43 protein-coding genes (1 of these 43 running past the window's edge) are annotated in these 57,671 nt (G+C 71.1%); 15 read left to right on the forward strand and 28 right to left on the reverse strand.

Features of this window, described 5'->3' with window-relative positions; all coding sequences use genetic code 11:
• Window positions 1–467: 467 nt before the first annotated feature.
• A complete protein-coding gene (locus tag ABZ208_RS24330) occupies window positions 468–1,925 on the reverse strand; it encodes a HAMP domain-containing sensor histidine kinase (protein WP_356911575.1) in 1,458 nt (485 codons plus the stop codon).
• Window positions 1,922–2,671 (reverse strand): response regulator transcription factor, encoded by a 750-nt coding sequence (locus ABZ208_RS24335; protein WP_356911576.1) that lies wholly within the window; start codon window positions 2,669–2,671, stop codon window positions 1,922–1,924. Before ABZ208_RS24335 ends, ABZ208_RS24330 begins: the two co-directional genes overlap by 4 nt.
• Before the next feature lie 170 nt (window positions 2,672–2,841).
• On the opposite strand from ABZ208_RS24335, the gene ABZ208_RS24340 reads away from it, so the two are divergent.
• The 3 genes from ABZ208_RS24340 (at window position 2,842) to ABZ208_RS24350 (ending at window position 5,495) form a co-directional block, all read left to right on the forward strand.
• The gene (locus tag ABZ208_RS24340) at window positions 2,842–4,215 is read left to right on the forward strand and encodes a ferric reductase-like transmembrane domain-containing protein (RefSeq protein WP_356911577.1); all 1,374 of its coding nucleotides are present in this window, start codon (window positions 2,842–2,844) and stop codon (window positions 4,213–4,215) included.
• Between the two features lie 79 nt (window positions 4,216–4,294).
• A complete protein-coding gene (locus ABZ208_RS24345; RefSeq protein ID WP_356911578.1) occupies window positions 4,295–4,729 on the forward strand; it encodes an FMN-binding protein in 435 nt (144 codons plus the stop codon).
• 31 nt (window positions 4,730–4,760) lie between these two features.
• Entirely contained in the window at window positions 4,761–5,495 is a 735-nt protein-coding gene (locus ABZ208_RS24350; RefSeq protein WP_356911648.1) for an FAD:protein FMN transferase, read from the forward strand.
• 132 nt (window positions 5,496–5,627) lie between these two features.
• Here the strand turns inward: ABZ208_RS24350 and ABZ208_RS24355 are convergent, their stop codons facing one another.
• Together ABZ208_RS24355 and ABZ208_RS24360 are read right to left on the reverse strand one after the other, a co-directional pair.
• A complete protein-coding gene (locus ABZ208_RS24355) occupies window positions 5,628–6,650 on the reverse strand; it encodes an alcohol dehydrogenase (RefSeq protein ID WP_356911579.1) in 1,023 nt (340 codons plus the stop codon).
• 274 nt (window positions 6,651–6,924) lie between these two features.
• Window positions 6,925–7,680 (reverse strand): LysR substrate-binding domain-containing protein, encoded by a 756-nt coding sequence (locus ABZ208_RS24360; RefSeq protein WP_356911580.1) that lies wholly within the window; start codon window positions 7,678–7,680, stop codon window positions 6,925–6,927.
• Between the two features lie 60 nt (window positions 7,681–7,740).
• Between ABZ208_RS24360 and ABZ208_RS24365 the strand changes: the two genes are divergently transcribed.
• Together ABZ208_RS24365 and ABZ208_RS24370 are read left to right on the forward strand one after the other, a co-directional pair.
• Window positions 7,741–8,145, forward strand: a complete 405-nt coding sequence (locus tag ABZ208_RS24365; protein WP_356911581.1) for a DUF5997 family protein — start codon at window positions 7,741–7,743, stop codon at window positions 8,143–8,145.
• Window positions 8,146–8,420: 275 nt separating this feature from the next.
• A complete protein-coding gene (locus ABZ208_RS24370) occupies window positions 8,421–8,621 on the forward strand; it encodes a hypothetical protein (RefSeq protein WP_356911582.1) in 201 nt (66 codons plus the stop codon).
• Window positions 8,622–8,697: 76 nt separating this feature from the next.
• Here ABZ208_RS24370 and ABZ208_RS24375 read toward each other — a convergent pair whose 3' ends face one another.
• A complete protein-coding gene (locus tag ABZ208_RS24375) occupies window positions 8,698–9,501 on the reverse strand; it encodes an SGNH/GDSL hydrolase family protein (RefSeq protein ID WP_356911583.1) in 804 nt (267 codons plus the stop codon).
• Window positions 9,488–10,057, reverse strand: coding sequence for a PadR family transcriptional regulator (locus ABZ208_RS24380; RefSeq protein ID WP_356911584.1), 570 nt, complete (start codon window positions 10,055–10,057; stop codon window positions 9,488–9,490). Before ABZ208_RS24380 ends, ABZ208_RS24375 begins: the two co-directional genes overlap by 14 nt.
• Window positions 10,058–10,376: 319 nt before the next feature.
• On the opposite strand from ABZ208_RS24380, the gene ABZ208_RS24385 reads away from it, so the two are divergent.
• The 3 genes from ABZ208_RS24385 (at window position 10,377) to ABZ208_RS24395 (ending at window position 12,188) form a co-directional block, all read left to right on the forward strand.
• Window positions 10,377–10,997 (forward strand): DUF6230 family protein, encoded by a 621-nt coding sequence (locus ABZ208_RS24385; protein ID WP_356911585.1) that lies wholly within the window; start codon window positions 10,377–10,379, stop codon window positions 10,995–10,997.
• A 74-nt stretch (window positions 10,998–11,071) separates the two neighbouring features.
• Window positions 11,072–11,551 carry a DUF6114 domain-containing protein gene (locus tag ABZ208_RS24390; RefSeq protein ID WP_356911586.1) on the forward strand — a complete coding sequence of 160 codons (480 nt, stop codon included), beginning with the start codon at window positions 11,072–11,074 and terminating at the stop codon, window positions 11,549–11,551.
• Window positions 11,541–12,188 (forward strand): hypothetical protein, encoded by a 648-nt coding sequence (locus tag ABZ208_RS24395; RefSeq protein ID WP_356911587.1) that lies wholly within the window; start codon window positions 11,541–11,543, stop codon window positions 12,186–12,188. The genes ABZ208_RS24390 and ABZ208_RS24395 overlap by 11 nt, the downstream gene beginning before the upstream one ends.
• A 41-nt stretch (window positions 12,189–12,229) precedes the next feature.
• Here ABZ208_RS24395 and ABZ208_RS24400 read toward each other — a convergent pair whose 3' ends face one another.
• The 16 genes from ABZ208_RS24400 to ABZ208_RS24475 all read right to left on the reverse strand — a co-directional run bounded on the left by ABZ208_RS24400 (window position 12,230) and on the right by ABZ208_RS24475 (window position 42,848).
• Entirely contained in the window at window positions 12,230–15,748 is a 3,519-nt protein-coding gene (locus ABZ208_RS24400; RefSeq protein ID WP_356911588.1) for a CHAT domain-containing protein, read from the reverse strand.
• Between the two features lie 7 nt (window positions 15,749–15,755).
• On the reverse strand, window positions 15,756–16,598 hold the full coding sequence (locus ABZ208_RS24405) for a hypothetical protein (protein ID WP_356911589.1): 843 nt from the start codon (window positions 16,596–16,598) through the stop codon (window positions 15,756–15,758).
• A 293-nt stretch (window positions 16,599–16,891) separates the two neighbouring features.
• The gene (locus ABZ208_RS24410) at window positions 16,892–17,923 is read right to left on the reverse strand and encodes a MoxR family ATPase (protein ID WP_356911590.1); all 1,032 of its coding nucleotides are present in this window, start codon (window positions 17,921–17,923) and stop codon (window positions 16,892–16,894) included.
• Window positions 17,920–19,197, reverse strand: coding sequence for a toll/interleukin-1 receptor domain-containing protein (locus ABZ208_RS24415; RefSeq protein WP_356911591.1), 1,278 nt, complete (start codon window positions 19,195–19,197; stop codon window positions 17,920–17,922). The genes ABZ208_RS24410 and ABZ208_RS24415 overlap by 4 nt, the downstream gene beginning before the upstream one ends.
• 75 nt (window positions 19,198–19,272) lie before the next feature.
• A complete protein-coding gene (locus tag ABZ208_RS24420) occupies window positions 19,273–21,630 on the reverse strand; it encodes a hypothetical protein (protein ID WP_356911592.1) in 2,358 nt (785 codons plus the stop codon).
• A gap of 6 nt (window positions 21,631–21,636) precedes the next feature.
• On the reverse strand, window positions 21,637–22,731 hold the full coding sequence (locus ABZ208_RS24425) for a hypothetical protein (protein ID WP_356911593.1): 1,095 nt from the start codon (window positions 22,729–22,731) through the stop codon (window positions 21,637–21,639).
• The gene (locus ABZ208_RS24430) at window positions 22,728–23,816 is read right to left on the reverse strand and encodes a hypothetical protein (RefSeq protein WP_356911594.1); all 1,089 of its coding nucleotides are present in this window, start codon (window positions 23,814–23,816) and stop codon (window positions 22,728–22,730) included. Before ABZ208_RS24430 ends, ABZ208_RS24425 begins: the two co-directional genes overlap by 4 nt.
• Window positions 23,813–26,560, reverse strand: a complete 2,748-nt coding sequence (locus tag ABZ208_RS24435; RefSeq protein WP_356911595.1) for a hypothetical protein — start codon at window positions 26,558–26,560, stop codon at window positions 23,813–23,815. The genes ABZ208_RS24430 and ABZ208_RS24435 overlap by 4 nt, the downstream gene beginning before the upstream one ends.
• On the reverse strand, window positions 26,557–30,399 hold the full coding sequence (locus ABZ208_RS24440) for a tubulin-like doman-containing protein (protein ID WP_356911596.1): 3,843 nt from the start codon (window positions 30,397–30,399) through the stop codon (window positions 26,557–26,559). Before ABZ208_RS24440 ends, ABZ208_RS24435 begins: the two co-directional genes overlap by 4 nt.
• A gap of 146 nt (window positions 30,400–30,545) precedes the next feature.
• On the reverse strand, window positions 30,546–33,026 hold the full coding sequence (locus ABZ208_RS24445; RefSeq protein WP_356911597.1) for a vWA domain-containing protein: 2,481 nt from the start codon (window positions 33,024–33,026) through the stop codon (window positions 30,546–30,548).
• Between the two features lie 786 nt (window positions 33,027–33,812).
• Window positions 33,813–35,024, reverse strand: coding sequence for a hypothetical protein (locus tag ABZ208_RS24450; protein WP_356911598.1), 1,212 nt, complete (start codon window positions 35,022–35,024; stop codon window positions 33,813–33,815).
• Window positions 35,021–37,987 (reverse strand): AAA domain-containing protein, encoded by a 2,967-nt coding sequence (locus ABZ208_RS24455; RefSeq protein ID WP_356911599.1) that lies wholly within the window; start codon window positions 37,985–37,987, stop codon window positions 35,021–35,023. Before ABZ208_RS24455 ends, ABZ208_RS24450 begins: the two co-directional genes overlap by 4 nt.
• Window positions 37,988–39,721: a hypothetical protein gene (locus tag ABZ208_RS24460; RefSeq protein ID WP_356911600.1), complete on the reverse strand. Its 1,734-nt coding sequence runs from the start codon at window positions 39,719–39,721 to the stop codon at window positions 37,988–37,990.
• Between the two features lie 302 nt (window positions 39,722–40,023).
• Window positions 40,024–40,596: a hypothetical protein gene (locus tag ABZ208_RS24465; protein WP_356911601.1), complete on the reverse strand. Its 573-nt coding sequence runs from the start codon at window positions 40,594–40,596 to the stop codon at window positions 40,024–40,026.
• A 359-nt stretch (window positions 40,597–40,955) separates the two neighbouring features.
• Window positions 40,956–41,516: a GNAT family protein gene (locus tag ABZ208_RS24470; RefSeq protein WP_356911602.1), complete on the reverse strand. Its 561-nt coding sequence runs from the start codon at window positions 41,514–41,516 to the stop codon at window positions 40,956–40,958.
• Window positions 41,517–41,705: 189 nt separating this feature from the next.
• Window positions 41,706–42,848, reverse strand: a complete 1,143-nt coding sequence (locus ABZ208_RS24475; protein WP_356911649.1) for an MFS transporter — start codon at window positions 42,846–42,848, stop codon at window positions 41,706–41,708.
• 689 nt (window positions 42,849–43,537) lie between these two features.
• Here ABZ208_RS24475 and ABZ208_RS24480 point away from each other — a divergent pair.
• The gene (locus tag ABZ208_RS24480; RefSeq protein WP_356911603.1) at window positions 43,538–45,307 is read left to right on the forward strand and encodes a GAF domain-containing protein; all 1,770 of its coding nucleotides are present in this window, start codon (window positions 43,538–43,540) and stop codon (window positions 45,305–45,307) included.
• 104 nt (window positions 45,308–45,411) lie between these two features.
• The gene (locus tag ABZ208_RS24485) at window positions 45,412–46,065 is read left to right on the forward strand and encodes a hypothetical protein (RefSeq protein ID WP_356911604.1); all 654 of its coding nucleotides are present in this window, start codon (window positions 45,412–45,414) and stop codon (window positions 46,063–46,065) included.
• A gap of 217 nt (window positions 46,066–46,282) precedes the next feature.
• Here ABZ208_RS24485 and ABZ208_RS24490 read toward each other — a convergent pair whose 3' ends face one another.
• Window positions 46,283–46,504, reverse strand: coding sequence for a hypothetical protein (locus ABZ208_RS24490; RefSeq protein ID WP_356911605.1), 222 nt, complete (start codon window positions 46,502–46,504; stop codon window positions 46,283–46,285).
• Window positions 46,505–47,019: 515 nt separating this feature from the next.
• Here ABZ208_RS24490 and ABZ208_RS24495 point away from each other — a divergent pair.
• Together ABZ208_RS24495 and ABZ208_RS24500 are read left to right on the forward strand one after the other, a co-directional pair.
• Window positions 47,020–48,228, forward strand: coding sequence for an RNA ligase (locus ABZ208_RS24495; protein ID WP_356911606.1), 1,209 nt, complete (start codon window positions 47,020–47,022; stop codon window positions 48,226–48,228).
• A gap of 2 nt (window positions 48,229–48,230) precedes the next feature.
• Window positions 48,231–49,145 (forward strand): AAA family ATPase, encoded by a 915-nt coding sequence (locus ABZ208_RS24500; RefSeq protein WP_356911607.1) that lies wholly within the window; start codon window positions 48,231–48,233, stop codon window positions 49,143–49,145.
• On the opposite strand, the gene ABZ208_RS24505 is transcribed toward ABZ208_RS24500, so the two are convergent.
• On the reverse strand, window positions 49,130–49,975 hold the full coding sequence (locus tag ABZ208_RS24505) for an AraC family transcriptional regulator (protein WP_356911608.1): 846 nt from the start codon (window positions 49,973–49,975) through the stop codon (window positions 49,130–49,132). The genes ABZ208_RS24500 and ABZ208_RS24505 overlap by 16 nt on opposite strands.
• Before the next feature lie 49 nt (window positions 49,976–50,024).
• Here ABZ208_RS24505 and ABZ208_RS24510 point away from each other — a divergent pair, with 49 nt between their 5' ends.
• The 3 genes from ABZ208_RS24510 to ABZ208_RS24520 all read left to right on the forward strand — a co-directional run bounded on the left by ABZ208_RS24510 (window position 50,025) and on the right by ABZ208_RS24520 (window position 52,588).
• Window positions 50,025–50,498 carry a DUF2000 domain-containing protein gene (locus tag ABZ208_RS24510; RefSeq protein ID WP_356911609.1) on the forward strand — a complete coding sequence of 158 codons (474 nt, stop codon included), beginning with the start codon at window positions 50,025–50,027 and terminating at the stop codon, window positions 50,496–50,498.
• Between the two features lie 115 nt (window positions 50,499–50,613).
• A complete protein-coding gene (locus tag ABZ208_RS24515; RefSeq protein WP_356911610.1) occupies window positions 50,614–51,729 on the forward strand; it encodes a PP2C family protein-serine/threonine phosphatase in 1,116 nt (371 codons plus the stop codon).
• A gap of 154 nt (window positions 51,730–51,883) precedes the next feature.
• Window positions 51,884–52,588, forward strand: a complete 705-nt coding sequence (locus tag ABZ208_RS24520) for a TetR/AcrR family transcriptional regulator (RefSeq protein WP_356911611.1) — start codon at window positions 51,884–51,886, stop codon at window positions 52,586–52,588.
• 23 nt (window positions 52,589–52,611) lie between these two features.
• On the opposite strand, the gene ABZ208_RS24525 is transcribed toward ABZ208_RS24520, so the two are convergent.
• The 4 genes from ABZ208_RS24525 to ABZ208_RS24540 all read right to left on the reverse strand — a co-directional run.
• Window positions 52,612–53,391: an alpha/beta fold hydrolase gene (locus ABZ208_RS24525; RefSeq protein WP_356911612.1), complete on the reverse strand. Its 780-nt coding sequence runs from the start codon at window positions 53,389–53,391 to the stop codon at window positions 52,612–52,614.
• Between the two features lie 63 nt (window positions 53,392–53,454).
• The gene (locus tag ABZ208_RS24530; RefSeq protein ID WP_356911613.1) at window positions 53,455–54,591 is read right to left on the reverse strand and encodes an alpha/beta fold hydrolase; all 1,137 of its coding nucleotides are present in this window, start codon (window positions 54,589–54,591) and stop codon (window positions 53,455–53,457) included.
• A complete protein-coding gene (locus ABZ208_RS24535; RefSeq protein ID WP_356911614.1) occupies window positions 54,588–57,056 on the reverse strand; it encodes a thioester reductase domain-containing protein in 2,469 nt (822 codons plus the stop codon). The genes ABZ208_RS24530 and ABZ208_RS24535 overlap by 4 nt, the downstream gene beginning before the upstream one ends.
• Window positions 57,057–57,120: 64 nt before the next feature.
• Window positions 57,121–57,671: the 3' end of an SDR family NAD(P)-dependent oxidoreductase gene (locus tag ABZ208_RS24540; protein ID WP_356911615.1), read on the reverse strand. It continues 13,936 nt past the right edge of the window; only the last 551 of its 14,487 coding nucleotides appear in the window; its start codon lies off the right edge, out of view — the gene reads right to left on this strand; it ends in the stop codon at window positions 57,121–57,123.

Genomic DNA, 57,671 nt, shown 5'->3' on the forward strand with positions numbered 1-57,671 from the left:
AGAGCGTGATGCCCCGCGTCGCGGTCCTGCCGCTGGACAGCAGGTCCCAGAACGCGGGTGTCCCCACGCCGCCCGGAGCCACGACACCGACTCCGCTCAAGCCCTGGGCCCGGATTGACATCGCCCTGCTTGAAGACGCGCGCCGGCGCAGAGTTTCGCCGATCTGCAGCGGCTGCCGCCCGGAGAGTTCGAGCGGGATCCCCGGACTTCTTTTGTACGCGGTCACGAGCGAAGCCGGTGACCGACGCGCACGCTCCGGCCGGGCCGGACCCGCAGCCGCCGCCCCCACGCGCACGCCGGCTGATCACGCCCGCCGGTGAACCCCGCGACCGGCGGATCCTGACACGTCGGCTTGCGTCTTCGCACGCCGCTCGGCCTCGCTGACCGCGCCCGCCGCCTCCCCGCCCACGCCTTGGACGACTACGTCCAGCGGCACCTGGAGCGGCCGCCCGGACCGCCTTTGCGCGTCAGCCGATGTCACCGGGCTGCGGCAGGGCAACCCTGAAGACCGTGCGGCCGGGACGGCTGCGAAGCTCCACGCAGCCGCCGTGTGCCGAGGTCACGGCGTGGGTGATGGCCAGGCCGAGTCCGGTGCCGCCCGCGCTCCTCGACCGCCCGTCGTCGGACCGTACGAAGCGTTCGAAGATCTCCGACTGCAGCTCCTTGGGCACCCCGGGCCCGTCGTCCTCCACGAGGATCTCCACCTGGCTGTCCCGCTCCACGAGGCCCACGCTCACCCTGGTACCGGGCGGGGTGTGGGTGCGGGCGTTGGCGAGCAGGTTGGTCAGCACCTGCTGCAGTCCCCGCTCGTCACCGCGTACGACCACGGGTTCCTCGGGCAGTTCGAGCACCCAGCGGTGCTCCCGTCCGGCCGCGCCGGCGTCACTCACCGCGTCCAGCACCAGCCTGGTCAGGTCCACCGGCTCGTCCGCGAGCGGTCGCCCCGCGTCCAGCCGGGCGAGCAGCATGAGGTCGTCCACGAGTTCGCCCATCCTCACCGATTCGCACCGGACCCGGTCGAGCGCATGGCGCACCTTGTCGGGCACCGGACCAGGATGGAGCAGGGCCAGCTCCGCGTGGCCGCGAATCGAGGCGGCGGGTGTGCGCAGCTCATGGCTGGCGTCCGCGGCGAACCTCCGCAGCCGTTCCTCGCTCGCGTGTCTGCGGGCGAGCGAGTCCTCGACATGCCGGAGCATCCGGTTGAACGCGCCCCCGACCTGGCCCACCTCGGTGCGGGGATCGGTGTCCGGGACCCGCGGCGGCATGGCGACCTCGCCACCGGCGAGCGGCAGTTGGGCCACCCGGGACGCTGTCGCGGCCACCCGGCGCAGCGGACGCAGCGAAAGCCTCACCCACGCCGCTCCCGCGATCCCTGTGGCCAGCAGCGCCGCCCCGAACACGATCGCCTCGACCAGCTGCAGCCTCTGCACGGTGTCCTCGACGGGCTGGAGCGGCAGGCCCGTGATCAGTACGTCGCCCGCGGGGCCCCTGACGCCTATCACCCGGTAGTCATGGAGTGTGGACAGCCGGATGGTGCGGCCTTTGCCGTCGCCCGGTACGTCCACCAGTTCACGGCGGTCGGTGGCGGTGAGCGCGACACCCGTCTCGGTCTGGTCTCGTACGACGGCGGCCTGGGTGACCGTACCGCCCAGCACGCAGGCACCGAAGGTCCCTGTGGCCTGTCCCCGGGTGTCAGGGCCGCCGTCGCCGCGCAGCTTCCTGGCGGGGTCGAGGCTCGCGGGAAAATGGTTGCCGACCGCCGTCAGCTGCTGGTCCAGCCGCCGGACGAGGAAGCCCTCGAGTGCGGTGGTCGTCGCCAGACCGACGGCTCCACAGCTCACCGCCAGCAGCACGACCAGGCCGATCGTCAGCCGGGCCCGGAGGCTGCGGACCGCCGGGACCGGGAAGGACGCGGTGGACCTCATGGCGGGTCCGGTTTGAGGACATAGCCGACCCCGCGCACGGTATGGATCAGGGGACTGTGCCCGGCGTCCACCTTCTTGCGCAGATAGCTGACGTAGAGCTCGACCACATGGGCCTGCCCTCCGAAGTCATAACTCCACACGCGGTCGAGGATCTGGGCCTTGCTGAGCACCCGCCGGGGATTGCGCATCAGAAAACGCAGCAGCTCGAACTCGGTCGGTGTCAGGTCCACCGGCTGCCCGCCGCGAGAGACCTCCCGGGCGTCCTCGTCCATCACCAGGTCGCCGACGGCGAGGAGCTTCGCCTCGTCCGTCGCACGCGTCATCCCGGCCCTGCGCAGCAGCCCGCGCAGCCGGGCGAGCACTTCCTCAAGGCTGAACGGCTTGGTGACGTAATCGTCACCGCCGGCGGTGATACCCGCGATGCGGTCCTCCACCGCGTCGCGGGCGGTCAGGAACAGCACGCACACGCCCGGCGCCCGGGCCCGCAGCCGGCGGAGTACATCGAGGCCGTTGATGTCGGGCAGCATCATGTCCAGCACCACCGCATCCGGGCTGACGTCCCGCGCCGCGGCGACCGCCTCCTCGCCGGTTCCCGCGGTGCTCACATCCCAGCCTTCGTAGCGCAGGGCGTCGGAGAGGATGCCGGCCAGATCGGGCTCGTCGTCCACGACGAGCACGCGAACGGGTGAGCCGTCGGGGCGGTGCAGGCCGGCCGACGGGGGCGAGGCGGTGTCGGGGTTTCTCATGGCCCCGGCAGTATCACCGCCGTACCTCTGAATTTCCTATGAGTCCGCGCACTGGACTCCTCTTCCGCTCCCCTTCAGAGGAAACACAGAAATTGTGCTGCCACGGTGTGCCGCACCCCGGGCCGTACGCAGACGACGGCCTCCGGGAGGACTTCAGCCGAGGGAGCCTCATGACCACCATCCAGCACACCCGCCGCAGCCTGCACCTGTCCCAGCACGCCCCGCCCCTGCCGTGGCGGCCGTGGCGCTCCCCCGCCGCGGGCGTTCTCACGCTCATCCACGCCGGCGCCGCTGCCGTGCTCGCACTGTGGTGGCGCAACACGGAGACGGTCGCGGGACCGGACGCGTGGCTGACGAACGGCGGCCGGATCACCGGGCTGCTCGCGGGCTACGCCTGCGCCGTCCTGCTCGCCCTGATGGCCCGGGTGCCCGCGCTCGACCGGAGCGTGGGGAGCGACCGGCTTGCCCGCTGGCACGCCATGGGCGGCCGGTACACCGTCTCCCTCTCCGTCGCTCACACCCTTCTCATCATCTGGGGATACTCGATCACCGCCGAGACGGACGTCATCGACCAGACGACCGCGCTGGTGTTCGCGTACGAGGACATGCTCATCGCCACGATCGGAATGCTGCTGCTCGTCGTCGTGGGGATCGTCTCCGCCCGGGCCGCCCGCCGCAGGATGTCCTACGAGACCTGGCACTACGTGCACTTCCTCACCTACCTCGCGGTCTTCCTCGCCTTCTTCCACCAGCTGTCCAACGGCGCCGATTTCGTGGACGCCCCGGCGGCGCGTCTCGCCTGGTACGGGCTCTATCTCGGGGTGGCGGGGCTGCTGCTGTGGTACCGCTTCCTGACCCCGCTCAGGCGCGCACTGCGCCATCGCCTCTCCGTCGCCGAGGTACACCCGGAGGCTCCCGGAGTGGTTTCTGTCTACATCACCGGCCGGCACCTCGATGCGCTGGCCGCGGAGCCGGGCCAGTTCTTCCGGTGGCGCTTCCTCGCCCCCGGGATGTGGTGGGCAGCGAATCCGTACTCGCTGTCCGCTCCGGCCGACGAGCGCCATCTGCGGATCACCGTCAAAGCGGCAGGCGGTCACAGCGCCGCGCTGGCCGGTCTCCGGCCCGGCACCCGGGTGTGGGCGGAGGGCCCGTACGGTGCCTTCACCCGCGCCCGCCAGGGGAGCCACAAGGTGCTGCTGCTCGGCGGGGGCGTCGGCATCACGCCCCTGCGCGCGCTCTTCGAGACCCTGCCGGGCGACATGACACTGCTCTACTACGCCCGGAGCTTCCAGGACCTCGCCCTGCGCGACGAGCTCGACGGGATAGCCGCCGCCCGGGGCGCACGTCTGCACTACGTCGTCGACGAGCGCACCGGGCCGTCCCTGCCACTGACGGCAGCCGCCCTGAGCGACCTGGTACCCGAGCTGACGTCGCACGACGTCTATGTCTGCGGCCCGCCGGGAATGGCCGTCGCCGCGAAGGCGGCACTGCGCGACGCAGGAGTCCCACGGCACCGCGTGCACCACGAGTCGTTCGCCTTCTGACCCGCATCAGCTTTCTCACCCGCATCAGCCTTCTGAACCGCGTTCGCTTCCGACCAGCGCCTCCGAGGAGAGAGACCTCATGATCCGAGCTGCCGCAGTCACCGCCGCCACCGCCGCGGGCATCGTCCTGCTGCTGTCCCTGAAGCCGCAGGAGGACCCCGCGGCAACCGCGGCCCCGCCGATACCCGCCCCTTCCCGTGAGTCCGCACCCGGCGGCAGCGCCTCGGCCCCGGAGCCGACCGGGCGGGTGTCCGGCAGTTTCGTCGGTGACACCGTCGAGACCCGCCAGGGCCCGGTCCAGGTGCGCGCCACCCTGGCCGACGGCCGGCTCACTGCGGTGCAGGTGGTCAAGGGCCTCCACGACGAGGGCCCGAGCGCCGACGCCGTCCCGCGGCTCACCGAGCGGGCCCTGGCCGCACAGAACGCGCAGATCGACGCCGTCTCCGGCGCCACGTACACCAGCCAGGGCTACATCTCCTCGCTGCAGAGCGCGCTGGACCGGGCCCGTGCCTGAGCCGGCCGGGCTGCGTCACGTCGAGCACGTCATGGGCACGGTGTTCTCCTTCGACGTCCGAGGCTCGGTGACGCCGGCGGTCACCAGGGCGCTCGGCGACGCGGTGGCCTGGCTGCACCATGTCGACTCGGTCTTCTCCACGTACCGCAGTGACAGCCAGATCAGCCGTCTGGGCCGCGGGGAGACGACACTCCCCATGTGTGACCCGGAGGTGGCGGAAGTCCTGGAGCTGTGCGAGGACGCCGCCCAGGTCAGCGGCGGCTGGTTCACCACGGCCGTCGGCGGCCGTCTCGACCCCTCGGCCATGGTGAAGGGCTGGGCGGTCGAACGCGCCTCGCAGCTGCTGTACGACGCGGGCGCACGCCATCACACCGTCAACGGCGGCGGCGACATCCAGTGCCGGGGCGAGGCCGCCCCGGGCCGGCCATGGCAGATCGGCATCGTTCACCCTCTCCACCGTGACGATCTCGCCACGGTCGTCGTCGGCCGGGACATGGCCGTCGCCACCTCCGGCACCGCCGAACGCGGCTGCCACATCGTGGACCCCGTCACCGGCGGACCGGCAACGGCTCTCGCCTCGATCACCTTGGTGGGCCGCCACCTCACCGAGGTCGACGCCCTGGCAACGGCCGCCTTCGCGATGGGCGACGCCGCTCGTGCATGGCTCCGGTCCGTGGAAGGTGTCGAGGCGTTCGCCGTCACGACCGACGACAGCGCCTGGTGGACCCCCGGGTTCACGACCCACAGAGCCGGCCCGCAGCCGTAGGCCGCGGCGACCGTCTCGTTCGCCGACGCCGTCGCAGCGGGACCACTCGGCGAAGTCCCCGTCACCACGGCCGGGTTCTCGATCCCACCCGCGTTCACATCCGTCTGCGTCACGGTGTACTGGTGCGCAACGTCAGCGAGTGGTGAGGACCATCCGGAACCGCGCGGCTCCGGACATCATCTTCCGGTACGCCTCGGCGGCCTGGTCCAGGGGCAGGATCTCGACCATCGGGCGGATGCCGTGCAGGGCGCTGAACGCCATGGTGTCCTGCACGTCCTGCGCGGTCCCGGAGGGGTGCCCGCGGATGATCCTGCCGCTCATGAGCAGCTGGTTCGGGCTGATCCCCAGCGGGTTCACGTCCGCGCCGACGACCACGAGCTCGCCGCGGGGGGAGAGCCCTTCCGCGGTCGCCGTGATGGCGTCGGAGTTGGCGGCGGTGGCCAGGACCACCTTCGCGCCGCCGAGGGAGCGGAGCGCGTCCGCGACGGGCGTGTCCGCCGTGCTGTCGATGTAGTGGTGCGCACCGAGCTGCTTGGCGAAGTCGGCCTTCCCCGATCCACGGGCGATGGCCGCGGTCTCGAAGCCCATGGCCGCCGCATACTTCACCGCCAGGTGGCCGAGGCCCCCGATACCGAGCACGGCGACCAGATCGCCCGGCCGTGCGGAACTGCGCCGCAGCCCGTTGTACGTGGTCACCCCCGCGCAGGCGAGGGGTGCCGCATCGGTCGCCGTCAGCGCGTCGGGGATCCGCGCCAGGGCGTCCTGCGGTGCGACCACCTTCTCGGCGTACCCCCCGTCGTACGCCCACCCCGGAACCTTCAGGTTCTGGCACACGATGAAGTCACCCTGTCTGCAGGGCGTGCAGTGGCCGCAGCTGCCGCCGAACCAGCCCACCGCCACCCGGTCGCCCACCTGCCAGCCGCTGTGCGTCCCCTCGCCGAGCTCCTCGATGCGCCCGGCGATCTCATGCCCGGCGACCAGAGGAAACCGGACGCCAGGGAACAGTGCGTCCACGAAAGCGACGTCGCTGTGACAGATCCCGCAGGCGTCCACGGCGATCCGTACGTGGCCGGGGCCCGGCTGCGGTACCTCACGCTCGACGATCTCGAACGGACCGCCGGCGGCGGCCACCTGTACGACTCGATGGGTGCTCATCTGGATCTCTCCCGGGTAGCACGACGCGCGTACCTATCAGCACACCAGCTCGGGACCGATCACGCGCGCCAAGCCAGGTGAGCAGCCGGCGCCCTCGCGGAGCTGCGTGAAGGGCCGACGGCGTCAGATCGGGGTGCGTCCGGCAAGCTCGGAAGCCCGGCGGACCGGGCCGCGGACCACGGACTTGGTGGCGCGACACCGCATCTGGCGGCCATGCCCCGCGGCGGCTCCTCCGGCCCGCAGTGCCGGTACCGACTGCCGGCACGGGCCGAGGCTACGACCGACGGCGAGGTTTGCCGCGCTTGCCGCCCTTGGGGCCGCCGGCACCGCTCCGAGGGCTCTTGCCGGCTGCGGGCTTGCGCTGTGCACCGCCCTTGTCGGAGGGCTTGCGCTTCGGCTGGGCCGGGGCCGGGGCCGGGGGGCGACCCCGCGTGCTGTTGACGGTCCGCCCACGGACGATCCCGATGAACTGCTCGACCAGGTCGGTGGTCGCATCCTGCGGCCACGACAGTGCGATACGCGACTCGGGAGCGTCCGAGACCGGCCGATAGGTGAGGTCCTTGCGGTGGTGCAGGCGGGCGAGTGACTGGGGGACGACGAGGAGTCCCACCCCTGCCGCCACCAGTTCGACGGCATCCGCCGTCGTGGCGGGGCGCTCGATCGCGGGCCGTCCCGGCAGACGCTCCCAGCCGAGGACGTCGTCGAGGGGGTGCAGCACGATGTCGTCGGCAAGATCCTCGGCGGACACCTCGTCGACCGCCGCCACGACATGGTCCTTCGGGACCACGACCACCGTCGTCTCGGTGTAGAGAGGGATCGCGCTGAGGTCCGTCCGGTCGACCGGCAACCGTACGAAACCCGCGTCGGCGCCGCCGCCGCGCAGCATGTCGAACGCCTCAGCGGCGGGTACCCCGATGAGGTTCAGTGGGATTCCGGGCAGCCGCTCGTTCCAGATCCGCACCCACTTCGTGGGGGTCACTCCCGGGACGTAGGCGAGCCGGAACGAAGGGGGTACTTCCGAGCCTGTCACTCCGCCAAGGTTACCGGTCGTGGTCGGAGGTAGCGCACGCGCTCGAATACTCTGGACACCATGACGTCGCACCAGAGCGCCCAGACGATGAAGCCCGCAACCGCGGCCAAGAAGCTGGGCGTGTACCTCGAGGCCACCCCCGCCGAGTTCCAGGAGGGTGTCGTCTCGCGCACCGAATTGAACGCGCTGCAGGCCGATCCGCCCGAGTGGCTGCTGGATCTGCGCCGCAACGGTCCACATCCGCGGCCGGTGGTCGCGGCGAAGCTGGGCATCTCCATCTCGGGTCTCGCCCGTGGCGGAATCACGGACGCCCTCACCACGGAGCAGATCGACGCGCTGAAGCGGGACCTTCCCGAGTGGCTGCAGAAGGAACGCGCCACCCAGGCCGACGTCCGCAAGGAAGCGGCGCGCATCAAGGAGAAGAACGCGGCGCGCGGCGATCAAGGGGGCCAAGCGGGTTCCTGACCCGAGCACGGGCGCGGGGGCCCGACAGTGATCGTTCGGTGACACACGTGCCGAACGGCCACTGTCGACGGAGCGCCGGCGTCGATCGACGATCTGCAGGCGCTCCCCTGACGAACTACGGACATTTCACGGCCGTGCGCGGAGAACGGACGGTCCGCGCACTGTCGTTGCACCTCGACCGCTTGGTCCGGGACGGCGACGCCGTGTTCTGGACGGATCTCGACCCTGAGCCGTCCTGTTGATGCGTACAGCGTGAAGTCGGCAGGCGGACGGGGGTGTTCACCGTCCGCGTCACCGTCTTCGGTCCGGCGCTGGACATGCTGAAGCCCGCCTCGAAGGCGATCGGTGAACCGCTTTCCGTACGGGCCGCTTTCGCCTCCAACTTTTCGGTCGGTGTCCGTACGCCGAGCGCTGTGGACGACATGGCGTTCCCGGTCGAGCCCGTGCTCTCAGCCGTTCCGCCGGAACCCCTGTAGCCGGCCTACGGCTTCACCGCTGCCGCATCCACAGGGTCCGGCCTCGGGTTCCGTCGCCCGATGTGGCCGGTGTGACCTACGAGATGCGTCCGTCGGGAAGTGGGCGGACAGGAAGAAGCTGCGGGCGTTTCGCTGTGCGGCCGTCTCCGGAGGAGCGGCCGCGCAGGCGCCTGCCGAGCCAGGGGCCGAGGAACGAGGCGGCCCAGCGCAGTTCGGTGGCCACAGCTCGCCATCCGGCGGGGGGCGGCGCTTCCGGGGGAGGCAGAGGGTGCGTCCAGGCGTCGCTGCTGCCGGGTAGTTGGAGGGTGTGGGCGATGGCGGCGGCGATCCGTTCATGGCCGAGCGGGCCGGCATGGAGCCGGTCCGGACTCCACAGGCGGAGATCGGTGACGACGTCATGGAGAGAGGTCTCGCCGACGGCGACCCGGTGCCGTCGTGCCGCCTCCCGGATGCGGTGGTTGAGGGCGACGACACGGGAGTTGATCGGGCGGGCGAGCGGCGTGATCCGTGCGACGTCGGGGAAGGTGAGGGTCACCACACGGGCGCCCTGGGCGGTGAGCGCGGCGAACATCGCCTCCAAGTGGCCGGCGACCTCGTCGGCGTCGAACCGGGGGCGCAGCAGGTCGTTGACGCCGGCGACGACGGTGGCCAGGTCCGGGTGCAGGGCGAGGGCGGAGTCGAGCTGTTCCGCGCGGACCTGTCCGGCGAGGCGGCCGCGTACGGCGAGATTCGCGTACTCGACACCGGGGCTGTGCACGGCGAGCAGCTCGGCGAACCGGTCGGCGAAACCCCGCAGCCCCACGACGTCGTCGCCGTCGCCGAGGCCCTCGGTCTGGCTGTCACCCAAAGCTACGTAACGCAGGTACTCACCGCTGCGCATGAGCCGCCCGCCTTTCCCGCAGGATCGCCGCCGTGCGCTCGCACCAGTCCCGGTTGCCCTGTTCGAAGGCGAGGCCTCGCAGGCAGGTCAGATAGGGGCCGATCCGCTCGCCGTGCCGCAGGAACTCCTCCTCGCTGCGGTCGCCGCGGATCTTGTGCAGCAGCGAGCCGAACAACTCGACCTTGGCCCCGGCGAAGGCGGCCCGCTCCATGAGCTGCGCGATGACCTCGTCGGTGTCGATGAGATCGGAGGCCTGGACCTTGACGACCAGGTCGTCACGCATGAACGAGGGCTTGGCGGAGGCCGCCGCGAACCGTTCCAGCTCGGCGAGACCAGCGTCGGTGACCCGGAACAGGCGCTTGTTGGGCCGGGTGTCCTGGACCACCTCCCGGCCCGTGACCAGCCCGTCCGCCTCCAGTTTGGCCAGCTCGACGTACAGCTGCTGAGGCAGCGCGTGCCAGAAGTTGGCCACGCCCATGTCGAAGGACTTGGCCAGTTGGTAGCCGCTCAGCTCCTCATCCAACAGCGCCGCCAGCACGGCATGACGCAAAGCCATCGGACCGCTTCCTCTCCCATCCGCCCGCTGAACCCCAACCCACCCATCATACTCAAGAAAGTGACTAATCAGGTTCACGACTACCGAGCATGTACAGCAGCCGGCCACCTTCGGGCAGCTCGACCACGCGGGCCCGTGAAGCGCCCGCCGAGGGTTGCGGTGGGCCACAACCACCTGAGCCACAACCACCTCACCCGTCTGCACGCCCTGATGTGCCGACAGCTTCCGGTCACGTCAGCCTAGGATCGATCAGCAAATGCTGGGACATCGCCTATCTTGTCTGGCACCGGCATGCCCATCTCTCGACCGGAGGAGACGGATGTCGGACGCATGCGGCAGGACACGCTGGAAGCGCTTCGCCGTCGTCCTGGCATCGGGTGTCACAGCGGCCACGGCTCTCGGTATCGCCATGGCGCAAGGAGCGCTGGCCGCGTCGTTCTTCGTTTCCGGACAGAAGTTCCAGATCGGCGCCGACACGCTGAAGGCACGAGGCCTGAGCATCTACGGCATGGTGGACACGCCCCGGAAAGGTGCTCCCGTACCGGTCGTGGTCACCGGGATGAGGCACGCCAAGATCGACGGCTTGTGCCAGTCCATCGTGGTCCCGATCCCGGTCCTCGGCACCTACACGCTGAGGCTCACCGGTGACGACGGTCAGGCCGAGGCGAAGGACATGTTCATCGACGGGACGGCCTTGGCGGCTGATGAGGCCTTGCTCAATGATCTCGACATCGGTGTCGCGGCCGGCTCGCTCACCACGGGCAAGATCAACCCGGAGGACAGGGACTCCCGGTTCTTCGATCCCAACGGCATCGCGCAGCAAGCCGCATCGGCCACCCTCACCGACGTGCGTGTGACCGCGATCGCCGTCTCGGCCGCCACTCTCAATGTCCCCGGTCTCAACATGCGTCTCGTGCGGGGCAATCACTCGTGTTTCTGACCGCATGACCCGGCACACGCCCGCCGGGTGCCTGCCGGCCCTGGCTCCCGCCCGCTTTCACATGGAAGACGCACGTGATCCACAAGCTTCTTCGCAGACGACCGGAACTGCAGGCCGCGATCGCCGGCGCCCGACGGAGGTTCGGGGCCTGGCGCGGTGAACGTCCCTTCTGGGCAGGCCTGTTCACCCTTGCCGCGGGAGTGCCCGTCCTCTACTTCCCCTACGTCGGCCTCAGTCCGGGTGGCATCCCTCTGGCCCTGTCCACCACGGCCGGCGGAGGGTCGCTGATCATCGGGATCCTGCTTGTCGTCCTCGGCATCACCCTCTGGTTCCACCAGCAGGTGCGCGTGTTCGCCGGGATCGCGACCATGCTGCTCGCTCTGGCCTCCTTCCCCATGGTCAACTTCGGGGGAATGCTTCTGGGTCTGCTGTGCGGCCTCGTCGGCGGGGCTCTCGCCTGTGCCTGGGCCCCGCCGGACCCCGCGGAATCCCGGTCGGCGGCACACGGCGCCCCCGCAACTGTTGCGGTGAGCGAGGGCCAGGGTGAGAGATAGCGGCCTGAGCGGCGTACTCGACCGGTTGCGCAGGTCACTCGCCAGGACGCTGGCGCTGACGGCGTTGCCGGCGGTGCTGGTCGGTGCGCCCGCGGCTTCGGCCGCGTTCCTCTCCTCCGACGGCATCCACCCGTTCGTCGCTGCCGGCACCGGTGCTCCGCGCGACCGTTCGCCTGCCCCTCTCGGCAGCCGCCCCTGGGTTCTGCGGGCGGAGCGACTCGTCCTCCACGGGAGCGTTTTCCACGGGGTGGTGACCGTACGGACCGCGGCCGGTGCCGAACGGGTTCTGAAGTTCACCGCACGGTTGATGGACATCGCCGGCCTCGACCTGACGACCGGCGGCAGCAGTGGGCTGCGCCTGCGGGCCAGGCCCGCGGCCACGTCCACGATCAGGGGCAAGGGCGTGGTGACGCTCTACACCGCGAGGCTGTCCGGCTCACTCACCAGTCTGGGCGGCGCACCACTCCCGGCGGTCCGCAGCGTCACGATCAGCCCCGACGCCCTCCCCGGGTGGCTCTCTCACCCGGGGGTCGCCACGCGGACCGTCGCGTTCGACGACGTGAGCATGTCGCAGATCGGCCAGTTCGGCGGCGATCTGACCATCGCCGGACCGGACTTCCGCGCCGCGGGCCGGTGAGCATCCCCCACCGGTGCGTCGCGCGGACCTGGGGCACGGTGTCACGAGCCGAGATGAACGAGGGACGGAAGTGGCCGGCCGCCTCGACCGAACCGTTCTCCCTCACTCCCCCGGGCCTCTGCCATGACCTGGTGCAGCGCCCACGGCACCCGGTCCGGCTGGAGCCGGTGATCCTGGTCCAGCAGCAGGCGGTACACCTTCGCCGCCAAGGATCCGGACGCAGTTGTGAGGCGGTCCGGGCCGGACGTGCTGAGGGAGGTGACGACATGGCGGCATCCCGCGAAGTGCAGGCTGCCCGCCAAGGTGTCCCGATCGGGTTCCGTGCCGCTGCCGACGGCCCCGCCGTACCCGGAGAGGAACACCAGCTCGGTGTGGGACAGGTCCGCCGCAGCGATGTCCGAGGCACTCAGCGGTCCGTCGGCCAGCGCGAGCGCCACGCCCATGTCCCCGACTGCGCCCGGCGCCGATGTGCCCTCGACCCGCTGCACGGGTGCGGGCGACCGCACAAGACGGCAGACGAGGTGAACGACCTCGACCTCCGAGAGGGCTTCGAGTACGGCGAGTCGGGTGGCCGATCGGCCGCCCAGCACGTCGAACTCCATTCCCGTACCACGCAGCACCGCCACCTCCTCCTCGGCGGACCGGGCCCACCACGTCTCGTCACCTGCGTTCCCCACCACCACCAGTGCCCGGGACGGCCTCCGGGCAGGGCGGCCGGCCCCGGGACGCCGGTGCCGCAGCAGGCCCGCCAGTCCAGGCGCGTACGACGAGACGGGCGCGGGACCGGGCGCCGGCTCCGCGCCGGTCTCCACCCGCTGCGGGGGGTACGCCTCGTGTACGGGGAGGTCAGAGAGCGGCCCCGTGGGGCACCACCAGACCCACGGGGCGATCCCGCGTTCCGCGCCAGGCAACCGCCGTGCCAGCTCTTCCATGGCCGGTCTCAGTGCCTCGCGCATCTCGGACTCCTGAAACTCCGGCCCCCGTCGGACCGAGGGGGCCTCCATGCCGGGCAGCTCCACGACGGAGACCGAGTCGCCCGTCAGGATCAGAGCGTCGCTGCGCAGAGCGGCCACGTTGAGAACGACCACCGGCCCGTCGACTGTGGCCGCCCGCAGATCATCTTCGGCCAGCCTCGGCGCAAGCCGGGCGGTCTCCCTGCGGAGCCGGTACAGCCTCTGCCTGCGCGGCTGGCAGGAACCGGCGTCGCCTTCCCGCAGCGCCCGTCCGGCCAGGATCACGCGGTGCAGGCACAGGCCGCGCTCAAGGAGTTCCACGGCCTCCATGAGCTCACCTGCGGCCACGGCGCAGGCAGCGGCGTTCTCCGGCATCCCGGCGAAGCCGTCGGCGACAAGGGTGAACTGGGCGTCGCCCATGCCCACCCAGTCGAGGCGCTCCAACTGGTCGAACAGCCGCTTGAAGCCCTGCAGGGCGAGGGAGGCGCGACCTGCCCGAACCCCCGACCGCGCAGCGTTCCGGGCCGCGGCCACTCGCTCGACCGGTCCGATGCTCCGCTCGTCAAGGGCCGCCTCAAGGTTCAGTCGAGAGGCCCACTCGGCATGCTCAGGCTTCTCACGCAGCCACGTGACGTCCGCCGCCAAGGGAGCGAGGCAGGCCACCAGCTCGGCGCGATCAGCTGTCGGCTGGTCCGCGTCCAGGGCCTCCCGGCCGAGAGCCAGCGCTTCGTCGAACGCCTTCCCGCCCGTGCCTTCCGGCGTGTGCTCCCCGCCGACCACAAGGCGGACGTGCAACGCCCGCAGCAGGCCGTGCAGTGCCAGTCTCCTAGTCCGGCCCTCGCGTTGAGCCCCGCCGGTGGTGGTCGCCGCCAGCACACCGCGCAGGATCTGCACTCCGTGCTCCGCGTCGTCCACGCTGTCGGTGGCCCTCGCCCGGTAGCACAGAGCACGTGCGTACTGGACGAGCAGGGCCGCGTCCTCCGGATGGTCGGGTCGCAGGGCGGGCGAGGCCGCCTGGAGCAGGGCGAGAGCGCGACCCAGGGCAACCACATCACCTCGGTCCGCGTAGCGCGTCAGGCGCTGGGCGACCGTCCGGCTCAGGATCTGGGCGCGCGTGGGAACGCGGCGGGGGCCGCTGGGGGCGGCAGCTGACCGCGCGACAGCACGGTGAACACTCTGCGCGGCCATCCGGGCGACGTCACGGGCGTGCCAGCGCCCCCTGGGGAAGTCGGCACGCCATACGCGCGTATCCGTGTCCCGGAGCCAGCTGTGCTTCCCCCAGTGGGAGATCAGCTGGGCCTCCGCTCCCGTGGTGCTCACCCCGTCGAGGGCCAGCAGGAGCGGCGGCGGGCCTTCGGACCCGGCACACCACGAGACCACCAGTGCGATCTGCTCCCGCACCATGGGCGAACGGATCTCGACCGGGTCGAGCAGCATGACTGCCGCGTGGAAAGTGTCCGGCCAGGAGATGTCACCGGCCTCGGTCGGGAGCGACTGCAGCGCTCTGATGTCCAGCACCTGGTACCCGGCGCCGTGCAGCAGCTCGCACAGGTTGTCGTACACCCACTGCGGAAAGCCTGCTGTATCAGGGCGGCGGCCGATGAGCACGGTCGGACGGGCCGGGGCCGTCGGATCCTGCCGCTCGGGGCGGCCATGGGTCCCGAACAGGCCATGGGCCGTCCCCGACGGATCGTAGACATCGCTTCCGGCATTGACCAGGCGTGCCGAGGGCGAGCATCCCGTACGGGTCTCCCGCCGGCCGGAGTGGACCAGAAGCACCTCGCTGTCCTGGCCCGTTGTGCCCGGGCGCAGCTCCAGTACGACGGGTTCGGTTCCGGGGGCACGGATGAGCATCGTGTCGGGCTCGTCGCCCGCGGCACCGCCGACGCTCAGCACGCCGCGGTGCATACGGACGGGGATCTCCACCTCGGGGACAGCGCCTTCACCCGATGCGGCCACGGCGTCGACGACCATGGCGGCGTCGGCACAGGTGAGTCCGGCAGGCCCACGGCGATCGATGCCGGTACCGGTGTCGAGGCAGGCAGCGATCGAACGGAACTGCCACCCGGTGACGGTGTCCAGCAGGCTCTCCGGGAGACGGCGCCAGGCACCCACGAGCCAGTCGGCGACGCCCTGGCGTCCTTCGTCCTCCACCAGAGCCCTGAGCGCCGAACGCAGCGCCGCTTCGGCATCGGCCAGCGCGTTGTGGCCGCCGAGCGCAAGCCGCCAGGTCACCTCCTCCTCCAGCCGCATCAGAGGTGAGAGATGACCGTGGAGCCCCTCGATGAGACGGCCCAGGTGCCTCAGCGGGTCGTCCGCCGCGCAGCGCGCGAGTCGGTCGGCGAGGCGCGCCCTGAGGACCCGCTGGACATCCGGAAGCAACACCATGGCGCGGGGATTCCGGGATGCTGTCCAGGCACTGAACCACAGGTCGGACTCGGCGCCGACATCCGCCTGCGGCAGCAGTGCGAAACGCACCGCCCGCATCAGTTCAGGCTCGATGCGGACGGCGGTGCTGAGCAGTTCCGCGAGCTCGGCGGCCTCGGGCGGCGGGCCGGGCGGCAGGTCGTCCCATCCGTGCCCCGGTGTCGTGTCAGCACCGCTCACCGTGGCCTCACCCCTCTCCCCCGAGAACGGAGTTCGCGCCGCAGCCTGCCTGGGCCGGGGCCACCCGGGCGGTGACATGCCCCACGGTGGTGCCGCGGTCCCAGGCGAACACCGGCATGGTCGCGGGCAGCCAGGCAGGAAAGCGGTCCCTCGGCAGTGGCAGCAGACCCAGTGGGCGGGCGCCATGGCGTCGCACCTCGGCAGCGAACTCCCGCCACTCGGCCGGCCTGCTCCTGCGGTGGTCTCCTGGTGGCCCGATCGTTCCGCAGTCGCTGAGCAGCAGAACCGCACTTCCGCGAGGAGGAGGCTGATAGGTCCGCCAGGTCCAGAACGGTCCCTTGCCCGCGCCGCGCAGGGGTGCGTAGGCGAAGCGCAGCAGCTCCGTCTTCTCCTTCCCGACCAGGGCCTCGACCCGCTCGCACAGCTGCGTCTGGTCACGGGAGAACAGCTGCATCGCGGGCCCGTGGTCGACCAGGATCTGAACGCCGTGACGCAGAGTCCGCAGCATGCGCCGGGGCAGTTCGGTCAGCGGCAGGCCACGGGCGAGGAAATCGACGGTCGTCTCGACCTCCACTTCGCCCTCGGGTGCTGTGCCGGCGAGTGCCGCCTCCAACAGGGCTGCGGTGGACAAGGGCGCGAGCAGCGGCGTGTACGCCGGCCGGCGACTCATCAGCTCGCGGTCGGGCCTGGCGACACTGGGACGCGACCAGCCACGGGGCCATGCGGGCAGGGTCTCCAGGGGGCTGAGCCTCGGGTGGCCCGTGCCGCCGCCGACCGCACCTGCGTCAACTGCCCTGTACTGTCCGGGGTCCTCCGGGTCGAGTCCGAGCCCTCCGAGCACGGTGGGCACAGCCGACCCGCGTTCCTCCCCAGTGGCCGGCAGCCCCGGCCCCTTCCCGGCCGCGGCCGCGGCGGCGTGTTCCGCTGGGGCATCGGCACTCCAGGCGGGTCCTGTGTCCTGCGGCCCGGTGGGCAATGACGGGCCCAGACCGAGGAGACGGGCAATGCGTCTCGCCGTCCCTTCGTCCTGGGGTGCGATCGTCTCAAGGGCCAAGGCCAGATCTCCCAGCCATGTGCACCCCCTCCGGGGCGCCGTGCCCATGGCGTGCGGTGCGCCGCGCCCCGCGTGGTCACGCCGGCCGCTCATCGCCCCCCGTCTCCTTCGGCCGTGTCCTCGGGCTGCTGGTGCTTGAGCAGGACGAGGTTGCGCAGCCGTGTCCAGCGGGGGTCGGCCGGGCTGCGGATCTCGAGGGAGAGACAGGCATGCAGTGCGTCCAGGAACTCGGCCGTGCTGGGCGCACGCATGCCGTCTTTCTCGGCCTGTTCCCGCGCGGCAAGGACCTCCCTGGCCACAGCCGTCGCCAAGGCCTCCTGGTCCCTGTCCCAGAAGTCGTCGGTGAGATGTGCACGGGCGATCTCGACCAGCCGGTCCTTGCCGGGCGAAGGAAGCGAGGCGACGACACAGCGCCTCAGGAACGCCTGTGGCAGCTCTCGTTCCTCGTTGGTCGTGATCACCACAAGGTGGCGGGCGGGCGCCGGGCCCGGCTCGGTGCGCTGCTCCATGCGGACCACGGTGCCGGTCTCCGTCACCCTGAACTTCCCGGATCCCAGAGGCACCAGCAGGCCGTTGGGTACATCCGGGTCGGCCTTGTCGATCTCGTCGATCAGGACCACGGCTCCGTACCGCGACCGGCTCTCGTTCAACTTCACGAACGGCTCCTCGCACGTGTCCTGGGGACCGCCGTTCCGGGCGGCGACGCCAGGCACCGCCAGGTCCGGCGGGGCGCCGCGCCTCAGTGCGGAATCCCGGGCGTACGCCCACCACAGCGGTCCGGGCCGGACGTACCGGTGGTCGTTGAGCTCCTCGCCTCCGTTCGCGCGTGCCTGAGCGTCGGCGAGGCGCCGTACCGTGTCGTAGGTCCACAGCAGGTCGCTGGCCTGAGTGCGGTAGGTGACCACATGCTCGTAGTAACGCCAGTCGAGTTCATGTGCCACATGCATCGCGAGTGAGGACTTGCCGCAGCCGGGTTTGCCACGCAGCAGCAGTGGGCGCCCGGTCGCGAGGGCGACCTCGACGGCGAGGCGCCCCTCGTCGGGCATCAGGTAGCACGTGCCGTCCCCGCGGTCCGGGCCGCCCCATGTCCGTACGGACCCGTAGCCGGATTTCTCGGTCATCCCATTCCTCTGCGCGGCATGTGGTATTTCGTCTCGACTGCGTCGAACAGGTTCTTCACCCTGAAGTGACCCAGCCTCTCTCCTTCATCACCCAGGACCGGGCTGGCGACGATGGCGTCCGACAACCCCCACTCCGCCCGCAGGCGCTCGTCCGGCGCGGTTCCGTCCAGCACGGCGACCACGTGGAGCCATGGGAAATCACGCCTGATCTCCTTTATGACTGCTGCGAGCATGCGTCTTCGGGCCCCCCTGGCCACGGGTATGACCAAGTAGAGGTCCTTGCCCGGCGGTTTGGCGCACTTCTCACCGGGCGAGGCGGCCGCCATCTTCCACAGAGCGCCCTCCAACTCGCCCCTGAACACGGCCGCAGCCTCTGTTTCATCACCTTCGAGCGCGATGGTGATCTCCTTGTCGTACCTGCTGGCCTCCTTGCACATCGCCCGGTCGATGTAGTGTTCGGCGGTCTCCTTGGCGTAAGCGTTGAGCAGGATCACGCGTCCCTCGTCGGTCCCTTCGGCCGGGATCAGGCCGCGGGCGGCAGTGGCGTCCACCCACGTCGGCGCCATCTGGTTGGCCAGATGGCCTCCCGCAGGCCCCAGTGCGGCGTACAGGTGCCCCACGGCAGCGGGAACGGTTTCACCCAGGCCGGCGTCCAGCAGGCGGCGGGCGAGCAGACGCTCGCCGTTGAAGCCCCCGGCCTGCTGCGCCTCACCTTCCTCCAGCCCGAGCATCCGCGCCGCCTGCTCGAGAGCGCTCCGGTCCGCGCAACCGCGCAGCATCAGTGATACGCGCTCGATCCAGCGCTGCATCGGCTTGTCCTCGCCGGGCAGCCTCGGGAGCTTCGCGAATTCCCGGGCCACTCTCGTGGCGAGCTGTGAGGGTGTCGGTCTGACCTTGGTGTCGCACCTCATGACCTGCTTGATGTTGAGCACGTCCAGATGCGCGGATTCCAGATCCGATGTCGAAACCCCGTCCAGCAGGACGACCACCAGGAAGATTCCCCGGACGTCGTGTTCCTGCCTCAGGATCTCGGCCTCGCGTCGCACCCACTTCGAACTGAGCGCGCGGCGGCCGATGATGAACACCGCCGCGTCGCAACTGGCCAGGTTCCTGCGTATCTGGGGTTCCCAGCCCTCCTGATTGCGGAGCGACTTCCTGTCGAGGAACACCTCGTACCCGGCACACTCCAGGCATTGACGGACCGCGAGGCACACCTCCCAGTCGAAATGCTCCACCTGGGAACTGTGGCTGATGAAAACCCGCTGGGGCACCATGCGGCTGCCCTCCCCCTACTGGATCCCACGACGCACCGTCGTCTCGAATTCATGTGCCTGCTCAGATCGACCTGTTCAACCGCTCATCCACCCCCATGCCAGAACGAGAAGCAGGAGAACGACAAGGAGACCCATGGCGATGCAACCGAATTTCCAGCTTTCGTCCGGCGGCTCCGCGCGGTGCATGCCATGCTGCGGCCCCTGCCGGTGACCGTGGGCGACAGGCCGGTACGGCTGCTCCTCATCGCTCTCCGCCCGCGGTGGCGTGGACCCGTCCCGCAGGTGGTCGACCAGATGGACCCAGACCTGGGGCGGCAGGTCAGGCACTTCACCGTCGCGGGGGTGGAGAACTCCCTCCAGCACATGGCGTTCCGCCGGCCCGTCCTTGACGCACAGCCGACGAAGCAGCCGGTCCAAGGAGTCCGCGAGGCCGGGGTGCCTGACATACGGCCGTACCGCCCAGTGGAACAGCCAGACAGCATCCTCCGACGCGGCCTGCAGAGCGTGCTCCTGCGCGTCGGCGTCAGGCTCGTCAGGAAGCGGATAGAGGTACAGGCTCTGGCGCAACACCTCACGGCACACCGTGTCCGCCTCCTGCAGGGAGTGCCACCGTGCTCTGTCCGCCAGTGCGTCGAGAAGGAGGTCGCGGGTCGGTCGTGCCACGTCCTGCGAACCCAGCCTGTCGAGCAGCACCTCGTCCGGTAGCCGACTGAGCCGTCGCCGTACCTCCCGCCTGCCGGCCTCTCTCATGGTGGTGTCGGTAGTGGCTGCCTCGGCGTCGCCCAGGATCCCTTGTGCCTGATCCGCCGCCTCACGATGCCGGCGCCTCCTGGCAGGGGAGAGCAGCCTGCCCAGCCTCTGCAGCTTTCCGGCACGTCGTGGAACTGCCCGCACTGCCACGACCGGACGACGCGCGGGCCGCACGGGCTCCTGGCTCGTCGCCGGGTCCGTGTGCGGTGAGCCTGACGGCGTCATCCGCGGCTTCTCAGGGGTGTGCGGCACTTCTCGTGAAGGGGGCGGGAAGAGCTGTCCGGACGGCCCCTCTCGTGGTTCGGACACGCCCGGTGCGCCGGCCCCGAACAGCGGTGGGCCGGGACGCAACTGGGGGCCCGCCGGAGGACGGCGGTCGGCGGGAGCAGGGGAGGCCGAGGGCTTGCGGAGCGCTTCCTCCACCGGCGGCTCCGGCGCACGGGGTACCTGCCGTGGGGGGCTGGTGAGTGGTGGCGGGCTCCCCGGAAGGGGCGGCTGCTGGTACGAACGTTCCGCCGCCGGATCCGCGTCCGGGACCGTCGGGTCAGGGCCGGAGGGCTCTTGCCCGTCGGAGCCGGTCCCTTCGTACGAGCGGCTCGTCTCCGGCAGGTCGGCCCACTCCACGCGGCGAACGTGCTCATCCGGAGAGCCATGCCCGCTCTGACGGTCCTGCCCGGCTGCGTGAGCGTTCCCCCGCTCGTCCGTCCAGGTTCCGGACGCGTGGGTCGTCGGGGAGGGAACCATGAGTGGTCCCTGTTCCGCCTGGTCGTGGTAGATGTCGAACCCGTGGCTGAGCAGTCGTCTGAGCCCGCTCAGCCGATCCCTCAGCGGCCGGTCGACCGCGTCCCGGCACATGTCCATGAGCCTGCCCAGCTCGTGCGGCCTGGAAGGGGACCGCAGAAAGCACCTCACCAGGTCTGCCGCCACCTCGTGGGCCTCGTCCTGCGGGTGGCCCTCGAAGGTGATCCGCTCCAAACTGATGTCCTGGGTGGCCGATTGGCGCCACTCGGGCACACAGACCACCCGAAGCGCGTTCGAATCAACGGTGTCGTACGTCGCGAAGGTCCAGTGTTCACGGCCGATCCACTGCTCGAAGACACCGCACAGCCCCCACATCAGCAGCGGGGCAAGGGTCTTACCGGTCCCCAAGGCCTCCGGGATGCGCATCGACACCCGGTGGTTCGGGGTGCGCAAGAGCTGGGCCACCGCAACCGTGAGATGTGCCTCGACCGCCGGTACGTCCTGCGTGAACTGTCTCCACTGTTCTCGCGCGGCGCCGTACAGCCCTTGGCGCGGGACCCGATCCACCGGCCCGGAAAGCTCCCCAGCGGGATCCTGCCCCCATTGCCAGGAACTGAGGGCAAGACAGAAGCGCGGCGTCAGCGCCTCGGACGGTCCCAGCAGCGCATGGGAGAGCGTGCTCTGCCTGCCGGTGGCGTCCCGGGCGGGTCTGCGGTGGATCAGCACGACCTCGCCGCGCTCCCTCAGAACCACCCGGACCAGGCTGGGCTCTTTGCCTCCCTCCACGCGCAGCAGTGGTGCCAGCGCGGCCCGCAGGGCTTCGGCGCGGTCCTTGCCGCACGAGTACGCCACGGCCGTGATGCCGGTTTCGTGCCGGTCGCGGTTGCCCTCCCAGCGGAAGACGAGCTGGTCGAGCATCTCCTCTTGGTTGTCGTCGCTCACGTCGCGTCACATCCCCACGGTCGAGGGCCTGTGGTCCGGGTTGCTGCTCAGCAGCCCGCACATCGCGAGGATGGACACCAGCGGTCCGAGCACCCTCCGTGAGCGCACCCCGTGCGGGAAGAGACCGTTCTGGGGCTGGCCCCCGGTCGCGGAGGCGAAGTGCAGGGTGCAGCGCAGTGCGCTGTCGAACGGCCGGAGCCAGGCCGGGGCGGCGTGCCGTCGCAGGAAGGCGTACACGTCGCGGCTCTCCTCGCGGAGCCGCCGCGGGTCGGCCGGGACCGAGGACGGTTCGCTCAGCCAGCGGTCCACCGGTGGTTCGAAGCGCAACAGGTCCGCCTTGCCGACCACGAGCGCCGTGGCGACATCGAGGTAGGGGCCCTGACGCGGCAGCCGGTCGAGTACGGTCTCGAAGGCCGGATCGCTCCGGCTGACTTCCAGGCCGTACTGCGTTCGCGCGTCGTCCAGTTGCGGCAGCCCGAAGGCCAGCACCGGATCGACCACGAACACCAGCGCGTCCACACCGAGCAGGAAGCGCAGCAGCGCATCGGTACGCACCAGGTCCTCACCGCCCAGGTCGAAGAACGCGACCGGGCGGACCTGCCCGTCCACCCCGGTGAGCAGCAGTGCCTCGACGAATTCGGCGAAGGGTGTCTGCCCGGTGGCCTCGAGCTGCTCGCCCGAGCGGAGAAGGGCCACCCGTTCCCTGATGAAGACGGAGTGGTCGGCCGGGTTGACCGACTGCCATTTCACCCCGTAAGGCTCCAGACCGCCGTCCGTCACCTCGGCGATCATCTGGGTGAGCAGGTGGCTCTTGCCCGTTCCCGAGGTCCCGACCATGGCCACGGTCAGCGGGCGGCCGTGGGTCAGGTAGGGCACGGGGATGTAGTGCGGCTTGATGTCCTCGGTGTTGCCGCAGAGCTGGAAGGCGCTGCGCATGACATCGGCGCGCCGCAGCGGATTGGTGAGCTTGGAGATGTCCAGCTTCTCGTACTGGAGCTTCTCGTTGCGTGTGTGGAGGACCCGCTCGTCGTAGGTGACGATCTCCAGGCAGTAGGGGCAGATCACCTGGCCCGGTTCGAGCTGGGATGCGGTGCCGTTCATCGGCGTCCCCTTCCGCCACGGTCACCCGTGCCACCGTTGAACCATGTGCGCCTTCGGCCGGCCGGATCCGTGCCGTCCGAAGCCCGGAGCGGCTCGGTGGGGTGCGGATCGCCGTGCGGTTGCGAGCCGTCCCGGTCCAGCCCGGCCGCCGCGCGCTTGCGCGCGAGCGCGGTGTCGAACTCCCTGCGGTGCGGCTCCAACGGGTCGGGGCGTGCCGCCACCGTGGCGTGCGGGTCGGAGTCCGGCATCAGCAGACCGAGCAAGTGCCCCGGTGTGGGACGGTCCTCCGCCTTGGGGGCGAAGGCACCGCCCAGGGTCTGTACCAGCGACCGGTGGACGTCCAGGTCCGCCGGCGGGCCCTCCGGACTGCCCTGACGCCCCGCCACGAGCTGGTACATGAGCTGGGCGGCGCTCCACAGGGCGTCTCTGGCCTCGACTTCGCCGACTCCGGCGCGCTGCTCGGGTGAGGCATAGGGCGCCGCCCCCCAGGGGACGCGCGGAATGCCGGTACGCGCCACCGCCCCGAGGTCCCACAGCTGGGTCCGCTCACCGTCCCACCGGACGGCGGCGGGCACGATCCCGCGGTGGACCAGGCCAAGGCTCTCCAACAGCCGGATGGCGAGCACCAGATCGCGCTCGATGATGCGCTGGTCGGTGGTGGAGATGCCGTGGGCGAGGGAGGTCGCCGGCTCACCGCGCGGGGCGGCGTAGATCAGAAAGGGTTCCGCCGCATCCATGTCGTAGCCCACCGGAACCGGGAAGAGCCCCTGGAAGGGGGTGCCGGAGAAGGCTCGGTGGACCGCCAGCGCGACGCCCACCTCGGTCTCCAGGATCTGGTACTCGTGCGGATCGGCCGCGTCAGCCGCGCACAGTCGTACCTGGAGCCCCTGCCAGGCGTCGCCGAGCAGCACCTCGCGCGCCACGTGGGGAGGACGTACCACCCGCTGAAGATCGGCGCCGAAACGGACGGGAACGTGGTGCCGTTTGCCCCGGGGAGTGGTGAAGGAAAGGTCCGGCGGTCTGTCGGTGCCGGGCTTGGGACTCGGCTCCGTGATGCTGCCCGCGCCCGTCTTCGGTTCACTCACCACGGGTTCTCCTCACCATCGGGCAGTTCCCGCGGCTTCGTCCAGTCGTCGGCGCCCTGGAGGTGCCAGTCCGCGCCCGTGGACACGCGTTCCTCGCCATCGGCCCACTCCCGCAGCCGTACGCTCTCCACCACGCCTGCCCTCAGGGGGACAAGCCGGAGCAGCCCGGCATAGCGCCCGGACGAGGTCCAGACGGCGCGGCTGCGGACCACCGGGGCCGTCCCGGAAGGGGTGTCCGCGGCCTGGGGCGGCGATCCCGGATCCATCCCGTGGCGGGCCTCGGCCCCGTTCCACACGGCCTCCGGTGCGAACCTGATCCACTCCACGGCGGACGGGTCACGGCTCAGCAGCGGCGCCTGGTCGGGGGAGACGAGCTGGATGACCCGGCGCAGGTCCGGGTTGGGGTCGGTGGCCTCAGCGACGCGCTGCGCTCCTATGCCCAGCAGTCCTTCCGAGGTGCCGCGCCGCTGCTGGAGGCGGGCGAACGGTGGCGCCGAGACCACACCGTTGCGCAGCAGGTGACGGTGCGCCGCGTCGAGCTGCTCGCGCACCTCCTGCTCGATACGGGTCAGCGCGGCACCCCCCGCGCGGCCGCGTTCGACGGCTCCCCAGTAAGGATCGAGGGCAGTCACCAAAGCGTCGACGAGGTCGCCGACCAGAGTGTCGACCAGCTCCGGTCCCCCTTCACCGGCCTCCCTGTCCAGCCACGCGGGACCGTCGCCCGACGGACGGACGGCCGTCGCGCTGACGCCCACCGGGGCGGACGCCGAGGGGCCGTCTCCCGGTCCTTGCCCCCGTTCGGCAGACCCGGGCATCCGCTCGTACGTGTCGGGCGCGGGCATCCAGTCCGGCAGCTCCGTGCCGGCCGAGGCCTCCCCCGCGGCGTGGGACGCGGGCTCCTGGGCCGGCTGTTCGCCCCAGCCACCGTCGTCGGCCTGCCCGGGTCCGCGGCCGTGTGCCGCCCCGGCGTCGAGCGCCTCGGCGGTGGCGGCGGCGCCGCGCAGCGCCCCGGCGACCATGCGTGCCGCGTTCGCGCAGTACATCCGTTCGTCGGCCGCCCACCACTGCCGCAGGACCGCCTCCTCGAGCAGGGCGTCAAGGCCGTCCAGGGCTCGCTGCGCGTCCGCACCCCCGGTCCGCTCCCACCAGTGATCGACGGCCTGGCTCCAGCGCAGCGCGACCAGTGCGACGGCAAGACCCAGTCCGAGCAGCAGCCCGGTGAGGCCCGCCCACGGGGGGACCTTCCACCATGTCGCCGACCAGGCACCCGCGGCGCCCCCGAGCAGTGCCGCCGCCGCCTGCGGCAGGGCACCGGTGGACGCCGAGCCGGCCGTCGCGCCGCCGGCGCCCCGGTTCGGGCGGCGCACCCCCGCGAGCAGGCTGCCGCCGACGAGCACCAACAGGACGGCGAGAGCCGCGAGGGTGGCCGGCCAGGCCCACAACGCGGCCAGAGCGGTGGCGACGACGGCGCCGGCGAGCTGTCGCGGTGACGCGGCGGACACGGTGAACCGCTGTGCCGCCGACACCCGTTCCAGCAGCTCCGCCGGGCATCGGCGGTCCACCTCCGGAAGGAGTGCGGCCCCGGGGACGGGCGCCACCTGCTCAGAGAGTGCCGCGAACCGTTCCGCGACGCTGCGCAGCGCGAGCCTCTCGTCCAGCATCCGCTCGGCGAGTCTGCGCAGCCCCTCCCCGGTCCCTTCCCTCGCACCGGCGTGCGGCGGCACCTGAATGCCCAGTTCCGCCAGCCGGAGTGTGGCCTCGGCAGTGGCGGTGCCGGCCGCGGGACCGCCGTCGTGCAGTGCCTTGAGTACCAGATCCCGGTAGCGGGCAAGACCGTGCGCCGCATCGTCCAGTGCATGGGCCGCGGCGCGCCCTCCTGACCCGGTGACCAGGCCGCCGAGCCGCCGGAACCGGTCCACGCCCTCCCACGCATCGTGCAGCGCGTCGGCGCAGTTCAGGTGGGCACGGTCCGCCGCACCTCCCGGAAGACGGGGCCCGGGAACACGCCCGGCGGGCCGCCCGGCCGCCATCTCGTCCATGGGTTTGGGCAGTTCGACGGGGATGCCCTCGCCTCCCTCCCGCGCGCCGGCCTCCGACCGGTCGCCCGCGAACCGGCTCAGTGCCTGGCGCCATGCCCGGGCCCTGGCGGCCTCCGACAGGTCGTGCTCCAGCACCCGCACGCCGGGCACCGCCACGGCGTCGGGGAACTGCGCGAGCGTTTCCAGGGCGTCGTCGAACAGCGCACGCAGCAGATCCACCAGGATCGCCAGGGCATCCGGGTCGTCGGCCGAGACGGGATCGCCCGCCGTCCGGGCCGCCCGCAGGTCTCCGGCCCACAGCAGCCCGGCGTCCGGACCCCGCAGAGCGGCCGGCCGTTGCATCCGGCGGCCGTACCCGGCCTCGGGGTTCTCCTCCTCCGGCAGTCCGCCGGATGCCGCCCCGTCGCGCGGGGAGTCCCCGCCCAGGGCATCGGGCAGGTCGCCGACGACGAGGCAGAGCACGCGCACACGCTGCCCGACGGTTCGGTAGCCGAGGATCTGCTCGTACAGGCTGTGATGGGACGTCAGTCCATGCGGTGTGTCGACCACGAGGAACCGGTAGAAGTCCTCCGGCTCGGGCAGCCCCTCGTGCCGCAGCTGTTCCTGGACCAAGGTCCGCAGGGCCCCGGGCGCAGCCAGAGCGTGCGCACCGGACCGCAGGTCCAGCACGATCACCGGCTTCGCGGCATCCTTTGCCGGGCTCACTCGGGCTCACGCTCCCAGGGGTTACGGGTCGTGCGGTCCTCGTCGGCTCCGCCGGAGGCCTGCGGCCCGTCGCCGTCCGTGCTCCCGAACCCGGCGGTCCACGGAAGGTCGCGGTCCTCACCCGGCCAGCCGTCCTGTGCGTCGTCGGCGTCGGCCCGGTAGGGCGGATAGACGGGAGGTGGCGGCTCGGGGGACGAGGCGCCGCCAGGCGCCTGCGGGCCCGGCTCCGGCGTCGGACGGCCGTACGGGTTCGCCGGCGGTGGAGGCGGGTCGTCCCTCCCGCCGTCCTCCCACGGGTAGTCGTCCCGTGCGGGGCGGCCGGAACGTGACGCCCCGGCCGTCCCGCCCGCGAACGGCTCGGCGGCCGGTGTGCGCTTGCCGGGGTCCTCCGGCGTCCAGTGGGGCCTGTCACCGTCCTCCGGTGCGGGCCGGTCCCGGTCGGGCGCCGCATGATCGGGGGAACGCCCGGCGCGGTGGGCCGGGTCGGACGGGGCGGGCCGCTCGGGCCGGTCGGATCGTCCGGGACGGGCGGGTCCTTGCCCGGGTCCGTCGGAGTGATCCGGGGCGGGTCCGGGGCCGCCTTCCCGGTCGGGCTGCGCAGAGTGCAGCGGACGCGTTCCCCAGTCGTCCTCCTCCTCGCGTCGTTGCGCCCGCTGGGCGTCCGGAGGCGGCTCGGCGGTCGGGTGCGCTCCCCCGCCGTCGGGCTGATGCCCCATCGCCGCCTCCAGGGTCCGCAGCGTCGGCTGGAACGCCCCCTTGTCCGTGAACTCGATGTCCAGAGCGCCCTGGAGGGTCTCGGACCAGAACTGGCGCAGCGGCCTGATCCACTGGGTGCTCCGCGGACCGTACAGGCGCTCCCGCTCCTCGAGGATCTTGAGCTGGTGCGGCGCCACCTTGTGGACGAGTTGTACGTACAGAGGGTCCGGCTCGCTGCCGGACAGCCCGAGGCTCTTCGGCTGCACCCTCATCAGCACGCCGCAGTAGTCCTCCACGATGCTGCCCTCGTCGAGCAGCGCCCATCGCTCGTAGGAGCGCAGCAGTCCGGCCCATCCGGAAATCTCGTCCCGGTACTCGTCCAGCCGCAGGGTCATCCCGGGCACATGGGGGCCCTCTTCCTCGTACAGCCGGATACGCACCCGCCGGGGCGAGTCGGCGTCGCCCTCGACGATGTCCGCCTGGCCGTTCCAGATTGCGCAGAGCAGGCGGTGGAGGATGTGCTGGCGGTCCTGCTCGGTGCTGGCCAGCCAGTCGTCGCGGTAGCCGAGTCGCTGCCGCCAGCTCAGCACGTCCTCGACCTGCTCGGCCTGGCTCGCCCTGGCCCACTGCCGGAGCACGTTACGAGCCTCCGGCACCTCGGTGAGGCTCATCTCGCTGCGGAAGAGCACCACCGTGATGGAGTCGGTCTCCACCCCACGGAACTCGATGGACCGCTTGCCGTCCCTCGGCAGCAGCAGTGACTTGCGCAGGTACTCCTCGACCGCGTCCTTGGCCTGGATGCGCGGGTAGACGATCAGGATCTTCAGCGGCCCGCGGCCCTCCGGTACGAATCCGTGCGGGAGCAGCCCGGCAATCTTGAACCGGAACTGCTCGATCGCGCTCTTGCCGGTCTCCTCGGCGGCGTCCCCCACCCCGGCCGCGGCGGCCAGCAGCATCGCCATCGACGGCAGCAGCGGCCGCTCGTCCGCCTGCACCCCGCTCTCCGCGAAGAGCGTCTTGATCCGCTGCTCCACCGTGGACTTCACCACCGCGACGGCGGCCCCCGGGTTACGCCGTCCCGAGCTGTGCGCGGCCTGCCAGCGGTCGCCGTCGATCAGCTTGAGGAGCAGCGCGGACTCGTCGTCGTTGTCACGCAGGTTGACCCGCTTGATGAGGCGTTCCATCAGGTCGTCGTAGAACTCGTGCAGGTTGTTCTGCGGGGGCAGGAGGTACGACACGCCGGTGCGGTCGTCGTAGAGTTCCTGCACCTGCTCCGCGAACGCCCTCGGCTCTTCCTCGACATGCTTGCGGAACGCCTCGACCAGCAGGGTCACCTCGTGGTTGGCCGCCACCACGGCCGGGCGCCAGCGCTGCTCCTGCTCCCGCCAGGCCTCGTGCCAGATGACCCGGCTGCGCCACTTGTACCAGCGGTCCTGGGCCTCGATCGCGGCGACCACGTCGTCGTCGCCCCACCGTGCCTTGGAGAGTCCGCCGATCCTTCCCTTGACCCGGGGGACGGCCGGGGGCTGCACCTCGACTCCGGCGGGCCGCCCGGGCTCGCGGCTGCGGTTCTCCAGCATGCCGAGGAAGCCGAGCACGGTGACGGGGTCCGGGTCGCCGGGGACGCCCTTGATGATGCGCTCCACTTGGAACAGGTCCGTGGAGCGCAGCAGCCGCTCCACCGCCGCACGGGGGGCGAACTGTTCGGCGAGCGCCGGGGCACGGCGGGAGACCCGGCGTCGCAGGTCCTCCAGGAGTGCCTGCATGTCGCTGACCCGGTCGCGCAGTGCCTGCTCGATATCGGCGCCACCACGCGGAAGCGGGTCGGGATCGGGTACGGGCAGGGCCTCGCGTGCCCACAGCTCGTCGAGCCCGGAGTCGGCGAACATCCGGCGGACGGTGCCGGTGTACGTGTGGCTCGACTGCCTGCCCGGGTCGGTCAGACGGCGTACCGACATGGCGAGCATGCGCGAGGAGACGAGCTCGGCCAGCTCGTCCAGCGGCGCGGTCATGGAGGCGACCAGGCTGGTGGAGACGCCCTGGTGGCCGATACCGGAAGCGGCCCTTGCGGCGCGGTGCAGGCCGCGGTTGATGAAGCTGGCGGCGAACGTCTGGTAGTCGTCGTCGGCGCGGCCACGGGGCCCTGTGCCGTCGCCCAGCTCGGTACCGATCAGCGACATCACGAGCGAGACGATGGAGCGTCGCAGGTCGTCGGGGCGGATGCCGGCGGTGCGGCTGAACAGGAACGCTGTCGGCACCATGCCGGTGCTCAGGCGGATGGGGTGCACGCCGGGGTAGCGGATGTGCAGCGCCGACTCCTGGGCCGTGTCGCCGAGGTCGGATTCGGCGGTGGGCACGTTCTGCTCGTCCACAAGCCTGAAGAGGTCCACCACCGCTCTGGCCGCGTTGAGTTCCGCCTCCCGGCCTCCCCCGGCGGAAGGGGAGAAGGCGGAGGGCATGACGACCAGGGGGTAGATCCTGGCCCCGGCGAAGTTCTTGGCCTTGAAGGCCTCGCCGATCAGGTGCAGGTAGTCGAGGAAGATCCCGGCTCCGGTGCCTCCTGCCACCGAGAAGGCCACGAACACGTCACAGCCGGACATGGGCCCGCCGCCGAGCTGGCTGAGTTCTCCCCCGGAGCGGCTGATGGCGTCGATGGCCTGCAGCAGCGGCCCCATCACCGGCGTCAGGCCGTGCCGCAGCGTGCCGAAGAGGCCGGCGCGGCCGACGGTGGGCAGCTGCCCGGCACCGTTGCGCAGCGGGGTGACCTTCGGCTCACCCTCGCGCGGCGGGAGCCAGCCGGCGGCCTCGCTCCGCATCACCGCACGCAGCATCCTGGTGACCTCCGGGGAACTGTCGAAGTCGGGGAGGAGGTCATGAGTGGCACGTGAGGTTCGGCTGTAGGCGGCCCGCAACGAGTTGTCGGCGCTCAGATGCGGGAGCCTGGCGAGCTCCGACTCGCTGAAGTCCGCGTAGACGAACTGGAGGCACTCCGGAAGCTGGTAGCGCAGCTGGATGCCCAGCCTGTTGAGCGCCGTGCCGTCGGGCCCGCACAGCTCGGCGCGCAGTCGGCGCTCGAGCTCGGAGCCGACGAGCCCGCCGGTGCCGCCCAGGCCGACGAAGAGCATCGGCTGGAAGATCTTCATGGGTTTCGCCCTTCACCGAGGCCCGTCGGGCTTCCCGGTCACGGATGGTCAGGTACGTATGCGGAGGATCGCGACGCGCTGGACCCGGCCCCGGAGGAAACCGGCGGGGCCCGGGTACCGGCGGCCGCGCCGCCAGGGATCAGGTCTCAGAGGTCCTCGTGATACGTGCCGCCGGGGGGACCCGACGGGTACGAGCTGGTCACTGAATCGGGGGCGCCCGAGGTCGTCCCGGATCGACCGCTGCCCTTGCCGGAGCCCCGTTCGGGGCGGCCGGTGCCCGCTCTGCGGGCCGAGACGGCGGACCGGCCCGGCCGCGCGGGTCTGCGGCCGCTGCCTTCGGCGATGTGCAGAGTCAGACCGTCGGCGATGGTCATGGAATCCCCGTGACGCAGCGTCCGGTCCGCCTGCCCGCGGGAGCGCAGAACCGCTCCTCCGTCGGGACTGCGCCGCACCGCATACGCTCCGCCGGGGCGCCGCTGGATCCGGGGGCTGTCGGTGGCGGCGTCGACGAGCTCGAACTCGTACCAGCTGCCCCGGCCGGCCTTGGCCTTGTGCTCGCCGAGCGTCCGGTTGGCGGCGTCGCGCAGTTCCAGGACCAGGCCTCCGGGCGCGATCTGCCACCGGCGGAGGCGGCGGCGGGACAGCAGCAACGCCAGCAGCACGGCGAACAGAGCGGTACCGATGATGAGTACAGGCCACCACTTGTCCCAGAACACCTCGGCGTCGCTGGGCCGCGGGGTGACGGTGATGTCGAGCGAGGCGTCGTCGAGCACGGCGTCGTTCTCGGCGACGACGACCTTGCCCCCGAGCACGAGACCGCGCTCCGTGACGGGCACGCCGAGCTCCGCCGTGCTGCCCACGTCCAGGGTGAAGTCCACGTTCCGCGATGTGCCGGGGCGGACCGTCACCTGCGCCGGGCTGATGGTGAGTCCGGTGCCCTGCGCGTCGGCGAGCGCGAGGCGTACGGTGCGCTCGGTGGAGTCCCTGTTGCTGACGGCGACGTAGCCGTGCACCCGGCCGCCGGGATGAACGGTGGCGCTCGGCACGCCGAGCAGGGCGTCGAACGTCACGGTCGGCGGAGCGATCCGGGTCGGATAGGGCCGGTTGTCAGGGCTGAGGCCGACCGCTTCCACGGTGCTGGAGAACATCAGCGCGCCGGTGGCCTTCTTCGGAACGGTCACCGTGCCGGAGAACTCTCCGTCGTTCGCCCTCTTGTCCGCACCGTCTCCGTCGTCCGCGAGCCCGATGGCCAGCTGTCCGAAGCCGTCGCCCGTCAGCTTCCCGGCCACGGAAATGCCCCGCAGGTCGCGCTCCTCCAGCTTGACGCTGTCGCGCGTCAGCAACTGGACGCGGACATCCGTCCTTTCCCCGGGCCTCGGGGACGGCTTCTCCAGGGAGATGCTCGAGCGTATTTCGCCTCGCCACAGGACGCTGATACGCGCCAGCCGGTCGCGATGGCCCTCGGGCGCGTCGAGGTGCACCCGCCACTCGCCGGCCACCGGACGGGTGATGCGCAGCGACTCCACCGCCCGGTCACGCCCGGAGAACTCGAACTCCGGGCCGCTCCGGGAGACCTTCTTGCCGTTGGGGTCGTAGTAGGTGGCCGTGACCTCGGGGTCCCCCTTGGAGACCACGATCGTGCCCACGGCCGCCAGGGGCGAGACACGGACCTTGAGGTCGGTCGGCGGGCGTCCGCTGTCACCCTGCTCCCGGTAGAGGCAGCGCGCGGCCGAGAACGCGGTCTCCAGCGCCTCACCGACGTCCTCGGCCCTCGGCACCACCGCCGCCTTCGGTTCGGCCTCGGGTATGTCTTTGCACCCGGTCTGGTAGCCGCCGGCCGCGAGGGCGCGCAGCGCGTCCCGGTCGATGTCCGAGCCGAAGCCGAGCGGCCAGATCTGCACCTTCGCGTCACGGGCCTCCTTCAGTGCTCGCTGAAGGTTCCGCTCCACGGCGTCGGTGCGGCTGGCCGCGTCCAGCTCCCGGTAGGTATAGCTGTCCTCCACGTCGAGCTTGCCGTCGGTGAGCAGGAACAGGACCCGGGGGACGTCGGCCCCGGGGGCCTCGGTGAGCCGGGCCACGCCCTGCCGGACGGCGGATATGAAGTCGGTGCCGGAGCCTTCGTCCGGCTCCCGGCGGCGGAGTTCGGAGGCACACTCGCTGATGCGTTCCCGCCCGGCGACGTCGAGCTCCGTGACCGGGCAGACCTCGTGGATGGGCGACTGATCCGCTGTGTCGGCGCTGGCGAAGCCGAACACCGCCATCCGCGACTTCGGTGACGGCTCGCCGACCGCGATCGCCGAGACGGCGTCCTTCTCCCGGTCGATGTCCCCGGGAGCGAGGCTGGCGGACTCGTCCACCGCGACGGCGTAGTTGATCGGGTCGTCCGACGCCGCGGGCGGTGCGGCGGCCGGTGAGCGGTCGGGCGTGGCCCCGGCCCCGGGGGACAGAAGTCCCGCGAGAAGAAGGGCACTTCCGAGCACGGCCGCGGCGCGAAGGAGTGCCCTGCCGGCCGACACGGCTGAGCCCGGACGCCGGACGCCGTGGACCTGGATCGAGGTGGGCGGTTCAACCGCCCCTGTCAGGACGCCGTCGGCCCGAGCCGCCGACGAACCCGCGTCGTCTTCCACGCTTGCTACTCCCCACAACCTCGTAAGAGGCCACTCGGCGCACCGCACGGCATCCGCATGCCGCGTGAAACGTGCATGGCGTTCTTCATCGTCATCGGCGGGATCCGGCCCACTGCCGGGGTTTTCGGCGTCCCCTCACAGTGGATCTCTTGCCATGTGGCCGAAGAGCCGGCAGCACGAGGGCGGATCGCGCGCCCCGTGCGAGCCGGTTCTCTCCGACGGAAAACCCGTGCCGGGCACACGCTTTCGGCAGGGCTTCGCATTCTTGCGGAAGCGGCACCTCCATGAAATGCCGACCTTCAGCGAACAGCCCCATGACGCCCCCCGTACGACACGGCACACACCGGTCCCCCACTGGAAGGCTTTCGTGCCGTGGGTAGAGATTAGACCCGTCCGCTTCCGACGCTGAGCAAATCTCTGAGATTCGTGCCGTGAATTGCACGCAGCGATGCCGGAATGGTGCACCCACCGCACCATCCACCTGCACACACGTTCGAGATCATTCGCGCATGAGGCCACTTCGACACGGCAAAGAGCAGACGGAAACATACCGGTCGGGCGGGACGAAATCCTTGATCGGATCCCGGCCGCTCCTTGCCCGATCAATTGACCTGCACAAAAGCGCCTCAGCGGCCAGGAGATGACCGCAAGCAAAAGCACTCGCCACGGCGAACGAGGCCGTGACGTCCGAGTGTCACGAGGGGGCGCATTTGGAAATTTCGTGCGCCCCTCGGTAATTCCGTGCGCTCCTTCCACTCAGAGCCGCACGCCACTGGTTGCGCCATGTCACCTCAGACGGGCCAACTGGTCGGCCAGGGCCCGTCTGCCCGCACCGGCGGCTGCCCGGCGAAGGTCGTCGATGCCCAGGATCCCCAGGCCGAGCTGGTGGGAGATCCGGGCGATCTGCGCCTCGACTGCGTCCCGGTCGGTGCGGGCCCGCGCGCCGAGGTAGGAGTCGATCCGCTCGAGGAGGGCGCGGCGGCGTACTCGTTCATCGGCGCACCAGACATGGAAGAAGGAGGTACCGAGCACCACGAACGAGCCGAGCTTGGTGAGGGGCAGACCGCCGCCCGGACCGAAGCCTGTGCCCGGGATCGTGACCCGCCAGGCACCGTGCTCACCCCTGCTCGGCTGGTACCGGGCCAGGTTCCGGGTGCTGAGCCACCGGGCCGCTCTGTTCTGGAAGTCCTGGCGTTCGGCGTCCACTTCCTCCGCTTCGAAGGCGCTGAAGACCTCGGGCGTGGTCTCGCATGCGGCAGTGAGTCCGTCGTCGGCCTCGTCGGCGGCCTGCGTGTAGACGAGGTGCCGGACCCTTTCGCCCGGGGCCACCGCCCGCACGATGTACGCCGGCATGAACACGTACTCCTCGTGGAGGCTTTCCGGGTCGTCGATCCGTTCCGGCAGGTTGTAACGGTCACGGTCGGGGTCGCGGGCCAGCTCTGAGAGCGCCTCCCGGCGGAAGCAACGGGTGGCGCTCAGGACGTTCAGCGGGGGCCCGTCCCGCCGGTCGAGCGCCTCCTGGACACAGTCGCCGGACAGGAAGGTGACCCTGCGGACGTCGTAGTGGGCGCGGGTGAGCGGGCGGCAGGCGAAGGCGTCGAAGTACAGCTTGCGCCGGTCCTGCCGGGTGTGCGTGTAGCGGACCTTGTCACGTACGGACCGGTGGCCGAGCTCGGTGAGGGCGATGCGCCCCCGCGACTCCTTCACATGGCCGATGGCGTGGAGAAACCGCAGCGCCTGACGGACCAGGGACGGATCGAGTGCGAAGAACGAGGCGAGTGATTCGGCCGTGTCGAGCTCGGCTTCCGCGATACCGCGTTCGAGGAAGCGGTCGATCAGCTCGTACGGTTCTCCCTCGGTGACCTCCGCCCTCACCTCGACGCACCACACGGGCAGAAGGACCGAGTAGATGCGGGTCGGTACGACCTCGAGGGTGTACGCCGCGTGTTCCAGGGCGCGCTCCTCGGGGTAGGGCATCAGTCTCGCCCGGCTGTTCACGCGCGGTCTCCCTCGTCGGCGAGGGTGGCCAAGTGGTCGGAGATCTCCCGGTACTGGCGGATGTCGCCGTGCTCGGCGAGGTGGCCGCGCAGCGAGCGGGCCAGTTCGCGAAAGTACGTGTCGCGGGCGCCGGTCAGGGTGTCCATGTCACCGACCAGCACCAGTTGGTGCTTGACCCGCGTGAACGCGACGTTCGCCCGGCGCAGTTCCTTCAGGAAGCCGACCCGCCCGTCGGGGTTGCTCCGGGTGAACCCGTAGAGGATCACGTCCCGTTCGCCGCCCTGGAAGGAGTCGACGGTGCCCACGTTCAGGTCCACCTGCTCCGGATCGATGATCCGGGACAGGGCCGCGGCGATCGCGGTCTTCTGTGCCTTGTACGGAACGATGACCGCCCATTCCGCGTGGTTGCGGTGGTAGAAGGCGGCGAGCCGGGTGAGCAGCCTCGCCTCCGCCTGGTTGATGCAGCCGCGTTGCCCCCAGCGCTCGTCCCGGCGCCCCACCTCCTTCTCGTACCGCTCGGCGGCGGGCAGGCATGCGGTGTCGACGAAGGCGAACGGGCTGCGGAACAGCGGGTCGCGGTGCCCGCGCTCCACGGGGGTGGACAGCTTGCCGTCGTAGAACGAGGAGGAGATGAAGTCGGCGATCACCGACGGCATTCGGCGCTGGCGGGTGAGCGGGACGACGTGGGTCTTCGGCAGCCTGTGCACCAGGCTTTCGAGCGCGCTCTCGGCCAGCAGCTTCACGACGGCGGGATCCCCGACGTTCTTCCCCCAGGCCTCCACCTCGGAGTCGAGGAACGGAGGGAGCTGCTGGTGGTCCCCCACCAGTACGGCCCGGCGTGCTCGTACGAGCGGTACGAGGACGTCGGCCATGCCGATCTGTCCGGCTTCGTCGACGATGGCCAGTTCGAAGTCGACACCGGACAGTTCGGGCCGGGATGCCGTACCGATGCACGTCGCGGCTATGACGTGGGCGTAGCGGATCAACTCCGGGTAGAGCTGCTCGCTCGCTCCGGACACCGCTTCGTGCCATGCGCCGAGCAGCTTCCCCCTGGCGGTGAGCAGCGGCAGCCGCAGCTCCAACCGGTCGTGCAGCTCGGCCAGGTCACGGTCGCAGGTCACCGGTTCCGTCTCGCGCACGGGAGAAGGCGCTTCGCCGGCGGGCAGGGACTCGCGAGCGGAGCGTGCGGCGGTGCACGCGTCCGACCGGCACTGCGCAGTGCGCCGCTCCGCCTCGTCCGCGGCCTTACGTGCGGCTCGCACGGCGGGGACGTCCCGGGTGACGGCATCGAGTTGCCGCTGGGCTTCGGCGAGTGCGTCGCGGATCCGGGTGGCGGCGGCGAGGAGCTTCTCGTCCTTCTGGTGCGCCGCTGCCAGGCGCCGGTCGTACAGCAGAGCCGGCAGCCCGAAGAGAAATCCGATCAGCCACCAGCCTCTCCGCCGCCGCGCGGCCTGGTGGGAGCGGGTGAGGCGCTCGGTCCGCCGTCGGCGGCGGCCCAGGGCCCGCTGCGTGCGCAGGTGCTCGGAGGTCAGCTCGTCCACACGGGTCTGCGCCGGTCCGCCGACAGCGCGCCGGGCGGCCCCGAGCTCGTCGCGCAACCGCGTCTCCTCGGCCGCGAGCACGCCCAGCCGGTCGAGCCGGCCACCGAGCTCCCGCGCCCACTGCCGGGCGACGCCGACGCCGGCGTATGCGCGCTTCCACGGCCCTGTGACCCGGAGGATCTCCTCCCGCAGCTCCGCCGCCTGACGTTCCATCAGGAAGGGTCTGCCTTCGGCCGTGGTCCTCTCTTCGTTCCCGACCCTGACCACCACCAGGTCGCGAGGAAGCCGGGACAGGACGTTGTCGACGGCGCGGTTGGTGTGCGAGGTGACCAGGACGGGGTCCGGCAGACCGGCGGCTGCCGTACCGGCTGCGATCTGGCTGATCGTCCGGGTCTTTCCGGTGCCCGGCGGACCGAGCACCAGCAGCATGTCCTCGACGGCCACAGCCTTGCGGAAGGCCTGGAGCTGATCGTCGTCGAGCTCCTCGGTCGGCGCGCCGGACACCGGCCGGATGGGGCGCACCCGGTGGTCGACGAGCGCCGGAAGGAGGCCGGTGCTGCGTGCCTGCCGCGCCCGCAACAGGGCGACCGCCTCACGCTGCCGTCCGTACACGACGCTGTTGGGCGTGATCTCCAGTTCGCCCTGCTGGTCGATGTGGGCCCAGTCGACCGGCTGATCGAAGCGGACCGTGACCGAGGCACCCGCGGCCCGGGTCACCTGCCCCCGGTAACCGGACCTTCCGCGGATCCGGACGTACGCACCCTCCTCGGGTCTGCGCGGTCCGGCGAGACGGAACTCGTAGACCGCCCGCGTGCCGTGCCGCTGTCCGCCCGTGGAGCCCACCGAGGCATAGGGAAAGGGCTCCGCCGATCTGGCCGCCTCCGTGGTGATCGTCTCGGAGGCATCGATCAGCTGGTCGACGGTGTCGAGGAATTGCGTCTGCTCGGCCGTCAGCGCAGGAGCACCGCGCTCCGCGGCCCGCCTGTCACCGATCCGCAGCCACTCCTCGGCCAGCATCGGCCAGTACGCGTCGGAGCCCTGCGGGACCTCGCGGGCGTCGTAGCACACCCGCCACTCGGTGGGCCGCAGCAGCAGGCAGCCCTGGGAGAGCCGATGGTGGTCGCGCATCCTCAGCGGGTCGATCGCGGCGATCGTGCAGCTGCCGTGATGTGGTCTGGTGAGGAACAGGCGTACGAGATAGGTCCCGCCGTGGACCAGCAGACTCCGGTCCCCGCCGGCGCGCCGCGGCTCACTGAAGGTCGCCGGTGCCCCGTCGTCACGGCTGTTCAGATCGGCTGCCAGCCGCAGAGGATCGGTCGGCAGGCCCGGGTGATCCTGGGCCTTCTGGCGCATCTGGCCCTCGAGGGACGTGCCGGGGACGAGGATGACCGGCCCCGGCAGATCGACCGTACGGAACGCCATTCAGACTCCTCGGGGAAGCTCGTCGCATGCGCTGCGCAGCGCGGCCCCGAAAGCGCGGGGGGCGGGTCTCTCGGAGGGGTCCTGAGCCAGGGCGGCGCGTACCGCGCGGTCGACGGGCTCCGGCACGTCCGGCACATGGGCGCGCAGAGGCAGTGGTGTGCCGGGGAGAGGAAGGTGTCCGGTGATGAGGCGGTAGGCGACCGCGCCGAGCTGGTGGACATCGGTCCAGGCTCCGGGGCGTTCGCGAGAGGCGCGCCGCCGCTGCTCGGGGGCCTGGTGTTCGGCGGGGCCTTCCCCGGGCCGCGGGGGGCGGGTGGCCAGTCCGAGGTCACGCAGCACGAGGCGGCCGTCGTCGTGGGCGATGACGGCGGACAGGCCGAGACACCGATGGGTGACGCCGTGGTCGTGCAACGCGGCCAACGTGCCGCACAGTCCGGCGAGGCCGTGGAGCAGTCGGTGCTGCCGCCATGGGTCGACCGGCTCGCCCTCCCGGCCGAGGGCGGCATGGAGGGTCTGACAAGGTGCCCCGGTGGTCCGTGACACCGGCCAGCCGACAGCAAGTACGTCGGTGCGACCGTGCGAGGTGAGCGAGCTGGTTCCGGGAAGGCCGCCGATCCGCTGCCGCAGACGCGCGAGCAACTGGTGCTCGTCGGCCAGTGCCCGCTTCGCCGCCCGCGCTTCGGGGGTGTCCCGTCGGGCCTCGATCTGACGGAGCCAGACGTACCGGGAGGCCGACTGCCCGGTGAGGTCCAGCCGGCGCGCCAGGGCCTGACGCTGGATCAGGGAACGGTCGGAGGAGGGGTGCTCCTCCAAGTACTCGTCGTGAAGCAGGTACAGCCCGTCGGGGAACTCGACCTCCTCGCCGCCGCGCCATCGCTCGATCTCCGGTGACGGGGAGGTGGGAGCGGAGACGAAGACGACGGACGAGCTGCGGGCGGGCGGGTCCTCCACGGCCGGCCGGTCGCTGCCGACGGGGAGTTCCCGCAGGGTGGAGAAGGCGAGGGCGGCGGCGTTCCTGGCCGCGACTCTCTGCCATCCCTCGGCGTCGGCGTCGTACTTCCGGCCGTCCGCCCTGTCGCTGATGCCGCGGACGATCAGGGCGGGCAGTGCCGCGTTGAGGTGGGCGGCGTGAGCCACGCCGGCGCCTTCCATCTCGATGGCGACGGCGTCCTGGTAGTGCTGCCGCAGCTGCCGTTTCAACGGTGAGCCGGCCGAGTTGAGGACGACTTCACCGGCGGCTATGGGCTTGAGATGGACTGCGGGGTGCCGGTCCCCCGGGGAGGGCGGCAGCAGCCGGGTCCACGAACCGGTCCTGCGGACGTGCTTGGCCAGTTGCTCCAGTTCGTGGCGTATGGGCCAGACCCTCGGCCGGGCCAGGAACCGGCCGTTCTCCTCCTTGCCACCGTGGTAGGCGTAGACGTGCGTGGCCACCACGACGTCGCCGAGCTGGATGTCGTCCTTGAGCGCTCCGGCCACTCCGACGAAGACCACCGCGCGTGGGCGGAACAGGCGGACGGCCCGCTCGGTCAGCACCGCCGCCGCCTGGTTGCCGTCCCCGATCTCGGCCAGGGCCACCTGCCACGGCGTGCCGTCCAGCCAGCCGATCTCGAACAGCGTGCCGGCGCTGTGGCTGTGTGTCCGTAAGGCGGCCAGATGCGCCCGAACGGCCTCGTACTCCACCTCCAGGGCAGTGAGCACGACAAGCATGTCGCTCTGACTGTTCGCCTCAGCCACGAAGTCCCCCGTCGCCCTCGGTCGCCGGCCCTGCCTGCGGCCGCGGGGCTGTGCGAACAGCGGCCACATCAGGCCCATGTGCTGTACCTGTCGACACCCGTCAACGCGACGCAGGGCACGCCACTGTAGCGGCACCGTGGCCCGGCTCACACTCGGTCGATCTCGAGCAGACGTCATGCCATTTCGAAAGGATTCCGGGCGCTCGAATGATCTGATTCTGACGCTTTGTGACCGGTTCAGAGATTCGGGAGAGCGACGGCAACGGGCCGTGAGCGAGACCCACCGCGCCCGTCCTCCCGGGGCTACGTCACAGGCGGCTCGACGCGTGCCCCCCTCACGTCCGCGTAGAGCACGATCTGCCACCCCAGCACGGCGATCACCACAAGTTCGGCCAGAGACACGGCGAACAAGGGTGCCCCCACCGGACCGACTGTCCAGAACACGACGACGGCGGCAACCGGCGCCAGACAGAAGGCGAGGAGGTCGACGGCGAGTTGGAGCCACTTGCGGGAGGTCCGTCGGTGGTCGTTGCGGTGGGCGACCTCCCAGCCGAAGACGCACGCGTCGCCACGGCCGTCGGTCAAGGCCACGAGCTGCGGGCGTAGCTCGTCACGCACGTAGCGGCCGATGGCGGAGATCTTGTCGTCGTTGACCAGGTACGTCCACCCGAGCACCACCGAGACCGGCGGCAGTAGCAGCAACAACTCGAGCCGTCTGTCCGCCTGAAGAGCGGCGGCGATGACCGCAGCCATGGAGGCGAGCGTGGCGTAAAGGAGGTTGTCGCGGAACCCGATACGCGCGCGCTGTTCGTCCTTGATCCGCTCGTACTCGGTGATCAGCAGTCCTGCAGCTGTGACTTGCTCGCCAGCCGCCATACTTTCCCCCTCACGGTCCGGTGCCCCGTCCGACCGGATGACGGGGCCGGCGACCGATTGAAATCGGGACACACCTGCCCCCTGGGCCGTGTCTGACAAATCCCGCCTGGCGCGCGCCACCCTGCGGGCGGACGGCGCTGTTTGTCCGACACGGCCCAGCCGCGCACGGTGGCCTTTCTCTGTTGAGCATTCCGCCCAACTGCCTACCCACCATCTCCGCCGCCGGACCGCACGCGGGGCTCCGCATTACGCGTGCGGCCATCCGCCCGTTCCGGCATCCCGGACGCAAGGCGCCGTCCTCGGGCCCGCAGGGTCGCCCATCTGCCTGCGGCGCCTGCGACCCGCGTTGCGCCAGGGGCTCACGACGCCTGCCTGGCCGCCCGCCACTCCGGAGCAAGGACCGACCAGATCTCCTCGTCGTGCCGCTTCCCCCCGTGCAGACAGCTCTCCCGCAGCACGCCGTCCCGCGTCATCCCGAGCCGCCGGGCCACCGCGATGCTGGGTTCGTTCACCGCCGAGACCCACCACTCCACGCGGTGGATGCCGCGCTCCTCCACGGCCCAGTCGATGATCACACGGGTGGCCCGGGTCACCAGCCCCTTGCCCACCGCCGACGGCTCCAGCCAGCAGCCCGCCTCGGCGGTGCCCTGCTCGACGTCCATCCTCCGGAAGAGGACCGCGCCGACCAGCGTGCCGTCCGTCCGGATGCCGTAGAGGCGCCCGGCGTCGGCCGCGGCCTTCTCCGCGTAGGCCTGAAGGAACGCCCGGCTCGACTCCAGGTCCGTGACGACATCGGGCAGCCCGTTGTACTGCCCGACGAACTCCCGGCCTCGGTCGATATGGACCAGGAACTCCTCGGCCCGCCAGGGCTCGAGCGGGCGCAGCTCTGCGCCGTCGTCGCCCAGGGATATCGCGTACATCGTCACCTTCCACGGTCGCCACCACAGCACAAGGCGAAGGGATCTTCGCACGGACGGACGGGCGTCTGCGGTGGTGCGGCACTCCGGAGATCCGTACGGCACGGTCCACGACGACGCACCCACATCCCGGCAACGGACAACTCGTCCCGGGGCGGCCCGCAAGGCTCGACAGGGCCCAGGAGCCGTGCCTCAGGGACCGGCAGGCGGGCGAAGCGCCGCATACGTACCCGCGCAGGCGGCGACCACCGTCACACAGCCGGCGAAGACCAACCCCGCCCCACGCAGCCCGAGCCACATGGCCATCGCGCCGACACCGACCACCGGCAGGGAGATACCGGCGTAGGCGACGACGAAGAACGCCGAGATGGTCCCGCCCCGGCTCCGCGCCGGGGCGGCGCCGCTGACCAGGCTGAGCGCGGCGCGGAAGGCAAGACCCTGCCCCGTACCGCCGAACAGGGCGCCGAGGACGAGCAGGGGCAGCGACTGGGCGATCAGCGACGAGGCCACCAGCATGAGCCCCACGACCAGAACACCGCAGCCGATGGGGAGCGCACGGCGTACACCGACCTTCTGGGTCAGCGACTGACCGATCGTCGAAGCGAGGAACACGGAGAAGACGACGGCGCCCGTGACGGCCAGATTGTGGACGTCCAGGGTCGTCGCGACGAAGCTCGGTGCCACCGCGGTGAAGAGACCGAGCAGGGCGAAACCGGCGAACGCCGCCACCGACGAGGGCACGAACACGCCCTTCACCTCGGGCGGCACGGACACACCTTGTGGCTTCAGCGGCGGCCATCGCTCCGGCTCCTCGACGGTCTCGGGCAGCAGCCAGGTCAGCACGGTGGCCACTGCCACCAGGGCGAGGTGGACGCAGAACGTCAGCTTCAGCGGCCAGGGTGCGTACTGGGCGAGCAGCCCGGACAGCAACGGCCCGCAGCCCAGGCCGCCCATGTTCGCGGCGGTGGCGGCGAAACCGGCACGGGCCCTCCTACCGGGTCCGGCCAGTTCGATGACGGCCGCCGTCGCCGCGCCGCTGAGCAGCCCTGCGGCGAAGCCCGACAGCAGCCGGCCCGCGAAGAGCAGGGGCAGGCCGCTTTCCAGGAGGAAACAGCACGCGCTCGCGGCGGAGAAGGCCATTGCCGCCAGCAGGACGGGCCTTCGGCCCACCGCGTCGGAGTAGTTCCCTGCGACCAGGAGGGCTGTGATGACCGCGATCGCGTACACGGCGAAGACGACCGTCACCATCAGCTCCGAGAAGCCGATCTGTTCCTGGTAGAGCCCGTACAGCGGGGTGGGCAGAGTCGTCCCGGCCATTCCGATGGCGAACACCACGGCGGCCGCCGGATAGCCGAGCCGCCCTGCCGCGACAGTCGTCGTCCGGTCTCCCCCGCCCGTGCCGGTCCTGCGAAAGATCACGCCCTCACGATACGAGTGCCGATCCGCCGGCGGCGGTCCGGCACGGCGCCATCGTGCGCGTACGGACGCGGGCTCCGGTGCACCGGACGGCGTGGCGTACGGAGCCGGGTGCCCGGGTGTCGACGCGCAGCCGTACGGTGCGACCGGGATGCGGCGGCCGCGTGCCGTCATCACCCGGCGGGCGTAGTGTCCGGATATGGGAGATCCGCGCCGCGCGTGGTGCGGGGCTGCGCTGCCGGACGGGGCGGGCGCGACCCGCCGGTGCCGCGTCCCCCGCCCAGGCAGGCGGCGTGGCGGGTCCGGCGTCGGCGGCAGGGGGCCGGAGCCGCCCGGCGCACGATCTCTGCCTCCACCCGGGTGCAGGGGCGGCTCCGTGCCGGCCTCGCGGGGCTGACCGGACAGGCGTCGCACGCTGCGGCGGCCCGCCGCGCGGCCGCGTCACACGTTCTGGGTCCCACCTGCCGCCTGCTGCCTCCGGCGGCCCCTGGCGACCCGGAGGACGACGCGAACCGTCCCCGGACCGCTACGGCCAGGAAAATCACCCGTGAGGCCGCCCGTGGCCGCTGCACGCGCCGGCGCCCCGCAGGTCCGTGGGGAGCATTCCGATGACCGGGCACGATGAGAAGCCGGGCGATGAGGGGCTGCTGGACGAGTCCCTGGCCGCCATCGTGCGCCGCACCGGCGCCTCGGCCGGAATCTTCCATCTGCTGGTCCCGGAGGAGCAGTTGCTGTGCCTGACAGTGATGTGCGGCCTGCCGACCGAGTTCACCGCGCCGTGGCGGCGGGCACCGCTGTCGGCTCCCGTCCCCGTCGCCGACGCGGTGCGCGAGGACCGCCTGGTGTGGGTGGGTTCTCAGGAAAGCATGGTCCGTGCCTATCCCCGCGCCGCGGCGGCCCTGCCTTACCGGCTCGCGCTTGCCGCCGTACCCGTCAGCGGAGTCCGCCGCTGCTGGGGCGCGCTGGTACTGCTGTGGCCCGCCGGCCACCCTGCGCTCATCACCCGCCGCGAGCGCAGCCACCTCGCCGCGAGTGCCCGGCGCCTGGCCCGCCTGCTGGACGAGGCGCTTCGGCCTCCCGCCGTGTCCCACCTTCCGCGTGTCGTCTCCGTGCTCCCCGCTCGCCCCGGTCAGGTGCCTCCCGCGCCGGCGGCCGCCGACTTCGCCGAGCGCCTGCCCGGCGGCTCTCTCTCGCTCGACCTGGACGGCCGGATCACGTTCTGCACCCTCTCCGCCGCCGACCTGCTCGGCCGCAGCGCCGACCAGCTGCTGGGGGCACTTCCGTGGCAGGCGCTGCCCTGGCTCGACGACCCCGTCCCCGAGGAGCAGTACCGCACCGCCGTCATCAGCCGCGAACCCGTCTGTTTCACCGCCCTGCGCCCACCCGACCAGTGGCTCGACTTCCGGCTCTACCCGGACCCCAGCGGCATCAGTGTCCGCATCAACCCGAGCCGTACCCCGGGACCACGCCCACAGGAGTCGACCGCCGGATCGCGCCAACTCCCCGACGCGGCCCGCGCGGGCCGGCTCTACCAGCTGGTGCACCTCGCGGCGGCCCTCACGGAAACCGTCGGCGTGCGCGACGTCGTCGACCTCGCTGCCGACCAGATCCTGCCCGCCTTCGGCGCCGACAGCCTGATCCTGACCAAGGCCGAAGCCGGCCGGCTGCAGATCACCGGCTACCGCGGCTACGACCCACAGATCATCGAACGCCTCGACGGTCTGCCGCTGGACACCGACCTGCCCCCCACCGGGCGGGCCCTGGCCAGTGGCCTCCCCTCCTTCTTCGCCAACTCGCAGGAGATGGCGCGCCTCTACCCGAAGACCCCGACCATCAGCGCCAAGCAGGCCTGGGCATTCCTTCCGCTGATCATCTCCGGACGACCTGTCGGCTGCTGCATCCTGTCCTACAACGACCCGCACACCTTCACCGCCGACGAGCGCGCCGTCCTCACCTCACTTGCCGGCCTCATCGCCCAGGCGCTGGACCGCGCCCGTCTCTATGACGCCAAGCACGGACTTGCCCATGGACTCCAGCAGGCCCTCCTGCCGCGTGCCCTGCCCGACATCCGGGGGCTCGTTGTCGCCGCCCGCTACCTTCCCGCCTCGCACGGCATGGACGTCGGCGGCGACTGGACCAACTCGTGGACAGCCTGGTCCACCACGCCTGGCCGACCGGCCGGCACACCGACGACATCGCACTCCTCCTGCTCCAGCCCTCCGCCGCCCCCTCCGCGTGAGCAGCACCGAGAACAACCCGCGGCTCCCGCTGATCCCGAGCCGTTCACCGACCGTGCCGGCCCGGCGTCAACGGCCTTTCGCCCACCAGGACGCCGCCGGGGACGACATGCGAATTCACGACGCGTGTGCTGCGCTTGATGAAGTGGACGACCCGCGGCACCACGCGGGCCCGCCCGCCGGCGGGCCTTTCCCCACAGGCGGTCTGCGCGAGGAGCGGAGACCGGCTGTGAGAAGGAGGAGCGATGTCCGACACGACGAAAGCGGCCCGCCACCTGAGCGGTCTGCGGAACGCTCGCTACGGCGAGATCCTGCTCATCTCGCCGGGTGAGGACGGTCATCTGAAGGCGGCCGTGTACAACACCTTCGGTCTCAACGACTGTCCGCCGAAGCGGTGGAACGCGCTCGACCCCCGCGGGCTGGCGGAGCAGTTCGAGGTGCCGATGGTGTTCCTCAACGGACCCCGCTTCTGGACCATCGACGAGGTCACGACGTTCGCATGGGGGGACATCACGGTGTTCGACGGCCTTGAGGCGCGCTGGGTGGCCGAGGTCCGCATCCCCACGGAGATCGACCTCACCGGGGCGACGGCCAAGAAGTTCTATGTCGAGACCACGGTGAAGCGGGACACCGAGTACCTCCTGTCCGGCGGCAGACCCGTGCACGCGCTGATCGCCCCGGACGACCGCACGTACGTCCTGCAGGCGTACTCCCACACCGTGGACGACAGCCAGACGTTGGACTCTCTGGCCACCCTCGGCCAACGGCTGCGGCTCCCGCAAGGCTGGCGGTATCGGGTCCACACCCCTGACGACGACCTTCTCATCCGCACGGTCGCGGGAGAAGCCCACGTCGTGCAGGACGACCTGGAGAACACCTACATGCTCCTCCCCCGCTGAACCCGAGATCGGCCCGAGGGCGGGGGTGACGACAACACGGCGAATTCAGCGTTGTCCTGACGCGGGGTCCGCATCCGCCGCGCTCTGGGCGCAGTCCTCACGGGTGATGAACTCACCTCGTCAAGGCGTGCCTTGCCATGGATGGTGCTCTGGGCGCTGTTGTCATCGTCTGCACGGGTGACCTCGGGCGTCGGCGAAGGCGCCATGGCCGTCGCGCTCATCCATCGCCACCGGGCGTCGGCAGGACGGTGGTGCGGGGTGCCGCCGTCGGAAGGGTGACCCGCACCGCGAAGGCGGGTCCGCCGGCGTCGGGCTCGAGGGTGCCACCCATGGTCTCGGTGAGGTCGCGGGAGAGCCGCAGGGGCAGGCTGTCGGTCCTGCGGCTGGACCGCCCTCCTCGGGACGTGTCGTCGGACCCGTCGGTTGCTCCGTCCGTCACCTGGATCTCCAGGTGACGGACGGACCTCGGCCGTGAACCGGGGTGGCCGGTCCGGCGGGCTGTGGCGCAGCGCGTCCGCGGCGAGTGACGTCAGTACCCGCGGGAGGACCGCTGCGTCGGCGATCACATCGGGCAACTGCTCCGGCAGCGTGCGGTCGATCGTGTGCCCGCCAGGGGCCGAGGTTGTCCAGGGCCGCGGTCAGGGCCTCGTCGAGGTCGACCGGGCGCAGACAGAGGTCCAGTGCCCCGCCGTGCAGCCGGCTGAGGTCGTCGAGGTCGGCGACGAGCCGGCCGGCGCGGCGTACCGCCGCGCGCGCGGTGTCGGGGAGGTCGGGCCGCTCGCGGACCCACCGGCCCGGCGGCCGTCCCGGCGATGCGGTCGCTCAGGGCGGACCGCGACACCAGGCACTCCGAACGGCTGTGACCTGTGTCTCTGTACCTCCGGCCACAGGAAAATCGGTACTCTCCGAAGCCTCCCGCACCTGACAATCGGGGTCCATCAACGGGAGGAACACATGAGCCAGGCATTCCTGACTCTCCATGAGCTGCTGCCGCCGCAGGAGTTGGCGGCGGCGCTGGACGCCGGGTACGTCACCCGCAAGCCGCACCCCGAACTGCCGCTGTCGATCTACACGTACACGAGGACGTGCCAGTACGAGCGGGTGTGGAACCGGGTGACCACGCGCTGCCGCGGTCTGGTCGCCGACGACGCCACCGGAGAGATCGTCGGGCTTCCGCTGCCCAAGTTCTTCAACGTCGGTGAGCACGAGGCCGGTCAGCCGTACGCGCCCGCCCTCCCGGACGAGTCCTTCGAGGTGTACGACAAGGTCGACGGCAGCCTGGCGGTGATCTTCCACTACGCGGGCCGGTGGCGCGTCGCGTCCAAGGGGTCGTTCATCAGCACCCAGGCCACCTGGGCCCAGCGTCTGCTGGACGGCAAGGACACCTCCGCCCTGGTGCCCGGAGTGACCTACCTCGCCGAGATCCTTTACCCGCAGAACCGGATCGTCGTCGACTACGGCGACCGCCGTGACCTCGTGCTCCTCGCCGCCTTCGCCAACGTCGGCAAGGAGATACCGCTGGCCGAGGCGGCGTCCTGCTGGACGGGCATCGGCTCGGTCGTCACCGTCTGGCCCGCCATGCCGCTCGCCGAACTGCTCGCCCTGGCCGAGTCCAACCGGCTGCCGGGCGGCACGGAGGCCACCGGCACCGACGCGGAGGGCTTCGTGCTGCGCTTTGCCTCGGGCATACGGGCCAAGGCCAAGCTCTCCGAATACGTACGGCTCCACAAGGTGCTCACCGGCGTCACCGAACGGGACATCTGGCGCAGCCACGGGATCCAGCGCTTCGCCGGCCTGCCCGTCAAGCAGGTTGCCCAGGCCCTGGGTTGCTCGGCGGCGGACATCGAGGCGTCGGGCGGCAAGCCGCTCGACGCGCTGCTGGAGCAGGTGCCCGACGAGTTCGACGCCTGGGTACGCGGGGTGATCAGGCGGGTCGAGGAGGCTGTGACCGCCCGCGAGCGTGCGATCGACGAGGCGTACCGGTCGCTGGTCCATCTCGCGGACGACCGGGGCGCTTTCGCCCACGCCGCGAAGGCGCTGCCGGACGCAGCCGTGCGCCCTGCCATGTTCCTGCGCCTGGACGGGCGACCCACGGAGCTCGTGACCTACCGTTCCGTCCGGCCGGAAGCGTCCGACCCGTTCAAGAACGACGAGGAGAATTGACCGTGCCCGTAGTACATGTCATGACTGGGCTCCCGGCCTCGGGGAAGACGACGGCCGCGCGCCGGCTGCAGGAGGGTGCCGGGGGCCGGATGCGCCGGGTGAACCTCGACGACCTGCGGCTGATGCTCGACGTCCCGGCACCCGAGCGTGGCCGGTCGTACGCGCACGAGCAGACCGTGCTGGCGATCCAGGACGCGGCTGTGCGGGCGGCGGTCGACGGCGGCTTCGACGTCGTCGTGGACAACACCCACCTGACACCGCACATCCCCAAGCGTCTGAAGGCGGCAGTGGGCGGCCAGGCGTCCTTCGTCGTGCACGACTTCACCGATGTGGAGGTGGAGGAGTGCATACGGCGCGACGCCGGGCGGGACAGGGCTGTCGGTGAGGAGATCATCCGGATCCTGGCCGACAAGCACGCGAAAGCACGGAAGGGCGGCTGGCGGCTCACCGAGGCATGGCTGAACGACGAGCCGTCGGTGGAGCCGTACACCGCCGACCCCGCGCTGCCCTCGGCGGTGATGTGCGACATCGACGGCACACTCGCCATCAGGGGCGAGCGGGGGCCCTACGACTTCACCCGCTGCGACGAGGACCTGCTCAACGTGTCGGTGCGCGGCGCGCTGCACTCCTTCCGGCGTGCCGACGGCGATGTGATCGTCCTGCTCTCGGGCCGCGGCGAGGAGCACCGGGAGAAGACGGAGGCATGGCTGCGCCGGCACGAGGTCCCCTACGACGAGTTGTGGATGCGTGCGGCCGGCGACGGCCGCCGCGATGACGTGGTGAAGGCCGAGCTGTTCGACCGGCACGTCCGCGACCGCTTCGCGGTACGCGTCTCGCTCGACGACCGCGACCGCGTGGTCGCAGTGTGGCGCCGCATGGGTCTGCCCACGTGGCAGGTCAACTACGGCAACTTCTGACCGAGTTGCGCGGAGGTGGAGCCGGGAGAACTGACGGCCCCGGTACGGGCGTACCTGCCCGGGGTCGTGCCCACGACGCGCTTGAAGTGCCGGGTGAGGTGGGACTGGTCGTAGAAGCCGGCACAGGTCGCGACCTCGCCCGGCGGCTGTCCGTCGAGCAGCAGACGGCGGGCCAGGTCGACGCGGCGGGACGTCACGTACTGGTGGGGTGCGATGCCGAAGGCGGCGCTGAAGGAACGTACGAGATGCGTGGGGTGGGCCTGGACCAGGCGCGCGGCCTCGTCCAACGAGACACCTTCGATCAGCCGCTCGTCGAGGAGGTCACGCAGGTTCCCGGCAACGCCGCGGTCGGGCGCTGCGCCGCCGACGGCCTGCCTCGGCCGCAGGTGCTCGCGCAGGCGCTCGCTGACGAGGGCGAGACCGCTCTCCGCCTCGAATTCGTCTCCCCGGCCGGCGAGGGCCGTGTGCAGCTGTCCGACGCGTCTGCGCAGGACGGGATCCGTGAGGTCCGGGCCGTCCACCGCCGGCCCGATGAAACTCTCGTCCAGCTGCGTCATGTCGAGGTAGAGCACACGCTTGCGGAAGCCGTGAGGGGTGGCGGGTGAGCCGTTGTGCGGGACCTGCGGCGGAAGCAGGCTGACCGTGTCGTTCGGGGTACCGCGCTCGTGGCGGTCCAGGTCGTAGCGGACCGCGCCGTCGTCGACGATCAGCAGGGTCCACGCGTCGTGGACATGCATGGGGTACGCGTGCTCGGTGAAGCGGGCGTGGAAGACCTCCACGACGCCCGCGACCGGCGGGCGCCATGCAGAGACCTCCTGCCGCGGCATCACGCAAAGAACGTACAAGACGGGGAAGGCACGCACGCACGAGTCTTGAAGCATGAGAACCGACGATGAGACCGAGGCCGGGACCGGGGCCTGTGCAGGGGACGAGAACGTGCCTGTCCGCTTCGACACGAAGATCGCCGTACTGCTGCGCGACGACCTGGAGCCCTGGCAGCGGCTGAATGTGACCGCGTTCGTGGTCAGCGGGCTCGGCACGGCCTCGCCCGAGGTGATCGGCGAGCCCTACACAGACGCCGACGACACCTCGTATCTGCCGATGTTCCGCCAGCCCGTGCTGGTCTTCGAGGCGACGAAGGAGACGCTGACCGCCGCTCACTCCCGTGCGCTGTCCCGCGCGCTGCCGAGCGCCGTTTTCACCTCGGACCTGTTCGGCACCGGCAACGACCGGGACAACCGGGCGGCGGTACGTGCCGTGGGCAAGGACCGACTCGATCTGGTGGGAATGGCCGTCTACGGGCCGCGCAACGCGGTGGACAAGGTTCTCAAGGGCGCGCGGATGCACCCCTGAGCGACGCGACTCAGCGGCGACCGTCGCCATCGGGCAGTCGTCCTCGGGTCACCGCGCATGAGCTGCATGGCCCATCGGAGCTCGATGCCCACTGCACCCCGATATGATGCATTTTGTGATCACGTCCGGACAGCTGCGGCGCCGTCGTCCCTACGGCGGCCGGTGGGAAGCTGCCCTGTGGTCACCGGTGGTCCTTACCGTCCTCATCTCCGGCCTGGCGTTCTCCACACCGAGGGAGATCGCGATCAGCCGCCTCCTGCCCGTCGCACCCGCCCTCGCCGCCGCGATGTGGCCGGTGCTCCCCACCGTCCTGCTGGGGACGTTCTGCCTGCTGGTCATGATCTCCCTCAGCTTCTTCTACACCGACCTGGGGACCCCGTACACGGCGGCCGCGATCGTCGCGGTGACCGCGGCGGCGGCATACGGAAGCCATGTCCGGCGCCAGCGGGAGGAGACACTCTTCAACATCCGGCTCGTCGCCGACGCGGCGCAGAAGGTGCTGCTGCGCCCCTTGCCGCGCCGCATCGAGGGTGTCGAGCTCGAGTCGCTGTACCTGGCGGCCCAGGAGCAGGCCCGGATCGGCGGCGACTTCTACGAGGCGGCCGCCACGCCGTACGGGGTCCGGCTGCTCATCGGCGACGTACGCGGCAAGGGCCTGTCCGCGGTAGGGGCCGCCGCGGCAGTGATCGGCTGTTTCAGGGATGCCGCGTACGACGAGCCCGATCTGAGGGGCATCGTCCATCGCCTGGAGACCAGCATCACCCGCTACAGCGCCGCACACCCCACCCAGGACCTGCCGGAGCGCTTTGCCACCGCCCTCGTCGCCGAGATCCCGCACGGCGGCGCCCACGTCAGACTTCTCAACTGCGGGCATCCCCCGCCGCTGCTCGTGCACCACGGGGAGATCCGCGTCCTGGAGCCCACCACCCCTTCGCCACCCCTCAACCTCGCGACGCTCATCGGAGACCACTACTGCGTCGACACCATCGCCTTCGCCCCTGGCGACCAGCTGCTGCTCTACACCGACGGCGTAACGGAGACCCGGGACCGCACCGGCGCGTTCTTTCCGCTGCCGGACTGGATGCGGCGACAAGGCCCGGCGCCACCCCGCGAGCTGCTCGACCGGCTTCACCGGGAGCTGCTCGACTACAGCGGCGGACGGCTCGAGGACGACATCGCGGCCCTCGCCGTGCAAAGCGCGAACACCCGGGCCCAGGATCACCCCGCGTAGGCGACCGGCGGCCGTGCGGGCCGGTTGCGGTCAGCGGTGGTGCTTCCGTTCGGACTCGTCGCCGTCCTTTGCCGAAGGTCACCCATTCGCCGTCGAGCTGACCGGACTTGTCACACCCGTATCATCGCTAGCGCTGGACCGTATCATCGATCCCATGGCAGTGACCGACACGCTTCGCGCGGCGATGATCGAGGCCGCGGAGCAGCAGCTGGCGACCTCCTTTGACAACGACATCGCCACCCGGGCGGTCTGCGAGGCGGTCGGCGTGACCCAGCCCGTGCTCTACCGGCTGTTCGGCGACAAGCGCGGCCTTCTCGACGCCGTCGCCGACCACGGCTTCGAGCGCTACGCCGCGCTCAGGGCCGCGCAGGAGCAGACCGGCGACCCGGTGACAGACCTCCGTGCGGGCTGGGACGGCCACCTGGCGTTCGCGCAGGAGTACCCGGCGCTCTACCAGCTGATGTTCGCCCCTCGGCCGTGGTCCCGCTCGAAGGCCCGGGAGCGCGTGTTCGACCTGCTCGTCGCGGCACTCGTACGCTGCGCGGCCGCGGGCGCACTGACCACGGAGCCGAGGACCGCCGCCCAGCTGATCCTGTCCGCCAACGTCGGCATCGCGCTCAACCACATCGCCACACCGGCGCTCTTCGACGACCCCGCGCTCTCCCACCGCATGCGCGATGCCGTGTTCTCCCAGGTCCTCGCCGAGGCAACGGCACGCGGGGAGACCGACCCCCTGCGCAGCGCCGCCTTGCGCCTGCGCGCGCAGCTCGCCCTTGTGGGCACCACGGCCCTCGAGCCGGCCGAGACCACACTGCTCGAGCGTTGGCTCGAGCGGATCACACGATCCGGCCGACGGTGACGCGGCCGGCGCCGCTCACCACCTCATGCCCGGCCGGTCACGAACGAGTCGAGCGCCGCGGTCAGCTCCGCCGGCTTCTCCAGAGGCAGTTCATGGCCGGCATCCACGATCCGGACCACCGCGTCCGGGTAGGCCTTCGCCATCCGCAGCATCTGTGAGACGGGCAGCTGGATGTCGTGGTAGCCGTGCACCAGCAGAGTGGGCGTGCGGATCTCGCCGACCCGGTCGAGGATGTCGAAGTTCCGCATGGCGCCGTAGCACGTCATGACCACCTCCCGCGGCGTGGCCGAGGAGGCCCGGATGTACTCGCGGATCTCCTCGCGCGGGTAGCCGGGGGCGAAGGCCCGCTGGATGTTGGTGGCGACGAACAGCTTGAACGGCACCAGCGTGGATGCCGCCATCAGAAGGCCCCGCCCCCGGCTGTAGGTCATCCGGCTGATCGAGTTGACCAGCACCAGGCGCTCGACCCGCTCGGGGTGAGCGAGGGTGAGGGTCTGCGCGATCATCCCGCCCATGGAGTGGCCGACGGCTGTGAACCGGTCGACCTTCAGGTGGTCGAGGAGGGCGAGGACGTCCCCGGCCAGCTCCGCGATCGTCCGTGCCCCGGACCCGCTGCTCTCGCCGTGCCCACGCAGGTCGAGCCGGATCACCCGCCGGTTCCGGGCGAAGTGTTCCACCTGGTGGTCCCAGCGGTGCCGGTTGGCAGTCCAGCCGTGGATGAACACCAGGGGCACACCGTCACCGTCGCGCGGCCCCTCGTCGTCGTACGTCAGTGCTACGCCGTCGACATCGAGCTGCGGCATGGGGCGCCTCCTGGAGTGCGGTCCGGTTACTGGCAAGTACGGTAGTCGGCTCCGGGGCGGCCGTCACCGTCGCTTGCCGAGGAAGTCGAGGATGTGCCCGAACACATCGAGAGCCGCGCCCCGGCCGAGGAACGTGTCGAGGTGGCCGTAGCCGGGAATCTCGGTGTACGCCACGTCCAGTTGCGGCTGCCGCCGGGCGAGGACGCCGTGGCAGAGCTTCTGGGAGTCCAGCCACAGTTCGTTCTCGCTGCCCGCCAGCAGCAGGACGGCGGTGTCGATGCGGCCGGCCGCATCCAGCGCGTTCTGCGGCAGGGCCCGGTAGCGCAGGTCGCCGTCGTTCCAGCGCACCACGCTCCGGGCGAGCTCGATCCGGCGCAGATGCGGCAGGATCCACAGCGGCGCGGGGCCGAGCAGCTCCGCCAGCCGGTTGTGCGTGGCTTCGGACAGGTGCTCGTGCACGAACAGCGAGGCGCCGGTGCCCCACGCCGAGTTGTGCAGGATCTGGCACGTCGGATCCGGGCAGCTCGCCTTCCGGGAGGCCAGCGCGAACAGCGGCGTGTACTTCGACCAGAAGCCCACCTTGCGGAAGTCGACCGGCACGTGGTCGATCCGGGACTTCAGCAGCTCCCCTGCCACCGACATCCGCAGCGAGGTGCGGCCCGCGAGCTTCGGCGTCAGGAACACGCCCTGCGAGACCACCCCAGCGAGCCCGGGCACCAGCCCCGCCGCCATGCTCAGCGACAGGGTGAGCGAGCCGATGCAGTGCGCGACCACGAACAGCGGCCGGTCGCCGATGCGCTGGCGGATGTGGGAGACGGCCTCGGGGATGTCGTACAGCGCGACGTCGTCATACGTGTACTTCTGGCCGGTCTCGTTGTACGGCAGCCGGCAGCTGCCCCGCCAGTCGAGCAGCCACGGCTCGTAGCCGTCGTCGAGCAGGACGTCGACCAGGTTGCGGGTCTCGGGCAGCAGGAACATGTCGGCGGACGCGGTGTGCCCGTGCAGGAGCAGCACGGCGGGCCGGTCCGCCTCGCCGCTGTCGATCCGGGTCAGGCCGAGGCGGACGCCGTCCCCCGCCCGGAAGGGGATCTCCTCGACGGCCGCCGGATCGAGGCGGTGGTGGAGCGGGCGAAGGGCCGTGGTGGTCCTGACCTTGCGGATCATCGGCCTGGTCCGGGAGTTGGTGGTTCTGAGGATCATCGGTTGCGCTCCGTGAGGGTGGGGTTGCGGCGCAGGTCGAGCAGGTCCGCGGCGGCCCGGGCGAAGGGGCCGAGCAGGCCGCGTCCCATTTCCAGGCCGAACCAGGCGAGCCAGGTCAGCTTGGCGGCCCGCTTCTCCTGGCCGGTCAGACGCGGGTCGACCTTGATGCCGTCGATCTGGTCGCGGATGTAGCTGTCCGCGGGCACGACGACCTCGCCCGCCAGGTGGGCCGGTTCGCCCTCGCGGCCGATCTCGACACTCAGCGCGCGGGTCTGCCGCCACAGGTCGCGGCGTGCCCGGGCGTACTTGCGGCCCTCCAGCCACCAGCGTCCGCCGTCGGCGTCGCGCAACGACAGCCGGTAGCACAGGAGTTGGTGCCGCATGCCGTGCTGCTGCGGGATGCCTTCCTCGGGGCGGATCCAGACGTCGCCACGCTCCACGACCACGGGCTCGGAGTGCACTGCCGCACACCTCAACTCGCCGCTGACGTCCACCCTGCGCTCCTTCACCAGCTGGTACATGCTCGCGATGGAGAGGGTGAGCGCCATCGAGCAGGGAGTGTCGGCACCGGCGCCGACCGGGCCCACGCCGCCCTCGGTCGTCTCGGAGAACCAGAGGTACGGCTGGTCGTCCTTGTGCGGCAGCCGGGCGAGGCCGTCCCGGGCGAGCCGCTCGAACGTCCTGAGCTGCGCCTGGGTGTCGTAGCGGGCCGCGGGTTCGAGTCCGAGCGCGTCGACGAGTGCGGCGGTGCGGTCGTCGACGGCCGCCGGGCCCTTCAGCGTCGCCTCGCACAGCTTGAGGGCGGTGGGGCTTTGCAGAACCCGGCCCAGAAAGGCCAGTTCGGGCACCGGATCGGCCTCCAGGCGGGCCAGGGCGTCGGTACGCCACTCGTCCCAGTCCTGGACCCGCACATGCATGCCGCCGAGCGCCATGTCCCGTACGACGTCGTCGAGGGTGTTGGGCACGCCGGTCAGGTTGTAGTCGTAGCCCCAGGCGTCGGGTTCGCAGATGACGCCGACCGCGACCCGGCTGACCCAGTCCACCGGGGCGGCATTCAGGTAGCGGAAGGCGGGGACGGTGCGGAAGCGGCCGAAGGCCGAGGTGAGGCCGCTGCTGAGGTCCTGGGGATTGTAGGCGCCGGTCTTGGTGTGGCCGCCGATACCGCCCGGGCGCATCGCGGTGACCACCAGGCCGTGGTCGCGGGCCCGGCGCAGCGCGACCTCGGCTGCCCATTTCGTCTGGTCGTAGCCCGCGATGAGGCGGTCGACGTGGGCGAGCGGGTCGTCCTCGCCCATGGAGGGGATGCCGACCTCGTTGAAGACCGCGATCGAGGAGATGTGGTGCAGCGGCTTGGGCCGGCCCGCCGCAGCCAGTTCGGCCAGGGTCAGCGCACCGACGACATTGCTCTGCCGCAGCGACTGGTAGCCGCGCAGGAAGTCCACGGCCGCCGCCACGCCGACGACGCTGTCCAACTCGTGGGCGAGCGTGTGCCACAGGTCGTCGGACAGGCCGAGCTGCGGGCGCCGGATGTCGCCGGGGAGCGCGGTCACCCGGCGGCGGACCTCCGACGACCAGGGCAGCTCGTAGCTCTTGAGCGCCTCGCCGAGCCGGGCGACGGCCGCCTCCTCGTCGGCTGCGCGGACCAGGCAGTAGACGTGGGCGTCGCTGTGCCGCAGCAGGTCGAGGAGCATGTGGCTGCCGAGGAAGCCGGTGGCGCCGGTCAGCAGGATCCGGCGGGGCGGCAGTGGCTCGGGCGAGCCGGTCCAGGGCAGGCGGTCGGCGAGGGTGAGGTCGGCCAGGATCTGGTCGAGGTCCTCGCGGCGGGCCACGGAGTGGGGGTCGTCGGCGCTGCCGGGCAGGAGCGTGGTCGCGACCGCCGGTGGGGTGCGGGGGGCCGGGACGGGCAGCGTGCTCGGCACGGGGGCCGGGCGGGTGCCTGCGGCGGAGAGCGGGAGGGCGCCCGGGGCCGCCCAGGTGCCGGGTGCGGCGGCGGTCGGGGTCCCTGACGTGGCCGTGGTCGAGGGGACGGTCGCGATCGAAGGGACGGTCGTGGCCCCGGTGGTCTGGAGCCATCGCTGGGCGAGGCTGCGTGGCCGGGCGTCGGCGAACACGTCGTCCAGGCCGATCTCCATACCCAGCTCGCGTTCCAGCGCCGCGACGAGTTCCACGGCGCGTACAGAGGTCCCCCCGGCGTCGAAGAAGTCCGTGTCGGGAGACAGGTGCCCGTCGGGCAGATGACGGCCCGCCGCGGCGGCGACGGCGGCGGCCAGCCGGTCCACGTCCTGGGCGGCCGCGGTGGTGCCGGTACCGGACTCCGCACCTGTGGCGGTCGGCTCGGGGGCGACGGTCGTCATGACCTTGGCCAGCAGGTCGGTCACGCTGAGGCCGACCCCGCCCCGCTCGATCGACTCTCCGGTCGACCGTTGTCCGGCAAAAGCCGTCGGGTCCTCGTTCACGTCATGCATGGGAGCCCTTCATGGTGCGCGCTGTCCCTTCCGTCACTGCTGCCGAAGGCCGGAGCCGGTCCGGTCACTTTTGCTGTTCCTGTTGCCAGGAGCGGAATGCCCGCAGGTGTTCCGGTGTGACCACGGTCTCCAGACGTTCGTCGTCCTGGTCGCCGCCGCCGAGCGCGGCGAGGAGACGGCGGGCCGGTACGTTGCGCGGGGTGCGCTCCGCCGTGAGCCGGACCTTCGCGCATCCCAGCTCGTCGGCGCGGTCGGCCAGCCATTGCAGCAGGCGTTCCTCGACACCTCGGCCGAGCGCCCTGCAGCTCATCATCCAGGCCAGTACGTCGAGTTGACCGCCGTCCGGGCGGACGGCGAGCAGGCCGATCTGGCCGTAGTCGCCGAAACGGTCCCGGGCCGAGGCCGTCCACACCTCGCCGCGCTCCCGCCACCGGGCGAGATCACCGCCGTCGGCCGATCGGGCGCGGAGCGTGAACTGGTTCGTACGGCGGACGAGTTGCTCCGCCCGCTGGACATCGGCCTCGGACAGGGCCCGGATGTCGACCTCGAGTTCCAACCGGTCGAGGAACTCCTCGAAACCGGCCTGTTCGCGGATGGCGTCGCGTTCCCGCTCCT

It is taken from the genome of Streptomyces sp. NPDC006208 (assembly GCF_040613775.1).
Lineage (GTDB): Bacteria > Actinomycetota > Actinomycetes > Streptomycetales > Streptomycetaceae > Streptomyces.

Excerpts from the sequence above, each read along its gene's own strand:
- ABZ208_RS24330 (WP_356911575.1), bottom strand. The coding sequence starts at position 1,925 with ATGAGGTCCACCGCGTCCTTCCCGGTCCCGGCGGTCCGCAGCCTCCGG.
- ABZ208_RS24335 (WP_356911576.1), bottom strand. The coding sequence starts at position 2,671 with ATGAGAAACCCCGACACCGCCTCGCCCCCGTCGGCCGGCCTGCACCGC.
- ABZ208_RS24340 (WP_356911577.1), top strand. The coding sequence starts at position 2,842 with ATGACCACCATCCAGCACACCCGCCGCAGCCTGCACCTGTCCCAGCAC.
- ABZ208_RS24345 (WP_356911578.1), top strand. The coding sequence starts at position 4,295 with ATGATCCGAGCTGCCGCAGTCACCGCCGCCACCGCCGCGGGCATCGTC.
- ABZ208_RS24350 (WP_356911648.1), top strand. The coding sequence starts at position 4,761 with ATGGGCACGGTGTTCTCCTTCGACGTCCGAGGCTCGGTGACGCCGGCG.
- ABZ208_RS24355 (WP_356911579.1), bottom strand. The coding sequence starts at position 6,650 with ATGAGCACCCATCGAGTCGTACAGGTGGCCGCCGCCGGCGGTCCGTTC.
- ABZ208_RS24365 (WP_356911581.1), top strand. The coding sequence starts at position 7,741 with ATGACGTCGCACCAGAGCGCCCAGACGATGAAGCCCGCAACCGCGGCC.
- ABZ208_RS24375 (WP_356911583.1), bottom strand. The coding sequence starts at position 9,501 with ATGCGCAGCGGTGAGTACCTGCGTTACGTAGCTTTGGGTGACAGCCAG.
- ABZ208_RS24380 (WP_356911584.1), bottom strand. The coding sequence starts at position 10,057 with ATGGCTTTGCGTCATGCCGTGCTGGCGGCGCTGTTGGATGAGGAGCTG.
- ABZ208_RS24385 (WP_356911585.1), top strand. The coding sequence starts at position 10,377 with ATGTCGGACGCATGCGGCAGGACACGCTGGAAGCGCTTCGCCGTCGTC.
- ABZ208_RS24410 (WP_356911590.1), bottom strand. The coding sequence starts at position 17,923 with ATGACCGAGAAATCCGGCTACGGGTCCGTACGGACATGGGGCGGCCCG.
- ABZ208_RS24415 (WP_356911591.1), bottom strand. The coding sequence starts at position 19,197 with ATGGTGCCCCAGCGGGTTTTCATCAGCCACAGTTCCCAGGTGGAGCAT.
- ABZ208_RS24425 (WP_356911593.1), bottom strand. The coding sequence starts at position 22,731 with ATGAACGGCACCGCATCCCAGCTCGAACCGGGCCAGGTGATCTGCCCC.
- ABZ208_RS24440 (WP_356911596.1), bottom strand. The coding sequence starts at position 30,399 with ATGAAGATCTTCCAGCCGATGCTCTTCGTCGGCCTGGGCGGCACCGGC.
- ABZ208_RS24455 (WP_356911599.1), bottom strand. The coding sequence starts at position 37,987 with ATGGCGTTCCGTACGGTCGATCTGCCGGGGCCGGTCATCCTCGTCCCC.
- ABZ208_RS24465 (WP_356911601.1), bottom strand. The coding sequence starts at position 40,596 with ATGGCGGCTGGCGAGCAAGTCACAGCTGCAGGACTGCTGATCACCGAG.
- ABZ208_RS24470 (WP_356911602.1), bottom strand. The coding sequence starts at position 41,516 with ATGTACGCGATATCCCTGGGCGACGACGGCGCAGAGCTGCGCCCGCTC.
- ABZ208_RS24480 (WP_356911603.1), top strand. The coding sequence starts at position 43,538 with ATGACCGGGCACGATGAGAAGCCGGGCGATGAGGGGCTGCTGGACGAG.
- ABZ208_RS24485 (WP_356911604.1), top strand. The coding sequence starts at position 45,412 with ATGTCCGACACGACGAAAGCGGCCCGCCACCTGAGCGGTCTGCGGAAC.
- ABZ208_RS24495 (WP_356911606.1), top strand. The coding sequence starts at position 47,020 with ATGAGCCAGGCATTCCTGACTCTCCATGAGCTGCTGCCGCCGCAGGAG.
- ABZ208_RS24510 (WP_356911609.1), top strand. The coding sequence starts at position 50,025 with ATGAGAACCGACGATGAGACCGAGGCCGGGACCGGGGCCTGTGCAGGG.
- ABZ208_RS24520 (WP_356911611.1), top strand. The coding sequence starts at position 51,884 with ATGGCAGTGACCGACACGCTTCGCGCGGCGATGATCGAGGCCGCGGAG.
- ABZ208_RS24525 (WP_356911612.1), bottom strand. The coding sequence starts at position 53,391 with ATGCCGCAGCTCGATGTCGACGGCGTAGCACTGACGTACGACGACGAG.
- ABZ208_RS24530 (WP_356911613.1), bottom strand. The coding sequence starts at position 54,591 with ATGATCCTCAGAACCACCAACTCCCGGACCAGGCCGATGATCCGCAAG.
- ABZ208_RS24535 (WP_356911614.1), bottom strand. The coding sequence starts at position 57,056 with ATGCATGACGTGAACGAGGACCCGACGGCTTTTGCCGGACAACGGTCG.